The organism is Planctomycetota bacterium (genome assembly GCA_035384565.1).
Taxonomy (GTDB): domain Bacteria; phylum Planctomycetota; class PUPC01; order DSUN01; family DSUN01; genus DAOOIT01.
In genome coordinates this window covers 30,727-71,105 of record DAOOIT010000030.1, presented here as the reverse complement: position 1 = coordinate 71,105, position 40,379 = coordinate 30,727, and the positions used below count along the sequence as shown (strand labels likewise).

Here is a 40,379-nt window from a genome sequence, read left to right as displayed (position 1 = left end):
GCGGCTCGGAGGCGGCCGGCGAAAGGATAGCCAAACGAGTAGCGACAGGCCGCCGTACCGGTTCTTTGACAAGACGAAGCCTGATACGTGATACGTGATCCGTGATGCGTGATGCGTGATGCGTGATGCGTGAGAAGAGAAGACCGGCAGGTGTTCTTCTCTGGTCACGCGTCACGCGTCACGGGTCATGCCTGGCCTGCCCGCATCGCAAGGTGCGGGGGGGATGGTGCGCCACGAGCGCGGCAGGGGTTACCTGCTGGCCGCGAATCGGTAACGGCCCGAGGCGACCTCGACGATGGCGCATGTGCGCTCGGTGCGAATCAGCCGCACGCCCTCGGCCCTGGCAATGGGCTTGCCGCTTTCGGTGACGCCCGATGGCTTGCGCGAGGGGATAACGACCGTGGCCGAGGAGTTCGGCGGAATCGTCACGTCGAGCACCAGCTTGCCCCTCGCCAGCTTCCAGTGGGTCTCGATGGGGCCGCGAATGCTGCGATAGCCCACGCGCGCCTCGGTGAGCGTGCCGCCAGGCTGCGGCTCGATGGTGAACGGCGGGAAGCCCTCGATCAGGCCGGACCGCACGAGGCGGATGCCGCCGATGTTCTCGACCATCCACTGGTAGACGGCGCCGAAGGCGTAGTGGGCGAAGGAGTTCATGCCGGGGTCCTGGAAGCCCTTCTCGGGCGTCCAGCCGTCCCACCGCTCCCAGATGCTGGTGGCGCCGTGCTTGATGGAGAAGCCCCAGCCGGGGAACTTGTCGCTCTGGATGAGGCGATAGGCCACGTCGTTGCGGCCGATCTTCGCCAGGGCGAGCATCAGGTCTTTGGTGCCGACGAAGCCGGTCGAGAGGCGCCAGCCGCGGGCCTTGATGTCGGCGACCAGGTGCTTCGCCGCGAGTTTCTCCACGTTGGGGTCGAGCAGGCCGTAGGCGATGGCGAGGACGTAGGCGCACTGGGTGTCGCCCTTGATCCGCCCGTCGGGCGCGACGAACGCCTTGTTGAAGGCAGCCTTGATTCCCTCGAAGAGGTGGCGGTGCTTCGCCGCATCGTCGGCCCGGCCGAGGGCCTCGGCCGCGCGGGCCAACAGGTCGGTGCTGTGGGCGAAGTAGGCGGTGAGGATGACGTCCTTCGGCGTGTCGGCGTTGATGCTCAACCAGTCGCCGAAGCAGTGGAACTTCTCGGGGGGCAAGAGGTCGGGCGTGCAGCGGGCACGGGAGAACTCGACGAAGCGGGCCATCGCGTCGTAGTGGCGTTCGAGGATGCGGCGGTCGCCGTAGACCTCGTAGAGGGTCCAGGGGCAGATGACGCCGGCGTCGGCCCAGGCGGGGCCGCCGTCGTCGCCCGCGACCTTGAGGGGGGCGACCATCGGGAACTGGCCGTCGGCGCGCTGCGCGTCGTCGAGGTCAATGAGCCACTTGGTGAAGAACGCCTGCACGTCGGCGTTGAGGGCGGCGGCGCGGATGTAGACCTGGGCGTCGCCCATCCAGCCCAGGCGCTCGTCGCGCTGCGGGCAGTCGGTGGGCACCTCGATGAAGTTCGCCCGCTGGGTCCAGTAGATGTTGGTGTGGAGCTGGTTGAGCATCGGGTCGGAGCAGAGGAAGGAGCCGGCGACGGGCGTGTCGCTGCTGAGGGCGACGCCGATCACGGTGTCCTTCGTGGGCTTTCGCTCCAGCCCCGTGACTTCGATGAACTGGAAGCCGTGGAAGGTGAAGCGGGGCTGCCAGACCTCGACGCCGCGCCCGCGGCAGATGTAGGTGTCGGTCGCGCGGGCGGTGCGGAGGTTGGTGGTGTAGAGGGTGCCGTCGGGGTTGAGGCGTTCGGCGAAGCGGAGGGTGATCTTCTGGCCGGGCCTGCCTTTGACCGTGAGGCGTGGGACGCCGGCGAAGTTGCGGCCCATGTCGAGCACCCAGGCGCCGGGCGTCGGCTGGGCGATGCGCTCGGCCCTGAACTCTTCGATGGCGATGACGGGGGGGCCGGGATGTGGCTGGACGAGGGGCGAGAGCTCGGCCCCCGTGTCCACGGCGGCCCAGCTTGAGTCGTCGAAGCCGGGCTTGGCCCAGTTGGGCATCGCCTTGCGTGCGTCGTGGGTCTCGCCCATCAGGATGTCGGCTTCGAGGGTGGGGCCTGTGGCGGCCCGCCACGCGGGGCTGGTGGCGACGGCGTCCGAGGTGCCGTCGGCGTATTCGATGTGGAGCTGGGCGCGGAAGCGGGGCCGTCGGCCGTAGTTGTCGCGGAAGCGCTGCCAGCCGATGTGGCCGCTGAACCAGCCGTCGGCCAGAATAGCGCCGAGGGCGTTCTGGCCCTGGCGCAGGAGCTTCGTCACGTCGTAGGCGCGGGCGTAGACGCGCTTCGTGTAGTCGGTCCAGCCGGGGTCGAAGCAGGTGTGGTTGACGCGCCTGCCGTTGAGGTGGGCGTCGAACCAGCCGAAGGCGGTAGCATAGAGCGTGGCCTGCTTCACCTTCTTCGTCACCTGGAACGCCGTGCGGAGGTGGACGGGGGGCGGGAGGATGAGGTTGGCGGGCTCGGATTGGCGCGGGCCGGTCTGGCCGTCGGGAAGGGCGCGGGGCGCGTCGTAGCCGATCCAGTCGGCCCGCCAGTCGGCTTGCTCGAGGAGGCCCATTGACCAGAGGGCGGGACGGCTCCACGGCGAGGGCGTGCCGTCCTTGTCCCACACCTTCACCTTCCAGTGGCAGCGGAGGCCGGAGGCGAGGGGCTTGCCGGAGTAGACGATGGCCGTTGTGTCGTCGCTGGCCACCTGGCCGCTGTCCCACAGGTCGCCGTGGTTGCGGCGGAGAAGCTGCGGGCTGCTGGCGACGAGGATGCGGTAGGCGGTCTGCCGCTGGCCACGTTGCTTCGATTCGAGGAGCCAGCTCAGCCGGGGCTGGGTTTCGCCGATGCCCATCGGGTCAAGCCGGTACTCGCAGCGGAGATATGCGGGCGCCAGTGAAGGTCGGTGTTTCGCAGCCATCGGGTCTCCTTTGTGCTCGCAGTGCGGGCTTCAGCCCGTATCTTCGCCGCCGAGTCGCCAGTCCGGGATTCGGCCTGAAGGCCGCACTACGAGCCTCTACCTTTTCTTCGGTGGTGGGGCCATGAGGGGGTAGCAGTCCACGACCTTTCCATTCCAGGCTTCATCAATGGGGATGAGGTCTTCGCTGGGGCCGCCGCCGTCCTTGACGAGGCGGTTGTAGCCGGTGGTTGTGGGGCGGCTGCCTTCCTTGACGAGGATGCGCGAGACGAAGCACGGCTTGCCGTCGGCCACGCGCATGCCGCCGTTGAGGGGGAGGCGGTTGGCGGCCTCGCGGACGAATTGGGGGGCGTAGCGCACTTTCGCGCCCTTCGGCACCTTGAGGGGGGTGGCGCCCAGGGTGGTGCGGAAGAGCGGCTTGCCGCTGGCGGCGTCGAGCGCCCAGATGCGGATGCCGCCGTCGAGCTCGGCGTGGCGGCCTGCGGCGACCCACAGGCGGCCGTCGTGGACGGCGACGCCGTAGACGGGCCAGGTGCTTTCGAGCTGGCCGTCCATCACGATGAGGCGTTCGGCGGGGGCGGCGAGGAAGCGCCAGCGCTCGGCGCCGGTGGCCAGGTCGAGGCAGTAGAGGCGGCCATCGGTGCAGCCGACGTAGACACGCCCGTCGGCCACGGCCGGGGCGACGCGGATGCGGGCGGGGGCGGTGAAGCTCCAGAGCGGCTGGCCGTCCCTCGTGGCGGCGAGGCGGTGGCGGTGCACGTCGGCGACGAGTGCGATGCCGTCGGCCTCGACGGGCGGGGTGCGGCCCTCGGGGAAGTAGAAGACGAAGGGATTGGGCTGCCACTCGCGCGCGGCGATGGGGGTGTTTGTGGGCGGGGCCTCCGCGCCCCGCGTCCGCTCGCCGCTCCCGGGCACATCGGGCGGCTCGGGCGGCGCGCCGTGGGCGTCGAGGCGCCGCTCGTCGGGGACCTCGGGCCGCGGGGGCTCGGGGCTGACCGCGATGAGGCCGCGCACGGGGTTGATGCAGGTGCAGGTGACGTTGGAGCCGAAGTAGACGTGGCCGTGGGCGGGGAAGGCGGGGAACGAGCAGTCGCTGCGGCCGTAGGCGTACTGGGTCACGTTGAGATCGCGGTCCACCCAGGTCGTCAGGCCGTAGATCAGCCAGTCGTCGGTGGCGGAGAGGCGGACGCAGCGCTGGTTGTAGGGCAGGAGCCACCAGAACTCCTCGCCCGTGGCGTAGTCGTAGGCGAGGAGGTTGTTGAACGGCCCCCAGATGAGAATCTGCCGGTCGCGGACGACGGCGGAGGCGAGCATGACGTTGTAGTCGGCCTTGCGCTTGGGCGAGTGCCAGCGGACGGCGCCGTCGGCGGGGTTGAGGACCCAGAGTTCGTGGTCGCCGTCGTCGCCGAGGTTGGTCACGGGGTCGAAGACCACGAGGGCATCGTCCGAGAGCACAAGGTCGCTGGTCTCCTCGCCGGCGAGGGCGTCGTTGCGCCAGAGCTGCCTGCCCTCGGCGATGCAGGTGATCGCGGCGGTGTTGTGCTTGCACCAGCGGGCGTAGTTGCGGACGGGGTTGTCGGTCTCCTGGACGAAGACGCGGGAGCCGTCGGCGGCGGCGCAGGCGTTGCCGATGCCCTTCTGCGTCGTGAACTCCCAGCGGCGCGCGCCGGTGGCGATGTCGAGGGCGACCACGCGGTTCTCGTGTGCCTGGATGAGCGTCTTGCCGCAGGCGAAGAGAAGGGCATTGCTGTCGGCGCCCTTCGGCTCGCGGTTGCGCTTCAGCCCCTGGTCGAAGGTGCGGACGGTCTTGCCGGTCCGCGCATCGGCGGCGGCGGCGAAGCCGGTGCCCACGTCGGGGAAGTGGAACACGAGGTCGCGGGTGCCCACGAACTCGGCGGGCCAGGGGTGATGTGGCCGCCCGGTCGGCGCGCTCCAGAGGAGCAGGCCGTTGAAGGCGTCGCGGCAGCGCAGCTCGGCGGGCTGACGCCTCCTGCGTTCGTCCCTTGTCAGCTCGAGGGGCGAGAAGAGCCGCCCGCCCGCCACCCGCACGTCGTAGAGCAGTTGCGACACGATCCACTTGAGCGACGTAGCTGGCTTCACCAGCTTGTCGTGCGAGACCGCGTTCGCCTCCGGCCCGTAGCACCAGTGGGTCCAGTCGTCGGCCCCTTGGGGCCACGGCTTCACCGTCTTGGCCCAGCGGCCCCCCAGCCGCACCAGCGCCACGCCGTTGGGCGCCAGAACGCGGAGGGCTTCCTCCTGGCGCCACGCGCCGACGCCAAGGGCATCGCAGTCCGCCACCAGGAGATTGACCAGATCGCTCGCATAGGGCATCGGGCCGCCGTCCCAGCGGTCCACGGCGACCAGCCCCTCGGCGCCCGCCTGGCGCGCGGCGGCCCGTGCCGCGGCAGCCGCCGCGGGGTCGAGGGCGAGGCCGTGCACGACGAACCCGCCCGTGGCGGCGAGCCCTGTGACGAACGAGCCGTCGGTGCAGCCGGCGTGGACGGCGAGGCCGGCCTCGATGCCGCTCTCGCGGAGCACATCCTGGGCCTGCGGCTCTGCGGCCCACACCCACGCGGTGGCTAGTGCCATGCACAACGCGGCAATCTCGTTGCGTCGCCTCACGGCAATGCCCTCTCAGTAGCGGTCAATGGTGAAGGTGCGGGATTCGCCTTTCTTGAGCTGAAGCCACACGGTGCCCGTCCAGCCGTTGAACAGGGCATAGCCGCGGCCGAGGCGGTGGTCGTTCTCCTTCGGCTCGTCGGTGATGTTGTCGGCGGGCAGGCCGTCGAGGGGCACGATGCCGGTGAACTCGCGCCAGAGCTTCTCGACCTTGACACCGAGGCGGGCCAAGTCGAGGTCGAGCTTCACAAGCGTCGGCTTCTTCTCGTCGCCGCTCGCATTGGCCACGTGGAACAGGACGCTTCCGGGCCGCTGCCAGGCCAGCGCCCCCTTGGCCTCGAAGCCGGCCAGCGGCCTCGCCGTGTTGATGCCCCAGTCGAGGACCTCGCGGCGTGGGGACACGCCGCCCACAGCCGAAGCCGGGAACAGGTCCTTCCACGCTGCATCGTTGATCGGCTGGTCCTCCCAGTGGAGGACGAGGTAGCGGACGTCGTGGTAGAAGACGCTGAAGCCATCAAGGACGCCGGTGGCGGGGTCGAGCTTGGGGGCAAGGGGCGGGACGATCTTCTGGCGGGCGTGTTCGTGCTTCTTCGCGTCCTCGGGGTCGCCGGGCAGTTCCTCGTACCACTTGAGGTGGCCGAGGTAGCGGTACTGGGCGGGGTTGTTGAAGAGCTGGCGAACCCGCAGTCGCTCCCCTGAGAGGCCGGCGGGCACGCCGAGCGCTTTGAGGTCGAGCCGGGTGCGGAAGGGCCGCGTCTGCTCCTTGCCGGCCTCGTCAGGGCCGTAGTTGCACACGGCCAGGACCGCCGAGCCGGGCCGCTTCCAGAGGCTGAGGAGGAGGCCGGGCGTCAGCTCCTTGACGACGTGGCTGTTTCGCCAGTAGGGGATGAACTCGATGTCGGGGCGGCTGATGCCCCAGTGCTTGAACGCCTGGTGGTTGAAGATGCTGCCCTGGAGGCCGCCCATCACGGCGTCGTGCATCGAGGGCCACGTCGGATTCATGAAGCCCAGGTGGCTGATGTTCACGCCGAAGTTGTGCGAGCACGACCCCGCGATCATCCTGTCGCTGGGGTAGACGCTGATCGGGTCGAGCATCGGGTATTCGGAATCGAGGATGGAGTCGGCGAAGGGGAGTGCCTTGAGGCAGATTGAGTTGGTGGCGTGGCCGCTGACGCCGCCGGGGTATTGCCCGGTCTCCTGCATCAGCGCCCAGACGCGCTTGTACCACGCGCGGAGGTTCGAGGCGTCGCTCTCGGGCTGGATGCGGCCGTCGGGCAGGCGATAGCCGAAGCCTGCGGCCAGCGCGCGGGCGAAGTGGCCCGTGAAGCTGATGTCGTAGTAGAAGTGCGTGCAGCCGCCCTCGCGGATCTGGCGGTTCTGGAGCCACATCATGTAGTCGCGGTAGGTGGGCGACAGGATTTCGCCGCCGGGCACCCAGTCGCCGGCGAAGTACTCGTAGACGCCCGGCTCGACGGTCTTGTTCATGTAGCCGCGGAGGGCGATCTGGTTGTTGGTCCACATGCCCAGGCGGGCCGAGCCGTCGTAGAGGCCGCGGAGCGAGAGCTTGTCGCACTCGGCCTTGCAGTAGGCGTAGTACTCGGGCCACCGCTTCTCGTCGGGGAACGGCGGGCTGAGGATCGAGAAGAAGTCCTGCCCCGTGTCCCAGTTCACCTTGTATTTTCCGCCCGAGAAGCCGTTGGCGGCGGAGACCTGGTTGAGGCGCCAGCCGGGGATGAGGTGGCGGAAGGGCGTGGCGTTGTAGCCGAAGCGAAGCGTCCGCGGCTCGGCGAGGCGAAGCGGCTTCTTGCCGGGATAGCTGCCGACGATGTTGTTGCGGATGATGACGGCCTTGCCATCGCGGACAAGGGAGTGGGCCGCCACCTTGTCGTCGGGCTCCCAGCCGCGGTCGGAGTCGGCGGTCCAGAGCAGGCCGCGGCGCTCGGTGCCGAGCCAGAGGTTGTCGGTGAAGCTGCCCGTGGTCATGCCCGAGCCCGTGAGGCCGATGCCCGTCAGCGTGTTCCACACCTCTGTAGCCGCAACCGTCCCGGTTGCGGGCGGCGCAGCTGCAAGCGTCCCGCTTGCAGAAGGCGCGACAACCGGGACGGTTGTCGCCACAGGCACTTTGCCGATCGAGCGGGCGCAGTAGTTGTTGCCCTGGCCGACGCAGGACATGTGCAGCCCGTCGCGGTCGTCGAGCGGCCACTCGATGCGAAGCTCCTCGATCTCGACTGGGCCGGCGTCGGGAGCGCAAGTGAGCTGAAGCTCGACAAGGCCATCCTGCTCGACCGAGCCTTTGGCGGTGAAGACGAGGCCAGCGGCCTTCGAAGGCGAGCCTTCGAACTCGGTCCGCCAGTCCTTGCTGCTGGTGATCTTCGCCTTTCGGCCTGTAGGCACGACGTATTCCTTGCCGCCGACCTTCACGATAATGCGGGCAGGAGCGGCTAGCACGTCGCCGCCGTTCGCCTCAATCTGGCGGGGCAGGCCGAGCGAATCGAGGTGGTAGACTCGGCGGGTGCAGGCGATCTTGGTGCCGCCGCCGAACGGGCCGTTGCCACTCACGCGCAGCGGCTCGAAAGGCGCGAGCACCTTCTCGGTGTCGCCGAGCTTGTTGCCCCACCACTTGGCGAACTCCTTCGCCTCGTCTTTCTTGGCCAGCTTGATGTCGTCGCGGGTCAGCAGCGGCTTGCCGGCGGCGTCCACCAGGCTGATCTTCACCTGATATTCGCCGGGCTGCACGCTGGGGAGCTCGACCAGGTCTTCATACTTGTGGTAGACGAAGTGGCCGAGGCGACCCTTCTTCACGGACTTGGCGTCCTTCGTGATCTCGTACTCGGCGCCGGCGGGTTTTGCGCCGGCGGGCAGCGGCGCGTCGAGGGTGTCGGCGCTGAGGAAGAGCAGGCCGCGGACGGGGTTCCAGTTGGCCTCGCACTCAAGGATGTGGGGGCGCGGCCTGGCTGCGAGGTAGCTCTTGTCTGTGCCCTGGAAGGCCAGGTGGTAGGTGTAGACCTGCTCGTCGCCGACGGTGACGCTGTAGGTGTACCAGGACAGCTCGCCCGGCTCCTTGCCGTCGGGCTTGGGATAGGCGAGGCCGGGGAATGCCTTCGCCACGTCGAAGCGGACCGAGCCTTTCGCGGGAATCTCTAGTGTCTTCTCCTCCTGAACGACTGGCTTGGCGTTCTCGGGCAGGCCGCGGTCGCGCGCCCGGCCCATCTTGCCGTGGAGGACCGCCGCGGCGGCCTTGACGCTCACGGGCTTGTCGGAGGGGTTGTAGATGACGCTCTTGAGGTCGAGCCGCCCGTCGTGCAGGCCGCTCAGCTCCTCGATTTGCACGTAAGGCTTGTCGGCGGTGAGGACCGTGCGGGGGAAGCCGTAGTGCTCGAGGTGGCCCGAGGCGGACGGCACGTCGAGCCACTGCCAGTCGGGGTTCTTCAGCGGGGCGGCGAGAAGGATGTCCATCTTGTCGCCCGCCTTGTGCTCCACGGGCATCTCCAGGTCGGCCAGGTCGGCCGCAAGCTCCATCTCCCACCACTGCTTCCCGCCCGTCTCGTGAATTCTGTTGGCGATGGCCATGTTCGGCCGCCAGTTGAAGAGGTTCTGGCCGATGGAGGGATAGAGCTTCATGAACTCGCCGCTGCCGAGCGAGTTGATGACGAACTTGAGGAAGCTGGAGACCTGCCCCGGCAGCTTGTTGCGGTCGTGGAGGAAGACGCCCAGCTCATAGGAATCGTCGAAGACCACGCCCGCAGTGTACTTCTCGCGCTTGCTGCGATAGAGGCGGTGGCCGGGCAGGATGTCGGAGCGGGCCGCGATGTAGATGTGCTGCGGGTCCCAGGCGACCCAGAAGGAGATGGGGCGGTCGCGGTAAGCTAGGGAGCTGGTCCAGACCACGCCCATCACCTTCACCGCCTCGCGCCACTCGTCGGCGCCGATCGTGCCGTCAATTGTCGGCGACTTGGACATGCGCGGCACATTGAACCGCGGCACGAACTGCTCGTCGTAGGCCAGGCCGCCAGCGAGGGAGGAGGCCGCGAAGCAGATGGTCGCGCACAGGGCGACCCATGGTCCGATTCCCTTCATCTCAGCCCCTTTCGATGAGGAGTGCTGGCGATCGTAGGGCGTGGGTACTTGCACGCCGAAGGAACGAGCGCCGGCCATGGTCCGCGGCTCCCGAGTGCATGTATGCACACCCTACAAGGAACGCCGGCAGGCCATGGTCCGCGGGTCCCGCGTGCAGGTGTGCACGCCGCAGCGAGAACCTCCTCACAGCGCCCAGCCTTTGCGGTATTCGCCCATCTTGAGGGCTTTGTCGGCCTCTTCGTTGTTGGTGATCTTGCCCTCGAGCGGGTCGTATTCGAGCACGCCCTCGAACTGTGTGGCGATGTTGCCGAGCATGTTGAACTCGGTGAGCGGGCCGGCGTAGTCGTAGTTGGCCCAGGCCGGCTTGCCGCCGCGGCAGGCGAGCAGCCAGTCGCGCTCGTGGCCCGCCGAGCGTTCGACCTTTTCCGGCATGTCCTTCTTCACGTCCTTGAACTTCTCGGCAGGCATCATGACAAACGTGGCGTTGTGGCCGCTGGCGAGGATTTTGCCCTCCGTGCCGATGATGAGGTGGCCGGCCCAGTCGCCCCAGTCCTTCGGCCCCCAGCCGAGTTCGCGGCCGAGGAGCTTGCTGAGGTCGTCCTTGACGTTCGGGCGGGCGCTGCCGTTGTGCCAGTGGAAGGTGATGGGCGGGAGTTCGCCGCGTTTGGGGATGTGCCACTGGACGTGTTCCCACTTGGGGAACGACAGGCGGTTGATGCGGTTGACCTGGGCCTCGACCTTGATGCGGGGCTTCGCCGCAGGCTCGGCAAACCACAGGGTGTCCACCTGGAGCGCGCGGAAGGCGAGGTTCTGGGTGTGCGAGGCCCAGTTGCCGAGGTTGGCGGTGCCGAAGTCGCGCCAGTGCCCCCAGAAGAGCCACCGGGGATGGAAGGGGCGGAACGCGGCGGGGCCGAGCCAGAGGTCCCAGTTCAGGTAGGGCGGCACCTTGGCCTCGTCCTTGGGCGCCTCGGAGTGGTCGGAGCTGCCTTGGTCGTTCCAGGTGTGAACCTCCTGGATGGTGCCGAGGACGCCGTCGCGGATGAGCTCGAGTGCGCGGCGGTAGGGGCCGGCGCCCGTGCCCTGGTTGCCCATCGAGGTGGCGACCTTGAACTCCCTGGCCAGCTTCCGCAGGACGCGCGACTCGTGGACGGTGCGGGTGAGTGGCTTCTCGGTGTAGACGTGTTTGCCCGCGCGGATGGCGTAGGCCGAGGCGACGGCGTGCGTGTGGTCGGGCGTGGCCACGACGACGGCGTCAATTTCCTTCCCCTTCTCGTCGAGCATCTGGCGGAAGTCCTGGAACTTCGGCAGGTCGGGGAACTGGCGGTACATCTCCGTGGCCTTGCTCTCGTTCACGTCGCACAGGAAGGCCGACTTCTCCAGGCGCGAGAAGCCGAGGAGGAGTTCGCGGCCGCGCCCCCCGCAGCCGATGTGAGCGAGGGCGAGCCGGTCGTTGGCCTTGGTGCCCTGCGCCGAGGCGGCGTCGCGCAAGACGATCAGCCCTGCCCCGCCCAGCGCAGTCCTCCGAAGAAACGAGCGGCGGTTCATTGGCACCTCCTTTTGCAGCCGCAAGCGCCCCGCTTGCGGAAGAAGAGGACAACCGGGACGGCTGTCGCTACTCGCCCGCCACCTTGTCGAAGTAGGCGACGCAGGCCGCCACGTCGGCGACGGTGGGCGCGTTGACCTCGTGCTCGATAGTGATGAGCGGCTTGATGCCCTGGCGGCGAATCTCGCGGGCCACGCCCGCCAGGTCGCCCTCCCCTGCCCCGAACGTCACGCACGGGCACTTGGGGTCGTCGAACTTCGCAATGTCCTTGATGTGGAGCGACACGATGCGGCCTTCGAGCTGGCGGAGGGCGTCGGCCGGCTTGATGCCCGAGCGCGCCCAGTGGCCGGTGTCGCCGCAGACGCCGATGCGCCTGGTGCGGCCCTCGGCCGCCTTGAGGAACACCTCGGGGCTCCAGTAGCCCGAGGGCTTGGGGTGGTTGTGGACGGCGAGGCTGAGCTGGTATTCGCCGAGGAGCTTGTCGAGCATCTCGTAGGCATTGGCGGGCGGCTCGGCGACGAGGATCTCCATCCCCATCTCCTTCGCCCAGTCGAAGAGCTTGCGGCAGGCGGCCTCCTGGGCCATCGCCTGGCAGTAGCACGAGACGAGCTGGACGCCGAGGTCGGCGAGGCGGGCCTTGGCCTCCTTGCGGTCGTCGGCGGACATGGTCTCGTTGGTCACGACGTTGGGCTTCCTGGCGCTGAGCTTCTGCCAGGTGAAGCCCTCGATGTAGCGCAGGCCGAGCGCGGCCACCTGCTCGGCGGCCTCGACGAGGGCCAGGTGGCGGAAGGTGTAGGCCGTGATGCCGAAGCGCCAGCCGAGCTTCTCGCAGTTGGGCGCGCCCTTCGCGGCCTCGGCGGCGAACAGGCCGCGCGGCGCCAGCCGCACGCCCCCGCCCAGCGCCAGCGCCGTGCCCAGGAACCCACGACGATTCACCGTACCGCCCATGTTCGTCCTCCTGATTCCTGCCTCTCCCCTCCCAGAGGTCCCATACCTTCGGGAGGGTCATCGGCATTCGCTTCGTACCAGGTGTCTTGTCCTTCCCGTCCCGAACGTATGGGAACGTTCGGAAGGGCGTGGGTCACCGAGGGGCATCCGCACCAGGCACCAGCGGGTTGGGAGAAGCCAGGAGCCTGGGGATATCGCCCTGGATGGCGTCCCAGATGACACGCAGCTTGACCTCTCGGTAGTGGTGGATCAGCTTATCACGCATCCGAGCCATGTCGTTCCACGGCATCTCGGGGTGAGTAGCCTTGAACCCGTCGGAGAGCTGCTTGGCCGCTTCGCCGATGACGAGGAACTGGTGGATGACCGCGGACTGCGTTCTCCGGTCGCGCACGAACGCAGGGTAGTCCATTTCCTGCGCAAACTCCAGGATGTCTCGGCACGCCTGGGCCAGATCGAGCAGAAGGGGCAGGTCATGCGGCATAGATCGTTCTCGCCGTGCTCAGGATCTCTGTGCGGCGAAGCCAGTTGCGGCTCCCCTCCACCGCCTCGCGATCCACGAGGTCCACTTCCCTGCCGAGGATCTCGATCAGTTCGTTTTCCATGTGGAAGTGATCGAAGAGGGTCCAGTGAGCATCCGGGGCGAACGTGGCGAGGAGATCGAGATCGCTGTCGGGCCCGAAGTCATCGCGCGCGGCCGAGCCGAAGAGGGCCAGCTCGGTGATCTTCCACTTGCGGCAGAAGGCCGCGATGCGCTCCATGGGCAGTGCGGTCGCGATGGCGCTCACGGTGCGATTCTCCTTCTGCGTTCATCATGCCGCCGAGCGCCTTGCGGCGCAAGCGCGGCGCCCCCGCGGACGCGCGGAACAAGGCCGACGGGGACTCCCGGGCCGGCTCCTACAGGCTCCACCCCTCGCGGTACTCGCAGCGAAGCGCCTTGTCGGCCTCGGCGTGGTTCACGATCTTCATCTCCACGGGGTCGTACTCGAGCGTGCCCTCGAATTGCGTGGCCACGTTGCCGAGCTGGAGGAACTCGTTGAGGGCGCTGGCGTAGTCGAAGTTGGCCCACGCCGGCTTGCCGCCGCGGACGGCGTTGAGCCAGTCGCGCTCGTGGCCGGCCGAGGCATCGAGGGTCTCGGGACTGTCCGTCTTCACGTCCTTGAACGCCTCGTCGGGCACGAGGGCGATGGTGGTGTTGTGCTCGGTAGCACGCAGGCGGCCCTTGGAGCCGACGATGACGGTCCCTCCGTGGTGCTTCCACTTCTTGTCGCCCTTGTCGCCCCAGTCGAGCTCGATGCCCGCAAGCTTCTCGAGCGTGTCGCGGGTGCCGATGTCGCGGCCGTTGTGCCAGGTGATGACAACGGGCGGCAGGTCGCCGCGGGCCGGCACCTCGTAGCGCACCATCTCCCACTTGGGGAACGACAGGCGGTTGAGGTTCGACACCTTGGCCTCGATGCGCAGGAGCGGGTGGGGCTGCTTCGGGGGTTCGGCGAGCCAGAGGTCGTGGACTCTCATGGCCATGAAAGCGAGGTTGGCGCTGTGCGAGCCCCAGTTGCCGAGCTGGTTGGTGCCGAAGTCGCGCCAGCTTCCCCACCAGAGCCATCGGGGATGGAACGGGCGGGCGGCGCAGGGGCCGAGCCAGAGGTCCCAGTTCAGATAGGGCGGCGCTTTCGCCTCCTCCTTGGGCGGCTCGGGGTGGTTGGCCCCTCCGCCGCAGTTCCACACGTGGGCCTCCTGGATATCGCCGAGCGTGCCGTTGCGGACGAGTTCGATGCCGCGGCGGAACTGGCCGCTGGCCGTGCCCTGGTTGCCCATCGAGGTGGCTACCTTGTGCTTGCGGGCCAGCTCGCGCAATGCGCGCGACTCGAACACGAGCCGCGTGAGCGGTTTCTCGGTGTAGACGGGCTTCCCCGCGCGGATCGCGCAGGCCGACGCCACGGCGTGCGTGTGGTCGGGCGTGGCGACCACCACGGCGTCTATCTCCTTCCCCTTCTCGTCGAGCATCTGGCGGAAGTCCTGGAACCGCGGCACATCGGGAAACTGCTTGAACATCTCGGCCGCCTTGGACTCGTTGACGTCGGCGAAGGCGGCCGGGGTCTCCATCCGCGACATCGTGAGCAGCAGCTCGCGGCCGCGCCCGCCCACGCCCACGTGCGCGGTGCGGAGTTTCGAGTTTGCCTCGGCGCCGCGCGCCGAGCGGGCATCGCGCAGCACCACCAGCCCCGCCGCCCCGCCGACGCTGGAGGAAAGGAACGAGCGGCGGTTCACTTGCAACGCCATCGCCGGCCCCCCGAAACATGGTGGCTCCCCTGCTGGCGCTAGGCTAGCAAGTCATCGCCGGGATTGCAACAGACGCTCCCTGACATGAATGGCGCGAGGATAAGGCAACTGGTCACTCGCCCGCCAAAGGCGAAGACCGCCCAAAAGCGGGACTCGCAGCAGGTTATCAACTCGTTGGGGGTCCCGCCTTCAGGCGGCGTTGCTTCATCTTCACGCCATTCCGCCCTGACACGGTGTGCGCCGGGGAGCCTTGCATACTTGAACAACTATGCAAGGCCCTCCCGCAGCACACGTGGGCGGGCCGATTGCTGGTCAGCGTCCCGGGGCGGAATGGGGCGTTTCGACCTGCTCGGTGCTCACGACGCAGTCGCGGTCGTCGAACAGGTTGATGTAGTAGACAGTCACGCCGTCGGGAAGTGCCGCCGTGGCCTTGCCGGGAGCGAGTTGGGCGGGAACCGCCTCCCACTTGCGGTCCTGCCACTTGCCCACGTCGCGGGTGAAGCACAACTCGGCCTTGGCGATCGGGCGCTGGCTCTCAAAGGCCACCCACACCCGGTCGTCATCGCGGCCCTGGCCTGCGATGCGCGGCAGCGGGTCGCCGCCTTTGAGGATGCTGTCGGCGAAGGCGTGAATCTCCTTGGGCGCCTCGCCCGCCGGGCCGTGGCCGTGGGGCATGCGGATGCGGACGCACAGCGTCCTCGGCCCCTTGGGCAGCCGATACGACTTCTGGAGCGCGTTCATCGTGTAGGCGAAGTCGTTCGTGCCCGTCACCCAGGCCATCGGCATCTTCGCAGCGGGCAAGTAGACCGACGGGTCCCACCAGCGCATCCAGCGTTCGGCGCCCTCCTTGCCCAGGGCGGCCACGCTGCCCGCAAAGCCGTGCTCGCTGGTGTAGCCGCAGCCGTAGACGGGCACGACGCACTTGAGGCGGCTGTCCACGCCCGCGATGATGCAGGCGAGGTAGCCGCCCCACGAGATGCCCGTAAGGCCAATGCGATCGGCGTCCACCTCGGGCTGAGCGGCGAGCAGCGAGTGGCCGAGGATGGCTTGGGCCACGGCGTGATAGGTCCACTGGTCCTCGCGCGCCTCGTTGATCTGGTTCCAGCCGCCCCAGCCGGGCGGGCCGCCCTGCTCGTCGCGCTGCCAGTTGCCGTAGGAGCCTCTGGGCACGCAGCCGCAGGTGTCCATCGCGATGACCGCATAGCCGCGGTCGTTCCACAGCTTCACCCAGTTGGCGAAGGCCGTGCCGCCGCCGCCGTGGACGAGGACCATTCCGGGCAGCTTCCTGCCCGGCTCGGCCTTGGGGATGCCGAGCCAGGCGAACACGCGCGTGGGCTTGCCGCGGTACGGCAGCCCCTCGTAGAAGAGCGCCCGCATCCCCTCGGCCTCAAAGCCCTCGGCGGGGACCGCCTTCGGCGGCTGAAACAGCTTCGCCGTGTCCCACACTAGGTCTTCAGCACCTCGAGCAACCGCCGCAAGGCAGAGCCCCATCGCAATGTAGCACCCGATCATGGAGGCCATCCTCATTGAGACCAATGGGTGATCCACGAAAGACCGGTGGGACTTGTGGGACCGGTGAGACGCCTGGGACGCGCCGGTGTCAGGAGTCCCACCTGTCCCACACATCCCACCGGTCCCATTCGTGCGCCCCCGCCGAACGGCCCTCAAAACGTCCTCCCAAAGTCCCGCTGCTGGGGCACGGGCACGGCGCCGGGCATGTCCATGCGCGGCTTGGCGAGGAGCGCCGCCTTGCCGCCCTCGATGGCCTTGAGGATGGCCTGGTAGCGGGGGTCATCCTTGGACTTGAAGACGGCCCTGGCGTCGTCGGCGAGGCCACCGACGCTCTTGGCCAGATTCTTCACGAGCACGCGGCTCCACTCGGGGTGGGTGAGGTTGATGTCGGTGTGCTTGACGTTGGCGACCCGCCCCTGGCGAGCCCCCGGGATTTCCCCCCCCTCCCCATCGAGGGCTTCCTGATAGGCCCTCTGGAACTCGGCAAACCACGGCAACGGCTTGCCGCGCTCGTCGAGCCAGGTGTCGCGCCCGCCGAAGCTGTGGGGGCGGGTCATGTCCCACGTGCCGTAGTAGGGCACGTTGGCGTCAATCCAGGTGTAGATGCGGCGGCGGCTCTCGTCGTCCACGTCTTTGTACTTCGTCTCGAGCAGCTTGGTGAGGCGGCTCACCCACGAGCCGGTGGCGAGCGGCGGGAAGTTGCCCGTGGGGCCCGGGTTGATGTGGTAGCGCTCGACGAGCCCAGGGGTAAAGACCAGCGTCTCGAAGGCCATGTTGAACAGGCGCGTCTTGTCGCCCGAGAGGTCAATGCCGGCGTCGGGCTTCGGGCCGCTGTGGCACTTGACGCAGTACTTGTCGAGCACGGGCTGCACCTGTCTGACGAAGTCCACCGGCCCCTCGCCCCAGGGCGGCGGCGTGATGCGGTCGGGCGGCTTGGCCAGCCGCTTCCACGACTGAAGCTGCGGCGAGGGGGCGTGGGAGCGCGATTCGTGGCAGCCGATGCAGTTCTGCGATTCGCCATTGACCAGTTGCGTGACCGTGCCCATGCGGCGCACCTCTTTGCCGTTGGCGTCGAGGGCCTGGAAGTAGAGTTCGACACCCGCGGGCGCGGTGAAGTAGACCGAGCCGTCGTCGGCCACAGGCACGGTGCCGTAGTTGTGCTTGACGTAGTAAGTGCCCTCGCCAATGGCGGGATAGTGGTCGGAGTAGCGGGGGCCCTCGGTGTTGTATTTCTTGGGGAGTTGCGACATGACGCGCAGTTCCTTGACCATGCCGCGTGTCACGCCCTTGTCGAGGAGGCCCTGATAGACGTCGAAGCAGAAGAAGCGCCCCTCGCCCTTCGGGTCGGCCGGGGGCGCGCCGACGAACTGGTGGGGCCGCTGCCGCGGCCGCAGCGGCACGGGGCAGAAGCACGACAGCTCCCCGTCGTCGTAGAGCGGCGCCTTGTTGCCCTTGTCGTCAAGCAGGTACAGGCGGTAGCGCTGCGGGCCGCCCTGGAGCGGGCCGCCATACGACACGAGGAACAGGTCCTCGGCAATGGGATAGGGGTCGGTGAACGACCAGGGATAGAGCACGTCGCCCGGCCCCCAGTTGGTGTCGCGCCAGTGCTTGCCCACGGCGGGCCTGTAGGGCACCTCAGGCGTGAGGTTCACGAGGGCCTCGACGTTTTCGTGCCCGAGCGTGCGGTCAATGAGTCCAATGGCGCCCAGCGGCGGATGATGGTGGGCGGCCATGACGAACACCACCTTGCGGGTGCCGGGCACCTGCTTCGCCCCGTACATCGAGTTGGGCACCGTGAGCGTGTTGCCGTAGAAGAGTTGCACCCGCGTGCCGTCGGGGTTGATGGTCCAGAGCATTTCGTGGGTGAAGATGTTCTTGTCCTGGTACTCCCAGCGCGAGTAGAGGATCGAGCCATCGTCCATCACCGAGGGCGTGACATCGCACAGGGTGCTGTACTCGAGGCGGCGAATGTCGCTGCCGTCGGGGTTCACGGTGTAGAGGGCGCACGCCAGGTAGTCCTGGCACAGCGAATAGGACTCGACTCGGGTGGAGGCGAAGCAGATGCGGCCGTCGGGCAGGTAGACGGGGTTGAAGTCGTGATAGCGGCCGGTCGTGATCTGCCGCAGGCCCGTGCCATCGGCGTTGATCTCCCACACGTGATGCGAGTCTTCGCGCTTCGGCACATTGCGCTTGTAGGTGAAGACGAGCTTCGTGCCGTCGTAGGACGGACTCATGTCCATGATGAAGCCGGTCTTGTCCTCGAAGATCGTCTTCGGCGGCTCGTCGGGCTTGCTGGGGTCGTACGTGCAGATGGCGGAGCCGACGCCGGTCATGTGCGAGTGCATCGTGGCGTTGGTGCCGCGCAGGCCATGGCCGTTGCGCTTGAGGAAAGCGATGGGCGGGCAGCGCGACGCGGCGGGAGCGACGCCGCCGCTCGACAGCGGGTGCGCCAACGCCAGCGCCCATGCCGCTGCCAGGAGCCGCCGTCCTCTTCCGCCTGGCCGCAACGCCATCGCTTCCTTCCGAGTCGGGTAGCAGCAATCGGCAATCCAGTTGGGAACCCCGGGGCGCTGAGTAGTATATGCGGGATGGGCGCATCTGTCCACCCCTGTCGCTCGCGGGCCGCGCGGGCGGCCAAGGACCGTGCCGTTGCGCCGGCGGCTCTCCGGCGCTATACTGTGGCAGGGCCGTGTGCCGCTGCGGCCCGCTGTCGGGGCCGGCGGATGCCGAAGGAACAGGAATGGACCCAACCCACGGGAGCGCGCGCGATGGGCAGCGCCCTGGTCCCGCGCCAGAGGCGCCCTCGAAGGGGCTGGCGCAGGACGCGGCGTCTGCGCCCGCGGGCGGAGAGGTGCCTGCCCTGGACTTCGCGCGGGCGGCCAGGTCGCTGGGCGGCAAGGTGGACCTGCTGCACGAGCTGCTGGGGCTCTTCCTGGGCGAATTGCCGGGCCGCCTCGAGGCGATCCGGGCCGCTTTCGAGGGGGAGGACTTCGAGAAGCTCCGCCAGTTGGCTCACACGCTGAAGGGCTCGGCGGGCATGCTCCAGGCCCTGCGGGTGCAGGCGGCGGCCCGCGCGCTGGAGGCCGCGGCACGGAGCGGCGAGAAGGCCGCGTGCGGCGGCTCTCTGCGCCTGCTCGAGGCCGAGGCGGCCGGCCTTGCCAAGGCGGTCCGGGACCACGGCTGGTCTCGATAGCGTTGAGGTTTCGCAGGGTTTGGCGATCCTGCCCCGACTGGCCTGGGACAGGGCGTAGGCGCGCCTGCTCCTGGCGGACCTGGCGGTTCCACTGGAGGGCTCTGCGGAGCGGCCGGCGGGCGCCGCCCGCCCATGCTGTATCAACCCTGTGAGGAGGAGAGTGATACAGCATGGGCAGATGGGCGAGAATGGGCGATTCTCGCGGCTCCGGCCATTCTCGCTCACCTTCGGGATGAGCAGGTATGTGAGGAAGAGCGGCCGGAGAGTGTAAGGCATTGGGGCATAGATGGTTATGGGGTGCAGTCGCTGGCGACGCAAGACCCGCCCCGCGCTCCCCAACGGCGGCCACGTCGGGATCGCTGAGCCCTGATGAGCCAGCTCTCAGCGAATGGGTGTGTTCCGCATGACCCGCCGCCTGAAGGCGGGACTGCAAACCGGGGGGCTCCGTTGGGAGTCCCGCCTTCAGGCGGTCTGGCCACTCCGCAAGGCACGACGCCGAATCGCCGAGAGCTGCTCAGCCGGTGAACTCGCGGATGCTGGCCGCCACGTGGCGGGCCATCTGATCGGTGAGTTCGGGGTAGACGGGGATCGAGAGCACCTCGCGCGACGCCCGCTCGGCCTCGGGGAAGCTGCCCGCCGCGTAGCCGAGGCCGGCGTAGCACTTCTGAAGATGCAGCGGCACGGGGTAGTAGATGGCGTTGCCGATCTCGCGCGCGTTGAGGTGCTTCTGAAGCCCGTCGCGGTCGGCTGCGCGAAGGGTGTACTGGTTGAACACGTGCCGCCCATAGGCCTTCGCCGCGGGGGTCACCACCTTTGCCCCCGCGAGCATCTCGTCGTAGCGGCGTGCGTTGGCGGCCCGCTGGTCGCTCCAGGCGTCCAGATAGGGGAGCTTGACGCGGAGCACGGCGGCCTGGAGGGCGTCGAGGCGGCTGTTGATGCCCACTTCGTCGTGGTAGTAGCGCTGCTTGCCGCCGTGGACGCGCAGCGTGGCGATGCGAGCGGCCAGGTCCGAATCGTTGGTCGTCACGGCCCCGCCGTCGCCGAAGCCGCCGAGGTTCTTGCTGGGGAAGAAGCTGAAGCAGGCCACGCGGCCCAGGACGCCCGACCTTCGGCCCTTGTATTCGGCGCTGAGCGATTGCGCGGCATCCTCGATCACCGGGATGTCGCCCGCGGCGTCGAGGATCGGGTCCATGTCGGCGCACTGGCCGAACAGGTGCACGGGCAGGATCGCCTTGGTCCGCCGCGTGATGGCCTTCCTGACCAGGGCGGGGTTGATGTTGAACGTGTCCGGCTCGATGTCCACGAACACGGGCGTGGCGCCCACGCGCGACACGCAGCCGGCCGTGGCGAAGAAGGTGAAGGGCGTAGTCACCACCTCGTCGCCCGGCCCCACGCCGAGGGCCATGAGGGCGAGCAGGATGGCATCGGTGCCCGAGGCGCAGCCGACGGCGTGCTTCGCGCCCACGTAGGCGGCCAGTTCCTTCTCGAACGCCTCGACCTCCGGGCCGAGGATGAAGTACTGGCTGTCCATCACCGCGTCCACCACGGGCCGCACCCGGTCGCGGATCGTGGCATACTGGGCTTTGAGGTCGAGCAAGGGTACCTTCATCTCGTTTCCTTTCGCTTCACTGGCTGCTGGCAGCCAACACGGGGGATGAATGGATGGGCGGATGAAGGCCAGAGGAAACAGGGTTCTCTCGCCCATCCAGCCATCCAATCATCCCGTCATCCCCTCTCCAGGCGCTTCACGACACCATTCTCGAGGGCGTACTCCGTGCCCTGTTTGTCGCAACGGGCGCGGCCGTTGACGAACTCCAGCCGTTCGCCGCATTCGCACATCCAGCCGTGCTGGCGGGCGGGCACGCCGTAGACGACGGCGTAGGCGGGCACGTCCTTCGTCACGACGGAGCCGGCTCCGATGAAGGCGTGCTCGCCGATCGTCGTGCCGCACACGATGGTGCAGTTGGCGCCCAGGGTGGCGCCGCGCTTCACCCGCGTGGGCAGGAAGCCGGTCTCGCGGTCGCGCGGGAAGGCGCTCCGCGGGTTCATCACGTTGGTGAAGACCATCGAGGGGCCGCAGAAGACGTCGTCCTCGAGCGTCACCTTCTCGTAGACGGCGACGTTGTTCTGAATCTTGCAGTTGTTCCCGATGGTCACGTGGCTGCCGACGAAGACGTTTTGCCCCAGCACGCAGCGTTCGCCGATCTGGGCATGGGCGCACACGTGGGCGAAATGCCATATCTTGGTGCCCTTGCCGATCCGGCACGGCTGGTCAACCACCGCGGTCGGATGGATGAAGAACTCGTCGGCCATGTTGCCCTCCTGTCAGTGGTGGGATTCCCAGCGCCACGCGTCGGCGACGATGGACTCGAGCGACGGCCGCTTCGGGGTCCAGCCCAACACGTGGGCGGCGCGGCGGGCGTCGGCCACGAGCACGGGCGGGTCGCCGGCGCGGCGCCCCTCCTCCATCACCGTGGCCTTCAGGCCGGTGACCCGTTCGGCCGTGGCAATCACCTCGCGCACCGAGTAGCCGTGGCCCACGCCCAGGTTCAGCGACGTCGTCTCCCCTCCCCCGGCCAGGGCTCGGACGGCCAGGACGTGGGCCTCGGCCAGGTCGCTCACGTGAATGTAGTCGCGGATGCAGCTTCCGTCGGGCGTGGGGTAGTCGGTGCCGAAGACCTTGATGCACGGCCTCTTGCCCTTGAGGTGCTGGAGGACGATGGGAATGAGATGCGTCTCGGGGTGGTGCCGCTCGCCGGCGCGGCCGGCCGGGTCGGCCCCTGCGGCATTGAAGTAGCGGAGCGACACCGACCGGATGCCATAGGCCACGCCGAAGTCGGCGAGCACCCGCTCGAAGGCGCCCTTCGTGAAGCCATAGGGGCTGATCGGCCGCTGCGGGTGGTCCTCGGGGATCGGGGTCGTCTCCGGCGGGCCATAGACGGCGGCCGACGAGGAGAAGACGAATGCCCTCACGCCCGCCCTGCGCGCGGCGGCGAGCAGGTTCAGGCCGCCCGTGATGTTCGCGGCGTAGCATTTCGCAGGGTCGGCGAACGAGTCGGGCACATTGGCCAGGCCGGCGAAGTGCAGGATGGCCTCGAAGGGGCCGCGGGCGAACGCCCGCGCCACGTCGCCCTCGCTGCGGATGTCGCCCTCCACCGTCTCGGCGCCCGGCGCGACGGCGTCGCGGTGGCCCGCCTCGAAGTTGTCGAGCACCACGGGCGCGAAGCCCGCCTCGAGCAGGGCCAGCACCGTGTGGCTGCCCACATAGCCGCCGCCCCCGGTCACGAGCACTTTGCCCACGGCCACCGTCGCACGCTCCTCTCGTTCACAGGCGCTCGCGCGCCGCCTTCAGTTCCGCCAGCAGGCGATACGGGATGTGCAGGCCCGCCGGGCCGCGGCCGAGCTGGATGTCGGGCTTTTTCGCCCCGTGGTAGTCGGTGCCGCCCGTGACGAGCAGGCGGTGCCGCCGGGCCAGGGTGAGGCAGGCCGAGATCTGCCCGGGGCTGTAGCCGTGATAATAGGCTTCCACGCCGCGAAGGCCCGCCGCGACCAGGCGCTCGACAAGGGCCTCGACCTCTTCCTCGGTTCTCGCGCCCATCGCCTGGGGATGGGCGAGGACTGGGACGGCCCGCGCGCCCAGGATCGCCTGGATGGCCGCCTCGGGCGAGGGCCGCACGCGGTCCACGTAGGCTGCGGCGCCCTTGGCCAGGTAGCGGTCGAAGGCCTCCTGCACGCTGGCCACGTAGCGCTTGCGGACCATGAGCGCGGCCATGTGGGGACGCCCGACCACGCCGCCGCCCGCCTCGGCCGCCAGCTCCGCCTCGTCAATCGGGCAGCCCAGCTCGGCCAGCCGCTGGAGAATCAGCGGGTTGCGCTCGCCGCGGTGCTCGCGCAGGCCGGCGAGGATGTTGTCGAGGGCAGCCGCGCCCGGCTCGGGGTAATAGCCGAGAATGTGCACGGTGAGCCCGGGGTATTCGACGCTCACCTCGACGCCGGGCACGACTTCGAGCCCCACCTCGGCCCCGCGCGCCAGGGCCTCGGCGTTGCCGGCCGTGGTGTCGTGGTCGGTGATCGCGATGGCGACGAGGCCCAGGCGCTTCGCCGCGTCCACGCAGCCGCTCGGGCTCACGTCGCCGTCGCTGGCGGTCGTGTGCACGTGCAGGTCAATCGGACGGTTCTCTTCTTCCCAGGTGAGGTTCACGCGGCCCTCGTCATGTTTCGCTTGGGCGCATTCGGGCGCCGAGGCTGGCCATCAGGTCCACGAAGTTGGGGAACGTCACGGCGGCGGCCTCGGCCGTGGTCACCTCGGTGCGGCCCGACGCAGCCAGGCCCGCGACGGCGAGGGCCATGACCACGCGGTGGTCGTCGTGGCCGTCCACCACGGCGCCGCGCAGCCCTTTGCCCTGGATCACCAGGCCGTCGGGCAGTTCGGTCACGCGGGCGCCCATCTTGGAGAGTTCCTGGGCCATCACGGCCAGGCGGTCGGTCTCTTTGATGCGCGCCTGCGGCACGTTCACCAGGCGGGTCTCGCCCGAGGCGAAGCAGGCGGCCACGGCCATCGCGGGCAGCGCGTCGGGCGTAGCGTTGAGGTCGAACTCGCCGCCGCGCAGGTCGCCGCCGCGGAGGCGAAGGCCGTCGGGCAGCCACTCGACGCGTGCGCCCATCGCAGCCAGGTGGTCCACCACGGCCTTGTCGCCCTGGGTGTCGGCGCGGTCGAGGCCGAGCAGCGTGACCTCGGAGCCGGTGATGGCCGCAGCGCACAGGAAGAAGGTCGCCGACGAGAAGTCGGCGGGCACGGCGCGGTCGAACGCCTGGTAGCGCTGGCCGCCGGGCAGGCGGAACTGGCGGAAGCCGTCGCGCTCGTAGCGGATGCCCTGCCCGTCGAGCCAGGCGAGCGTCATCTCCACGTAGGGCTGCTCGTGCAGCAGCGGCACGTCAATCGTCGAGTCGCCCTCGGCCAGCGGGCAGTTGATGAGCAGGCTGGTGAGGTACTGCGATGTGGGGCACTCGATGCTCGCGCGCCCGCCGCGCAGCGGCCCGCGGACGACGATGGGCGCCCGCCCGTCGCCGCGGGTGGAGAAGGCTTCGGCGCCCAGGGCGCGCAGCGCGTCCAGCAGCGCCCCGGCTGGGCGGCGGCGCGTCTGGTCGTCGCCCGTGAACACGCTCCAGCCGCGCCCGAGGGCGGCCGTGCCCAGGGTCACGTAAAGCGTCGTGCCCGAGTTGCCCACGTCGAGCACATTGTCAGGGGGCGCCAGCTTCCCCCCCGTGCCCGTCACCTCCCAGTTCGTAGTGCGGGCTTCAGCCCGGAGCTCCGCTCCCAGGCCGCGGCACACCCTCACGCACGCCAGCGTGTCGAGCGACTCGAGCGGCTGGCGGATGGTGGAGGTCCCCTCGGCCAGCGAGGCGATGACCACGGCGCGGATGGTGTGCGACTTCGACCCCGGGATGCGCACGCTGCCCCCCAGGGCCGAACGCTCGACGACAAGCCTCACAGCCGCCTCCGAAACACGGCTCGCTTCGACCACCGGTCATGCGCAGCCGGCCGCTCCATTTTCCTTGGGCTCGGCACAGCACAGATTCTACCGCTTTTGGGCTCCTGACGCAACGGCAGGGGCCCGTGTGGATGCGGGCCGGAATCGCAGGCGGCTGCGGGAGTTCCGAAGGAGCGAAATGGGATAGCCCAGGGCAACGCCCTGGGAACCAGACCGCCCCTGCGGTAGCCCTGAAAGGGCGGGAAGCCTCTATCTCGCCCTTTCAGGGCTGGACCCGTGAGTCCCGTGGAACCCGGAGCGTTGCCCTGATCTTCGCCCGCATCTTGCGGGAGCTGGGGTTCAGCCCCCGAATGGGGGCGTTTGAGCCGCAGCCCAGGGCGACCGCGTTCGCGGGCTGCTGGCACACATGATGTGGGCGAAGATCACGGCGTCGCCTGGGCTATCCCATGTGAGCCCTTCAGGCTCCAGAGAGAATAACCCTGCCGGCAATCCCGGCCCGCACCCGGCCCGTGTTCGGGCGGCCGTTTCCCTTTGCCCGCCAATCTGGTAGAATAGGCGGCGTTGAACCTATCAGGAGAGCGCCGCCTATGACCCAGCTTCAGCTTGCCCGCGCGGGCAAGATCACCGATGAGATGCGACAAGCTGCCGCCGCCGACCGGATGGAGCCCGATCGCCTCCGCCAGCTCGTGGCCGAAGGCAAGGCGGCGCTGCCCGCCAACCACGGCCGCCACCGCCGGGTGCCCTGCCCTGTGGGCCTGGGCCTGCGCACAAAGGTCAACGCCAATATCGGCACCTCCGCCGATTACCCCGACCCCGCCAAGGAGCTCGACAAGCTGGCCGCCGCTGAGGAGGCGGGCGCCGACATGGTCATGGACCTCAGCACGGGCGGCGACCTGGTGGCCATCCGCCAGGCCGTGCTCGACCGCGCCGCCGTGCCCGTCGGCACCGTGCCGATCTACGACGCGGCTGTCCAGGCCGTGCAGGGCGAGGGCTCGATCCGCGCGATGACGGCCGACGGCATTCTCGCCACCGTGCGCGCCCACGCCCGGCAGGGGGTGGACTTCGTGACGGTGCATTGCGGCGTGACCCGCGAGGTGGTGGCGACGCTCCAACGCAGCGAGCGCCTGTGCGGCATGGTGTCGCGCGGCGGCACCATCCTCGCCCACTGGATGCTGGCGCACCGGCAGGAGAATCCCCTCTTCGAGCGCTTCGACGAGGTGATCGCCGTCGCGCAGGAGCACGACGTGACGCTGAGCCTGGGCGACGGCATGCGCCCGGGCGCCATCGCCGACGCCTTCGACGCCGCCCAGGTGCACGAGCTGATGGTGCTGGCCGAGCTGGCCGACCGCGCCCGCGCGGCCGGCGTGCAGGTGATGATCGAGGGGCCGGGCCACGTGCCGCTGCACCAGATCGAAGCCCAGGTGCGCCTCCAGAAGGACCTGTGCAAGGGCGCGCCCTTCTATGTGCTCGGGCCACTCGTCACCGATATCGCCCCGGGCTACGACCACATCACCTCGGCCATCGGCGGCGCGATTGCGGCCGCCGCGGGGGCCGATTTCCTGTGCTACGTCACCCCCGCCGAGCACCTGGGCCTGCCCAACGCCGACCAGGTGCGCCAGGGCGTGATCGCCGCGCGCATCGCCGCGCACGCCGCCGACATCGCCAAGGGCATCCCCGGCGCGATGGAGCGCGACCGCGAGATGTCGGCCCGCCGCCGGCGCCGCGACTGGAAGGGCCAGCTCGAGCTGTGCCTCGACCCGCGCCTCGCCCGCGCGCTGCGCAACGGGGCCAAGCCCGCCGACGACGAGACCTGCTCGATGTGCGGCAAGTTCTGCGTCTTCAAGATCGCCGACGAGGCGCCCGAGGCCCCCGCATCGAACCCGCGCCGCGCGACTTGACTCGAACGCGTTTCCTGCTAGGATTGTCCCGGTGATGAGGCGAGAGCAGGCCGCGGCCGACGGATGCCCACGGCGGCGGCCCGCCTGGCCGGGCTGTCTCTTGTCGGGGAGTCCCTATGGCTGATAGCGGTCAACGCCCGCCCGTATCGCCTCAACGGCTCCGCCGGGGGATCATGGAGAGCGTGGGCGCCGCGTTCTCGACCGTGTGGTCGGCGGGCATGGAGGGGCAGCGCGGCGCGCTCGAGCGCCTGGGCGCCGGCGTGCTCTCGATCACCGAGGCGGTGGGGCACGACACGCTGTTGTTCCTCCGCAGCGTGGCCTGGGCCCGCAGCATCCCGCGCAAGGGGCGCGAGATCCTGCGCCAGATGTTCCTGTGCGGCGTGATGAGCTTCCCCGTGGTGGTGCTCGTGGCGATCTTCGCGGGCGCCGTGCTCGCGCTCCAGGCCGGCCTCACCATCCGCCCCTACGGCATCGCCTCCAAGATCGGGGCCATCGTGGCCGCCTCGATGACCCGCGAGATGGGCCCCATCATGGCCGCCCTCATCCTGGCCGGCCGCGTGGGCTCCTCCATGGCCGCCGAACTGGGCACCATGCGCGTCTCCGAGGAGATTGACGCCCTCGAAGCGATGTCCATAGACCCCGTGCGGTTCCTCGTCATGCCGCGGATCGTGGCCATGTTCGTCATGGCCCCCGTGCTCACGGTGTTCGCCGACCTGATCGGGGTGCTGGGCGGCGCCGTGGTGGCCTACTACCAGGTGGGGGTGACGTACCACTCCTACTTCGCCGAGGCGGAGAACGTGCTGGTGCTCACCGACCTCAACAGCAGCGTGCTCAAGGCCATGGTCTTCGGCATCCTGATCGCGCTCGTGGGCTGCGGGCGCGGGCTGCGCGCACAGTCGAGCGCCGAAGGCGTGGGCAAGGCGACCAAGGACTCGGTGGTCGCCTCGTTCATCCTGATCATCATCTTCAACTACCTCATCACGAGCATCGTGAGAGAGTTCTACTAGACCGATGATAGAACTGGTGGACGTCTACAAGGCTTTCGGCCCGAAGCAGGTGCTCAACGGCTTCAGCCTGCGCGTCGAGCGGGGCGAGACCTTCGTGATCATCGGCCGCAACGGCATCGGCAAGACGGTGACCTTCAAGCACATCATGGGCCTGATGAAGCCCGACCGCGGCCGCGTGATAGTCGAGGGGGTGGACATCACGGGGCTGAGCAACCACGAGCTCATCGCCGTGCGCGACAAGTTCGGCATGGTCTTCCAGGGCTGCGCCCTGCTCAACTGGCTCACCGTGGCCGAAAACGTCGCCCTCCCCCTCCGCGAGCGCACCAACCTGTCGAAGCGGCAGATCCAGGACAAGGTGATGGAGAAGCTCACGCTCATGGGCCTCCAGAACGCCGGCCACCTGTTCCCCGCCGAGTGCAGCGGCGGCATGAAGAAGCGGGCGGCCGTGGCCCGCGCCATCGTGCGCGACCCGCAGATCATCCTCTACGACGAGCCCACGGCCGGCCTCGACCCCATCATGGCCAGCGTGGTGAACGACCTCATCATCGAGCTCCGCCAGAAGCTCCAGATCACCGCCATGGTCGTCACCCACGACATGGCCAGCGCCTATCGGATCGCGGACCGCATCGGCATGCTCTCCGGCGGCAAGATCATCGAGATCGGCACCCCCGACCAGATACGCACCTCCCAGAACCCCATCGTCCGCCAGTTCATCGAAGGCCGCGTCGCCGAGCCAACCATCGCCGAGCGACCGGCCTGAGCAGCCGGGCACGGTGGAAAGGAACTGATGAGCACCCAGTGGCATCCCTTTGAGCGCGCACTGATGGTGTCTCGGGTCGAGGCTGAGATCGAGCTGAGAGGCATAGCCGGAGTGCCGTGGGCTGACTTTCTGCTGAATCCCCGGCGCCTTCGTGGAAGCGACTTCCTGATGGGATGGTCGCAAGGGGTGTGGAGCGAAGAACGGATCGTGCAAGCCGTCAACGCCACCGGCTCGTACTTTGCGTTGCCGTACGGGCTGAGCGCGGTCGCGCCCGACCGCGACGTACGGGAGTTCGAACTCTACTTTGAGCGCTTGGACAGGGCGGGATTACGCGACTTGAAGCGACCAGATATCCTGATCTTCACAGAAGCGCGCGCTGAACGGGTACGGAGCGTGGTGAAGGAGATCGGGGGCGAGCCTGAGTTGCCCTTCACTCCTGAGGATGATGAGAGGATGGCGTTCCTTCTCTCGGAGGCCATCCTCGCCGTCGAGTGTGAGAACAGTCTGTGGCGGGCCAAGGCTATGCCCGACTACGGGCGCCCGCTCAGACCTGTGAAGAGGCTTGGGGGCAAGCTGGGGCTGCCCAAGGCGGCGGTGGTGCCCACGATCATCATCAAGGATGAAGACAGGGCGCCGCTGCGCCTCTGGCAGGTGCAACGCAAGGTGCCGCTGCACGTCTGGCACGTCTTCTACGTTGCGGCGTTCGGTCTTGCCCTGGACAAGGCAGAGGAGTTGATACGCGACGGACTCATTCAGGCGCGCGAACAGGTCTTCCAGGCACCGGGTGGAGCGACCACCAGGAAGGTCATCTACAGCTTCTACTATCACTACGCATATCTGCTGGGCGATTGTGAAGAGGAACCGCGATTGGCCGCCGCCCACATCGAGGACAAGAACGGGCACATCCTGCCCTATGTGCGCTTCGAGGGCGGGCGTCTCGCTCTGCGGCCTGAGGCGATGGCGGCTCTGGAAGAGGCCGCCATGCGCAAGCAGGGGTGACCAATGGCCTCCGTTAGCCAAGTGTTGCCGCGGGCAGGTCATCAGAGAGAGGCGTTGCGCGTAAGGGGGCAGTTCTGGACTCCCCAGTGGGTGGCGGAGGCGATGGTTGCCTACGTCCTGCGCGGCGGAGCGACCGAGGTCTTCGACCCCGCCGTGGGAGCCGGCGCGTTTTTCCGGGCAGCCACGACCGTGGCGCGTTCGTTGGGCATTCGCGTCGGCCTGTCAGGAACCGAAGTGGACCCGGTCACTCTCGCGCAAGCCCGTGAGGCAGGGCTCTCCGAAACGGATCTCGCGAGGGTGCGTGTGGCAGACTTCCTGCTGGATCCGCCTCCTCACCCTCTGGCCGCCGTTGTGGCGAATCCGCCGTACATCCGCCACCATCGCCTGTCACCGAGCATGAAGGCATGGGTCAGGTGGTTTGGGGGTTCGCTGATCGGGCACCCGCTGGATGGCAGGGCGGGTTTGCACATCTATTTCCTGCTGCGCGCCCTCCAGCTTCTGGCGCCCGACGGCCGCTTGGCCTTCATTCTGCCGGCCGACACTTGTGAGGGCGTCTTTGCAGATGACCTGTGGCGATGGGTCGCGTCTCGCTATCGCATTGATGCCGTCGTCACGTTCGCGCCCGCCGCATCACCGTTCCCCGGCGTGGACACGAACCCGATCATCTTCTTCATCAGGAACACCAGGCCAAAGGATGAGCTCGAGTGGGTGAGATGCTCTGAGCCGGGAACCCCTGACCTGAGAGATTGGGTGCTCTCTGGCATGGCGGGCAAGGCATTCCCAACGCTCACCAACATGCCGCGCCGCCTCGATGAAGCGCTGGGGACAGGGTTCTCCCGGCCGCCACGAGTCTCATCTTGCGGCCAGCCTGTCCTGGGTGACTTCGCGACCGTCATGCGGGGCATTGTGACCGGGGCGAACGAGTTCTTCTTCCTTACCGTGCAGGAGGCAGCCGACTTGGGCTTGCCTGCCGGTCTCCTGGTGCCCGCCATCGGCAGGACCCGCGACGTGCCCGGCAGCGAGGTGACGCCCGAACTCATGGCCAGCCTCTCCGCTGCCGGCAAACCGACCCTCCTGTTCGCCCCGGACGGCAGGGACAAGGAGGACTTCCCCCCGCAGGTTCGCGCATACCTCGCCAAGGGTGAGGAGGCCGGCCTGCCACAGCGTGCCATCATGCGAGCCCGTTGGCCTTGGTACCGAATGGAGACGCGAGAGATCCCGCCTTTCCTGTTCGCCTATCTCGGCCGGCGCAATGCCCGCTTCATCCGCAACCTGGCCGGGGTGGTGCCCCTCACCTGTTTTCTCTGCGTGTACCCGCGCCGCAGCGACCTGCTGTTCGCCGAGGAGCTCTGGCAGGTCCTCAGCCATCCGCTCACGGTGGCCAATCTCTCGGTCGTTGGCAAGTCATACGGCTCCGGGTGCATCAAGGTCGAACCCCGCTCGCTAGAGCGGTTGCCTCTGCCCCAGCCGGTCCTTGACGAGACAGGGCTTGCCCCGCAAACACGGGGCACTCAGCTCCGACTGCCTCTTTGAGCGGCCCTCACTGTGCATCGCGCCCCAATACGTCCCCTGTGGTTGCTGACCTTCGCAGCCGCTCTGCCGCTTGCCCGGCTGGCCGCATCGCAGGAGATCGTGCGGCAGGATTGGTATTTCCGCGAATCTCTGGCCGCCATCGCCGACTGGGAGGACCTGCTCGCCGAGTGGGAGAAGGCCACGCCCGAACCAGACCGCACGCCCGTGCTCCCCGTGTCGGCCAGCGGCGAGGTCGTCGAGTGGCCCAACCCCATCCCGCGCATGCTCCTGCCCAACGACGATGCGAAGGCGCGGGTGCGCGTCCGTTTCGCCGATGGCACGATGCAGGTCGAGCGCGTGGCACCCGATGGTAAGGCCGAGCGCCAGGCCGCAAAGCCCGGCGAAGCCGTCGTCGGCTACAAGCACCCCGGCGGCGGGGGGAAGAGCTACTGGTATCACAGCTATGTCCGCCGCTTCGACCGGCTTCTCTCCTTCCGCCCCAAGCCAGCCGCCTTCGCCCTCGAACTCAATGCCCCGCTCGACATGAAGCGTGGGTCAAACGATGTCGGTCTCTCGCTGCGCAATGCCAGCGACAAGCCTCTTGCGCTCAAGCTCTCGCTGCGCTTCCTTGCGCCCGGCGCCGAGGCGAAGGTCCTGAGTTCGCGGGATGTGGACGTCCCGCCCACAACAACAAAGGCCGCCCGGCTCGGCGTGGAGCTGCCCGGCGCGGGCGGCGGGCTGCTGCTCCTCACCATCGCGGCCGGCGCGGAGGCCTATTGGCTGCCCCTCTTCACCTATGTCGAGCCAGAGGGGTTTGAGCAGGCGAGCGCGGAGCGCGACGCTCGGCTCCTTCGCGAGGTGACCTTCGAATCGTTGCTGTTTGTGAAGCGCAAGCCCTACACGAGTGAGCAGCCGTTCATGGACGCCCACCACTGCCACAACCCGCCCGGCGGCGGCATCTACCGCCTCAGCCCCGTGCGGCCCGACGGCAAGGTGACGCCCGTCGTGAACTCCCTCGGCGACGGCATCTATCGCGATCTGTGCCTGCATTGGGACGCGAAGAAGCTGCTCTTCGCCTTCGGCAACGGGGTCGAGCGCGCCCACGCCCCCGTCGTGCCCGGCCAGAGCTATCACATCTACGAGGTCAACGTGGACGGCACCGGCCTCCGCCAGGTCACGTTCGGGCCGAAGAACGACTGCGAGCCGTTCTACCTGCCCGACGGGCGGATCGGCTTCACCTCCGACCGCTCCGAGCACTACGTGATGTGCGGCAGCAACATCCACGCGCCCAACCTCTTCGCCGTGAACCCCGACGGCTCGGGGCTGACCCAGCTCAGCCACAACGTGTTCAACGACTTCAACCCCTCGATCCTGCCCGACGGGCGGATCATCTACGACCGCTGGGAGTACAACGAGCGCTCGGTGACGAGCCTGCACGACCTGTTCACCATGCGGCCCGACGGCTCGATGGTCGCTCCCTACTACGGCAATGCCACGATCCGCCCCAACGTCATCATGTTCCCGCGAGCCGTCCCCGGCAGCACCAAGGTCACGGCCCTCTTCACCGGCCACCACGGCCAGACCCACGGCCCCATCGGCCTCCTTGACGTGCGGAAGGGCGCCGACGGCGATGAACCCATCACCATCCTCACCCCCGGCGTGCCGACCATCGGCGAGAAGATCCAGGACAGCCGCCGCGGCTGGCACTCCGACCCCTGGCCGCTCTCAGAAGACATCTATCTTTGCTCGTACACACCCACCGTCCAGCCCTGGCTCGAACGAAGCTGGGCGCTCTACGTGGGCGACCGCGGCGGAAAGCTGGCCCTCCTCTACCGCGACCCCGCCATCTCCTGCGCCGAGCCCGTGCCTCTCGTCGCCCGCCCGCGGCCCCATCGGCTGCCTCCGGTGGAGTCTGTGGGCGGGGCCTTCGCGCCCCGCGCGGCTCAATCGTCGGCGGCCCAGGCCGAGTCGGACGCAACGCTCGTGCTGATGGACGCCTACGAGGGGCTGCCCGGCGTGCCGCGCGGCGAGGCGAAGTTCCTGCGAATCCTCGAGGACGTGCCGCGCAAAGGCGTCCACGAGGGCGGCGTCATCTGCACCTCTGGAACCCCCATCTACACCGTCAAGCGCATCTTCGGCACCGTGCCCATCGAGGCCGACGGCTCGGCCCACTTCGCCGTGCCCGCCGACAGGAACGTCTACTTCGAGGTCCTCGACGCGCGACACCGCGAGATACAGCGCATGCGGAGCGTCGTGTGCCTCAAGCCTGGCGAGCGCCGCACCTGCATCGGCTGCCACGAGCCGCGCACCGCCGCCCCGCCGAACCGCCTGGCCTCCGCCACCTGGCGTGAGCCGAGCCGGCCGGCGCCTCTGCCGTGGGGCGACAAGGTCTTCTCCTTCCTCCGCGACGTGCAGCCCCTCCTCAACGCCAAGTGCATCCAGTGCCACACCCACGACCGCGCGGCTAACGCCGTCATCCTCACCGACGACCTCACCGACCAGTTCACCGTCGGCTACCAGGAGCTTCTCCCCTACCTGAGCGTGGCCAACGCCATGCGTTGGGACCACCCCGACGACGTGTATCCCCGCCCGCCCTACACCTATGGCTCGAAGGTCTCGCGCCTCACGCAGATTCTCGAGGCAGGGCACCATAACGTGAAGCTCCGCGACGACGACTGGCAGCGCCTCTTCGCCTGGATTGACGCCAACGCCGTCTACTACGACCGCTACGAAACGCCCCATTGGCCCAACCGCAGCATCTTCAGCGGGGCGCAGCGCAAGGCGCTCGACGAGGTCCACGCCCGCCGCTGCGCCACCTGCCACGGCACTGCGGGCGGGGCCTCCGCGCCCCGCGACACCTGGTGGCTCAGCCTCAATCGCCGCGACCCCAAGCTCAGCCGCATGCTCATGGCCCCCCTGGCCCGAGCCGCCGGCGGCTGGCAGCGGTGCAGGGAAACAGTGTTTGCCAATGCCGACGACGCCGACTACAAGGCCATGCTCGCCGCGCTCACCTCGCTTCGTGCCGCCCTGGCCGAGCGGCCCCGCGAAGACCTCCTCTCCGTCCAGGGCACCGAGGCCGAGCGCCAACAGGTCGCCTTTCCCCCGCCTCCACCGCCAGGCCCAAGGAAGCTCCCCGCCCCGCCCGAGGGCGAAGGCGTCTATCTCAGCGACCTCCCCTGGGAGAAGGCATCGGCTGGCTGGACCGCCAACAAGGATGGCCTGCCCCGCCGCGACAAGGACGCGGAGGACAAGCCCCTTCGCCTGGGCGGCGGCAAAGCTTATCGCAAGGGCATCGGCACCCACGCCCCCTCCGAGATCGTCTACAAGCTCGACGGCGCCTACGCCCGTTTCCTCGCCGACGTTGGCGGGGCCGAGGAGAGGGGCACCGTCATCTTCCGCGTCTACGCCGACGAGAAGCTGGTTTTCGAGAGCGGCGTCCTCCACGGCATGCGCGAGGTCAAGGCCATTGACCTCCCCATCGCCGGCGTACGGGTCTTGCGCCTCGTCGTCGCCGACGCCGGCGACGGCATCATCGCCGACATGGCCAACTGGGCCGGGGCGCGGCTACTGCGGGCGGCGCCGCGGTAGGAATCATGTTCGTAGTGCGGCCTTTAGGCCGTATGGGGACGGGCTGAAGCCCGCACTACGAACGCGCGCGGTTCTTTCCCCCGGTGTGGTTTACACGCCCTATCGAATGGACTTCTCGGGCAGGACGGCTTTGACGCCCTCGTCGAGGGGCATGCGGTCGGGGAGCGCGCCGGCGGCAGCCATGAGGCGCTGAAGCTCGGCCTTCAACTCGGCCAGCTTCGGGGCATGGGCGGGGTCGTCAATCAGGTTCTTCGTTTCGAGCGGGTCGGACTTGAGGTGGTACAGTTCGGCCTTGTGGCGGTCGGGGCCGCCGTCGCCGTGGGGATAGTGGATGTACTTCCACTGGTCGGTGCGCACACCGCGGACGTTCGGCGTGTAGGGGAACTGCTTCTCGTAGTCGTAGGCGTAGAACCATGATCTTCGCCATTGCATGTCGTCCTCGCCACCTGCCAGCCTCCGCCAGGAGCGACCGTGGACTTTCGGCAGCGGGCGCGCTCCGCAGAAATCGAGGATTGTCGGCGCCAGGTCCACGTTGAGGACCATGCGGCTTTCTACTCCGCCCTGCGGGATGAGTGCGGGATAGCGGGCGAGGAGGGGGATGCGGATGCTGGGCTCGTGCATGGTCCGCTTGTCCATCATCCCGTGCTCGCCGAGGAAGAAGCCGTTGTCGCCGACGAAGAGGATCAGCGTGTTGTCGAGCTGGCCCGATGCCCTGAGGGCCTCGTAGAGGCGGCCAACCGAGTCGTCCACGCTCTGGATCGTGGCGTAGTAGGCACGGCAGAAGGCGGCGAAGGCGGCCACTGATTCGGGACGTCGGTCGGGGAACTCTTTCCTGAAGCCCCAGAGCGGGCCGTAGATGCCGTGCCAGGTGTCGAGCCGCTGGCGAATCCAGTCGGGCTTGCCCTCCAGGGCGAAGGCCGTGGGCGGATACTCGATCTTCACGTCGTCGAAGAGGTGCTCGTACTGCGGCTCGGGCGTGTTGGGCGAGTGGGGGGCCTTGTGGCCGAGCATGAGCAGGAACGGCCTGTCGGGGCGCTGCTGGCCGAGCCAATCAATGGCCAGGTCGGTCACGCGGGTCGTGTAGTAGCCCTTGAGGACGCCGCGGGTGCCGTTGATGTTGAACTCGGTGTCGTAGTATTTCGCCTGGCCTTTGTGGGAGGCCCAGAAGTCGAAGCCCGGGCGGCGTTCGTCGCTCTCCTCGTTCATGTGCCACTTGCCGATGTAGGCGGTGGCGTAGCCTGCGGCCTGGAGCTGGCGGGGGAAGCTGGGGAGCTCGTTCGGGTAGTCGGTGAAGTTGTTCGTCACGCCGTGGGCGTGGGCGTAGAGGCCGGAGAGCATCGAGGCGCGGCTCGGCGAGCACAGCGACGTGGTGCAGAAGCAGTTGGCGAACCGTGCGCCCTCGGCGGCCAGGCGGTCGAGGTGGGGGGTCTTCAGGAACGGGTGCCCCGCACAGCCCATCGCATCCCAGCGCATGTCGTCGGTGAGGATGAAGACCACGTTGGGCCGGCGTTCGCTCCGGCTGATCCGTGGCGGTCGCCGACATCCCAGCGCCCCAGCCGTCGCGCCCAGGGCCGCGGCCCTGAGAAACCCGCGTCGCCCCATCATCATGGCCTGCTCCTTTGCGAGTAATGGCCTGATTATAGCCCTTCGCCCAGGCCGCGACAACCGCAGGGCTGGCGGAACCCAAACCAGCGCCCGTCGAGACCAGGAGGCGGAGGTGGACTCTCCTCCGCCATGCGCGCGGCAAGCGAGAGCCGGGCCGCCAAGCCCCGTAAGAGGGGCTTGGCGGCCTGGGGTGCTGTGCGAACTGGCTGGGAGGTGCGGCCTACTTGGGTGCGGGGGCTGGCTCCGCGGGGGCCTCGACCGTGGGAGCTGGCTTCCCCTGAGCGGGCTTGTGGTAGCCGTAGTACCAGATGGCCACGCAGCCGGCCAGCGCGATGAGGATGAGGAGCGGCACGAGCCAGCGGGCCGCGCTCTTCTGGGCGTAGGGGTCCACCAGGCTGCGCTCGGAGCCGGGCGGGAGCTTGGCCACGCTGGTGAGGGCGCCGCCAAAGGGGATGTTGATCTTGACGCGGGCGTTGACGGCCCAACCGTTGGCGTCGAGGATCGGCCCGAGGTTGCGCTGGCGGAGCTTGAGCCAGGCAAGGATGACGGAGGGGCCGGAGATGAGGACCATGATGCCGAGGATGACGAGCGGCATCTGCCAGGCGGCCAGGCTGAGGAAGCCGCTCACGATGGCGGCGAGTGCGGTGCCGATGGCGCCCAAGGCCAGGCCGATGGCGGCGAAGATGCCTGCGAACTTGGCGATGTCGAACGGGGTGGCCGGCGCGGCGGGCTTGGCGGCCTCGACTTTGGTGGCGGCCTCGCCGATGCCGGCGGCGGCCTTGTCGGTGACGGCCTTGTCGCGGGCGGCGGCCATCTTCTCGATCTGCTCGCCGATCATGCGGGCGATGCGCTTGTAGGGCGCCCAGATGGCCTGGCGGATGCTGATCGGCTGCTCGACGACCTTCGTGATCGTGGCGTCCCAGTCCTGCCCCTTCCGGTCGTAGAAGACGCCGTTGCGGCCGACCATGAGGTTGTCAGAGTCGCCGCCCGTGAAGGCGGCGGCGATGGTCATCTTCTCGGTGGTGCCCTTGCGGGTGCAATCGCAGTAGGCCAGGTAGGTCCTGCTCAGGCCGGCCAGGGCCGCGTGCTTGCCCGGGTCGTCCACGCGCACGCACAGCTCGCAGGCCCGCCCGTCGAGGTAGAGCGTGCCGGCCTGGAAGACGGCCTTGCGCTCGCGGGCGTAGAAGTCGGTGAACGCCACGAAGTTGTTGAGGAGCTGGTAAAGGTCGCGGTAGTAGCGTGCGAGGCGCTCGACGGCTGTGATGGCGTTGACCTCGGGTTCGAGGGCCTTGTCTTGCGCGATGAGGGCGGTGAGGGCCTCCTTGCCTTTGCCGGCGAGGAGTTCGCGGACGCGCGGCAGGCCGAGCTTCTCGACGGCGGCCCCTGCCTTGGCGCCGAGCCAGGCCTCGTACGGGGCGAACTTGGCCTTGAGCGCTGCCCACTCCTCTGCGGTGATGCTGGCCTTGTTGGCGCCCAGCAGCGGCGCGACAACCAGGCTGCTCAGCTTGGCCACGGCGCCTGCCCAGGCCGGGTTCACGCCCTCGCCCAGGGGAAGCGGCCTGCCGGCCTCGGCCTTGGCGAGCGGGAAGCTGGCCACCTCGTCGCCCGACGCCGAGAGGTCCTTCGGCGCCAGGGCGGCGAAATCGGCCTCGGCCCGGTTCAGGACTCCGCCGGCCCTCGTGTCGAAGGCCACGAGGCGGCAGCGGGCGAAGTAGTCGTCCACCTTGGCTCGCACGGCCTTGAGGGCATCGAAGGCCGCGGCCGTGGCCTCGCCGAGGGGGAGCACGTCCGACGCCGCCTCCTCCGCCTTCTGCCGCCAGGCCGCATAGGCGGCCAACTCGGCGTAGAACTGGTCCACCTTGGCCTGGTTGACGCCGGGCTTGCCGCTGCGGTCGGTCTCGCCTCCCAGGCACGCGATGATGTCGGCAACGATGGCCTGTGTGGCCGCATCGTCGGCCGCCTCGGGAGGAACCACGCCATCGCCGTTGAACTTCGTCTGCGCGAAGATCTTGGCCGTGTCCATCGTGTCCGCGATGGTGATCGCCTTGGCGTCGCCCTTGCCGAGGTTGGACAGGATGCGCTTGGCCGAGGCCAGCAGTTGCTTGCCCTCGGGCGTCGCGTCGTTGATGGCGGCGAGCGGCAGCGCCTCGCCGCCTTTCACGAGGTCGTCGGGATTCTTGAGATTGGCGCAGGCCCACTTGGCTGCTGCGATGATTTCGGGCACGCGGATGCGCCCGTCGTGGTCCGTGTCAATCAGGTCAAGCGTCCGCGAGTCGAACTCCAGCCCGCGCGTGGGGCAGCTCAGCGCCACCCAGAGCTTCTGGTCCAGCTTGTCCAGGGCGGCGATGTCGGCGCCACGGTCCAGCCTCACCTGGTCGAAGCCCCCGGCCCGGAAGAATCGCCAGACGTGCGACCCACCCGTGCCCTGCCCGGCCACTGCCTGACTCATTCGTTGCCTCCTGAAGCCGTTGGCCAGCGGAAGTGAACAAACGCCCGTGCCGTGTATGCTAGTCAGAACCGTGCCCGCCGTCAAGCGCAATGTCTGCGCGAACGCGGCCCTCCCTGCGCCGGGCCCTCGTGGCCACCACCTCGCCGTTGAAGAGGGCCACGGTGATAGCGCCGTCCCAGCCCGTGACGAGGACCTCGGCTCCGGCCCCTCTGTAGGCGGCGACGATGTCGGGCGGCAGATGATCGGGCCGGATGCTGCAAATGGCGTAGCGGGGCCGCGTGGCTTGGGCAAATGCCTCGGCGGCCGGCGCCCTGCGGCCGTGGTGCGGCACGACCAGCGCATCCGTCCGCGGGTCCACACCGCCGTGGAGGAGCGCGGCCATTCCCACCTGCTGGATGTCGCCGCCGAACAGAACCCGCCGCCCGCCGCGCTCGACGCGGAAGACGAGCGAGTTCTCATTCTGGTCGTCGGGCCTCAGGCGCAACGACCAGTCGCTCGGCCAGAGCACCTCGATCACATTGCCCTCGCCCACCACGAGGCGGTCGCCAGCCGCCACCGACTGATGAGGGATGCCCCGCTCGTCGAGCAGGGCCAGGAGCTGCCGGCCCGCCGCGGCGCGCTCGAGGACAGGGCTGTGAACCACCCGCCCAACGCGAAACCGATCGAGCAGCGACGGAAGACCCGTCACGTGGTCGGCATCCGCATGAGTCACCACCAGGAGGTCTACCGCCCGCACGCGCCAATGCCACAGCGCGGGCGCCACCACCCAGCGCCCGACATCGTTCCGCCCATACGTGCCACAATCGCAGAGCACGGTAGCGCCATCGGGGAAGCGCAGGACGGCGGCCGCGCCGTCCTGGACGTCCAGCACGGTGGCCTCCAGGCCCTTCGGAGGCCGCCCTGAGTCCCCGGCCACGACATACACAAGAACGCCGAGCAGCCACAGCATCGCCGCACGCCGCCCGCTCAGCCCCAGGCGACCGCGCGCAACCACCAGGAGCCCCAGCGCATAGTAGCCAACTATCCACCCAAGGGTCGGCGCGGCGCAGTACACCCATCCAGCCGTCAGCCGCTCCACCCCCATCACGGTCTGCGTCAAGAGCCCCGTAGCCCCGCGCGCCAGGAAGGCTGGCACACAGGCCAGCATCGGCGAACACGCGGCCACGCCCAGGTGCATGAACCCAAACACCGTCAGGAAGCCCGCCACCGGCACCACCAGGAGGTTCACGAGCACCGTGATCGGGCTGAACAGGTGGAAGTAGTAGGCGGTGAGCGGCAGGACGGCCAGCCAGGCGGCGATGGACACGCTTCCCGTCGCCGCGGCCAGTCGGTGCAACCGATGGCGAATCCACGCGAAGGCGCCAACTCCCCTGGGGCCGGCCACCCGCTCGAGCACGCTCTCGCCTGGCCCCAGCATCGCCGCCAGGTCCTCGGATAGCAGCAGAATGCCGAGCACCGCGGCGAAGGAGAGTTGGAACCCCGGCTGAAAGAGGTCGAACGGCCGCGCCGCCAGCAGCACGAGCGCCGCCAGCGCCGCCGCGTGCACGGCGTCCGACTGGCGCCGCCCCATGATGCTCAGCACGTAGGCGCCCGACATCACGGCGGCCCGCACCACCGATGGCGGAGCCCCGGTGACCAGCGCATAGACGCCCACGGCACACAGGACCAGCGCGCCAGCCGCCCGCTGCCCGAGGCCGGCCAACGACGTGAGCGTCCACACCACCCAGGCCACCACGGCCACGTTGAAGCCGCTCACCGCGAGGAGGTGGATCGTGCCCGTGCGCGCGAATGCTTCCGCCAGGTTGTCGTCCACATCGGTCCGGTCGCCCAGCGTCAGAGCACAGAGCAGGGGAGCCGTGTGCTTGTCCGGGGCAAGCGAGGCCTTCAGGGTCTCGCGGAGCCACCCGCGTGCGGCGTGCGTCGCGGCCAGGAGGCCCCT

The 40,379-nt window shown here is 68.6% G+C and carries 25 protein-coding genes; 7 read left to right on the top strand and 18 right to left on the bottom strand.

Annotated elements, in window-relative coordinates:
• Positions 1 to 249: 249 nt before the first annotated feature.
• The 10 genes from PLE19_12600 to PLE19_12555 form a co-directional block, all read right to left on the bottom strand.
• Complete coding sequence (locus tag PLE19_12600) at positions 250 to 2,964, bottom strand: family 78 glycoside hydrolase catalytic domain (GenBank protein HPD15787.1); 2,715 nt, start codon at positions 2,962 to 2,964, stop codon at positions 250 to 252.
• A 96-nt stretch (positions 2,965 to 3,060) separates the two neighbouring features.
• Positions 3,061 to 5,550, bottom strand: coding sequence for a PQQ-binding-like beta-propeller repeat protein (locus PLE19_12595; protein HPD15786.1), 2,490 nt, complete (start codon positions 5,548 to 5,550; stop codon positions 3,061 to 3,063).
• A 45-nt stretch (positions 5,551 to 5,595) separates the two neighbouring features.
• On the bottom strand, positions 5,596 to 9,657 hold the full coding sequence (locus tag PLE19_12590) for a DUF6067 family protein (protein HPD15785.1): 4,062 nt from the start codon (positions 9,655 to 9,657) through the stop codon (positions 5,596 to 5,598).
• Positions 9,658 to 9,840: 183 nt separating this feature from the next.
• Positions 9,841 to 11,202 carry a Gfo/Idh/MocA family oxidoreductase gene (locus tag PLE19_12585; GenBank protein HPD15784.1) on the bottom strand — a complete coding sequence of 454 codons (1,362 nt, stop codon included), beginning with the start codon at positions 11,200 to 11,202 and terminating at the stop codon, positions 9,841 to 9,843.
• Between the two features lie 67 nt (positions 11,203 to 11,269).
• Complete coding sequence (locus PLE19_12580) at positions 11,270 to 12,148, bottom strand: sugar phosphate isomerase/epimerase (protein ID HPD15783.1); 879 nt, start codon at positions 12,146 to 12,148, stop codon at positions 11,270 to 11,272.
• A 133-nt stretch (positions 12,149 to 12,281) separates the two neighbouring features.
• Positions 12,282 to 12,629: a DUF86 domain-containing protein gene (locus tag PLE19_12575; protein ID HPD15782.1), complete on the bottom strand. Its 348-nt coding sequence runs from the start codon at positions 12,627 to 12,629 to the stop codon at positions 12,282 to 12,284.
• A complete protein-coding gene (locus PLE19_12570; protein ID HPD15781.1) occupies positions 12,619 to 12,906 on the bottom strand; it encodes a nucleotidyltransferase family protein in 288 nt (95 codons plus the stop codon). The genes PLE19_12575 and PLE19_12570 overlap by 11 nt, the downstream gene beginning before the upstream one ends.
• Positions 12,907 to 13,042: 136 nt before the next feature.
• The gene (locus PLE19_12565; GenBank protein HPD15780.1) at positions 13,043 to 14,425 is read right to left on the bottom strand and encodes a Gfo/Idh/MocA family oxidoreductase; all 1,383 of its coding nucleotides are present in this window, start codon (positions 14,423 to 14,425) and stop codon (positions 13,043 to 13,045) included.
• 312 nt (positions 14,426 to 14,737) lie between these two features.
• On the bottom strand, positions 14,738 to 15,937 hold the full coding sequence (locus tag PLE19_12560) for an acetylxylan esterase (GenBank protein ID HPD15779.1): 1,200 nt from the start codon (positions 15,935 to 15,937) through the stop codon (positions 14,738 to 14,740).
• 152 nt (positions 15,938 to 16,089) lie between these two features.
• Positions 16,090 to 18,450 (bottom strand): hypothetical protein, encoded by a 2,361-nt coding sequence (locus tag PLE19_12555; GenBank protein HPD15778.1) that lies wholly within the window; start codon positions 18,448 to 18,450, stop codon positions 16,090 to 16,092.
• 227 nt (positions 18,451 to 18,677) lie between these two features.
• On the opposite strand from PLE19_12555, the gene PLE19_12550 reads away from it, so the two are divergent.
• Positions 18,678 to 19,130 (top strand): Hpt domain-containing protein, encoded by a 453-nt coding sequence (locus tag PLE19_12550; GenBank protein HPD15777.1) that lies wholly within the window; start codon positions 18,678 to 18,680, stop codon positions 19,128 to 19,130.
• 514 nt (positions 19,131 to 19,644) lie between these two features.
• On the opposite strand, the gene PLE19_12545 is transcribed toward PLE19_12550, so the two are convergent.
• The 5 genes from PLE19_12545 to aroA all read right to left on the bottom strand — a co-directional run bounded on the left by PLE19_12545 (position 19,645) and on the right by aroA (position 24,622).
• Positions 19,645 to 20,739, bottom strand: a complete 1,095-nt coding sequence (locus PLE19_12545; protein ID HPD15776.1) for a DegT/DnrJ/EryC1/StrS family aminotransferase — start codon at positions 20,737 to 20,739, stop codon at positions 19,645 to 19,647.
• A gap of 116 nt (positions 20,740 to 20,855) precedes the next feature.
• Complete coding sequence (locus PLE19_12540) at positions 20,856 to 21,443, bottom strand: acyltransferase (protein ID HPD15775.1); 588 nt, start codon at positions 21,441 to 21,443, stop codon at positions 20,856 to 20,858.
• Between the two features lie 12 nt (positions 21,444 to 21,455).
• Entirely contained in the window at positions 21,456 to 22,436 is a 981-nt protein-coding gene (galE, locus tag PLE19_12535) for a UDP-glucose 4-epimerase GalE (protein HPD15774.1), read from the bottom strand.
• A gap of 19 nt (positions 22,437 to 22,455) precedes the next feature.
• The gene (locus PLE19_12530) at positions 22,456 to 23,331 is read right to left on the bottom strand and encodes a PHP domain-containing protein (GenBank protein HPD15773.1); all 876 of its coding nucleotides are present in this window, start codon (positions 23,329 to 23,331) and stop codon (positions 22,456 to 22,458) included.
• Between the two features lie 10 nt (positions 23,332 to 23,341).
• Positions 23,342 to 24,622 carry a 3-phosphoshikimate 1-carboxyvinyltransferase gene (gene aroA / locus PLE19_12525; GenBank protein ID HPD15772.1) on the bottom strand — a complete coding sequence of 427 codons (1,281 nt, stop codon included), beginning with the start codon at positions 24,620 to 24,622 and terminating at the stop codon, positions 23,342 to 23,344.
• A gap of 587 nt (positions 24,623 to 25,209) precedes the next feature.
• Between aroA and thiC the strand changes: the two genes are divergently transcribed.
• The 6 genes from thiC (at position 25,210) to PLE19_12495 (ending at position 34,386) form a co-directional block, all read left to right on the top strand.
• Entirely contained in the window at positions 25,210 to 26,520 is a 1,311-nt protein-coding gene (thiC, locus tag PLE19_12520) for a phosphomethylpyrimidine synthase ThiC (protein HPD15771.1), read from the top strand.
• A gap of 116 nt (positions 26,521 to 26,636) precedes the next feature.
• A complete protein-coding gene (locus tag PLE19_12515) occupies positions 26,637 to 27,527 on the top strand; it encodes an ABC transporter permease (protein ID HPD15770.1) in 891 nt (296 codons plus the stop codon).
• A 4-nt stretch (positions 27,528 to 27,531) separates the two neighbouring features.
• Positions 27,532 to 28,287, top strand: a complete 756-nt coding sequence (locus tag PLE19_12510; protein ID HPD15769.1) for an ABC transporter ATP-binding protein — start codon at positions 27,532 to 27,534, stop codon at positions 28,285 to 28,287.
• Between the two features lie 27 nt (positions 28,288 to 28,314).
• A complete protein-coding gene (locus PLE19_12505; GenBank protein HPD15768.1) occupies positions 28,315 to 29,286 on the top strand; it encodes an AccI family restriction endonuclease in 972 nt (323 codons plus the stop codon).
• Between the two features lie 3 nt (positions 29,287 to 29,289).
• Positions 29,290 to 30,819, top strand: a complete 1,530-nt coding sequence (locus PLE19_12500; GenBank protein HPD15767.1) for an N-6 DNA methylase — start codon at positions 29,290 to 29,292, stop codon at positions 30,817 to 30,819.
• Positions 30,820 to 30,918: 99 nt separating this feature from the next.
• Complete coding sequence (locus PLE19_12495; protein ID HPD15766.1) at positions 30,919 to 34,386, top strand: NPCBM/NEW2 domain-containing protein; 3,468 nt, start codon at positions 30,919 to 30,921, stop codon at positions 34,384 to 34,386.
• A 99-nt stretch (positions 34,387 to 34,485) separates the two neighbouring features.
• Here the strand turns inward: PLE19_12495 and PLE19_12490 are convergent, their stop codons facing one another.
• From PLE19_12490 to PLE19_12480, 3 genes are all read right to left on the bottom strand, one after another.
• Positions 34,486 to 35,994 carry a sulfatase gene (locus PLE19_12490; protein ID HPD15765.1) on the bottom strand — a complete coding sequence of 503 codons (1,509 nt, stop codon included), beginning with the start codon at positions 35,992 to 35,994 and terminating at the stop codon, positions 34,486 to 34,488.
• A 217-nt stretch (positions 35,995 to 36,211) separates the two neighbouring features.
• The gene (locus PLE19_12485) at positions 36,212 to 38,440 is read right to left on the bottom strand and encodes a hypothetical protein (protein ID HPD15764.1); all 2,229 of its coding nucleotides are present in this window, start codon (positions 38,438 to 38,440) and stop codon (positions 36,212 to 36,214) included.
• 58 nt (positions 38,441 to 38,498) lie between these two features.
• Positions 38,499 to 40,379: ComEC/Rec2 family competence protein (locus PLE19_12480; GenBank protein ID HPD15763.1), on the bottom strand; the 1,881-nt coding region annotated here is incomplete at its 5' end.

Bases quoted from the DNA above. Each gene is read 5' to 3' on its own strand.
- PLE19_12600 (HPD15787.1), bottom strand. From the start codon at position 2,964: ATGGCTGCGAAACACCGACCTTCACTGGCGCCCGCATATCTCCGCTGC.
- PLE19_12595 (HPD15786.1), bottom strand. From the start codon at position 5,550: ATGGCACTAGCCACCGCGTGGGTGTGGGCCGCAGAGCCGCAGGCCCAG.
- PLE19_12590 (HPD15785.1), bottom strand. From the start codon at position 9,657: ATGAAGGGAATCGGACCATGGGTCGCCCTGTGCGCGACCATCTGCTTC.
- PLE19_12585 (HPD15784.1), bottom strand. From the start codon at position 11,202: ATGAACCGCCGCTCGTTTCTTCGGAGGACTGCGCTGGGCGGGGCAGGG.
- PLE19_12580 (HPD15783.1), bottom strand. From the start codon at position 12,148: ATGGGCGGTACGGTGAATCGTCGTGGGTTCCTGGGCACGGCGCTGGCG.
- PLE19_12575 (HPD15782.1), bottom strand. From the start codon at position 12,629: ATGCCGCATGACCTGCCCCTTCTGCTCGATCTGGCCCAGGCGTGCCGA.
- PLE19_12570 (HPD15781.1), bottom strand. From the start codon at position 12,906: ATGGAGCGCATCGCGGCCTTCTGCCGCAAGTGGAAGATCACCGAGCTG.
- PLE19_12565 (HPD15780.1), bottom strand. From the start codon at position 14,425: ATGGCGTTGCAAGTGAACCGCCGCTCGTTCCTTTCCTCCAGCGTCGGC.
- PLE19_12560 (HPD15779.1), bottom strand. From the start codon at position 15,937: ATGATCGGGTGCTACATTGCGATGGGGCTCTGCCTTGCGGCGGTTGCT.
- PLE19_12555 (HPD15778.1), bottom strand. From the start codon at position 18,450: ATGGCGTTGCGGCCAGGCGGAAGAGGACGGCGGCTCCTGGCAGCGGCA.
- PLE19_12550 (HPD15777.1), top strand. From the start codon at position 18,678: ATGGACCCAACCCACGGGAGCGCGCGCGATGGGCAGCGCCCTGGTCCC.
- PLE19_12545 (HPD15776.1), bottom strand. From the start codon at position 20,739: ATGAAGGTACCCTTGCTCGACCTCAAAGCCCAGTATGCCACGATCCGC.
- PLE19_12540 (HPD15775.1), bottom strand. From the start codon at position 21,443: ATGGCCGACGAGTTCTTCATCCATCCGACCGCGGTGGTTGACCAGCCG.
- thiC (HPD15771.1), top strand. From the start codon at position 25,210: ATGACCCAGCTTCAGCTTGCCCGCGCGGGCAAGATCACCGATGAGATG.
- PLE19_12515 (HPD15770.1), top strand. From the start codon at position 26,637: ATGGCTGATAGCGGTCAACGCCCGCCCGTATCGCCTCAACGGCTCCGC.
- PLE19_12510 (HPD15769.1), top strand. From the start codon at position 27,532: ATGATAGAACTGGTGGACGTCTACAAGGCTTTCGGCCCGAAGCAGGTG.
- PLE19_12505 (HPD15768.1), top strand. From the start codon at position 28,315: ATGAGCACCCAGTGGCATCCCTTTGAGCGCGCACTGATGGTGTCTCGG.
- PLE19_12500 (HPD15767.1), top strand. From the start codon at position 29,290: ATGGCCTCCGTTAGCCAAGTGTTGCCGCGGGCAGGTCATCAGAGAGAG.
- PLE19_12490 (HPD15765.1), bottom strand. From the start codon at position 35,994: ATGATGATGGGGCGACGCGGGTTTCTCAGGGCCGCGGCCCTGGGCGCG.
- PLE19_12485 (HPD15764.1), bottom strand. From the start codon at position 38,440: ATGAGTCAGGCAGTGGCCGGGCAGGGCACGGGTGGGTCGCACGTCTGG.